This is a genomic window from Bradyrhizobium sp. HKCCYLS2038 (assembly GCF_051167655.1).
In the GTDB taxonomy this organism is placed as follows: domain Bacteria; phylum Pseudomonadota; class Alphaproteobacteria; order Rhizobiales; family Xanthobacteraceae; genus Bradyrhizobium.
Genome location: NZ_JBNPTM010000014.1, coordinates 1 through 56533 on the forward strand (window position 1 = coordinate 1; position 56533 = coordinate 56533).

53 protein-coding genes and 1 riboswitch are annotated in these 56533 nt (G+C 65.3%); of the genes, 23 read left to right on the forward strand and 30 right to left on the reverse strand.

The annotated features are described in order from the left end of the window. A partial coding sequence (locus tag ACQR1I_RS34180) for a hypothetical protein (protein WP_434870822.1) occupies positions 1-190 on the forward strand: 190 nt, incomplete at its 5' end. Positions 191-750: 560 nt separating this feature from the next. Further along, positions 751-2817, forward strand: a complete 2067-nt coding sequence (locus ACQR1I_RS34185; protein ID WP_434870821.1) for a M23 family metallopeptidase — start codon at positions 751-753, stop codon at positions 2815-2817. Positions 2818-2930: 113 nt separating this feature from the next. Here ACQR1I_RS34185 and clpB read toward each other — a convergent pair whose 3' ends face one another. Next, positions 2931-5570, reverse strand: a complete 2640-nt coding sequence (clpB, locus tag ACQR1I_RS34190) for an ATP-dependent chaperone ClpB (protein ID WP_434870820.1) — start codon at positions 5568-5570, stop codon at positions 2931-2933. A gap of 183 nt (positions 5571-5753) precedes the next feature. On the opposite strand from clpB, the gene ACQR1I_RS34195 reads away from it, so the two are divergent. Next, positions 5754-6581 carry an MOSC domain-containing protein gene (locus ACQR1I_RS34195; protein WP_434870830.1) on the forward strand — a complete coding sequence of 276 codons (828 nt, stop codon included), beginning with the start codon at positions 5754-5756 and terminating at the stop codon, positions 6579-6581. 229 nt (positions 6582-6810) lie between these two features. Here ACQR1I_RS34195 and ACQR1I_RS34200 read toward each other — a convergent pair whose 3' ends face one another. Then, the gene (locus ACQR1I_RS34200) at positions 6811-7467 is read right to left on the reverse strand and encodes a TIGR02594 family protein (RefSeq protein ID WP_434870819.1); all 657 of its coding nucleotides are present in this window, start codon (positions 7465-7467) and stop codon (positions 6811-6813) included. A 255-nt stretch (positions 7468-7722) separates the two neighbouring features. Between ACQR1I_RS34200 and ACQR1I_RS34205 the strand changes: the two genes are divergently transcribed. From ACQR1I_RS34205 to ACQR1I_RS34215, 3 genes are all read left to right on the forward strand, one after another. Further along, positions 7723-8586, forward strand: a complete 864-nt coding sequence (locus ACQR1I_RS34205) for an alpha/beta fold hydrolase (RefSeq protein WP_434870818.1) — start codon at positions 7723-7725, stop codon at positions 8584-8586. Between the two features lie 93 nt (positions 8587-8679). After that, positions 8680-9768, forward strand: coding sequence for a serine hydrolase domain-containing protein (locus tag ACQR1I_RS34210; protein WP_434870817.1), 1089 nt, complete (start codon positions 8680-8682; stop codon positions 9766-9768). Between the two features lie 58 nt (positions 9769-9826). Then, positions 9827-10177: a DUF805 domain-containing protein gene (locus ACQR1I_RS34215; protein WP_434870816.1), complete on the forward strand. Its 351-nt coding sequence runs from the start codon at positions 9827-9829 to the stop codon at positions 10175-10177. 64 nt (positions 10178-10241) lie between these two features. Here ACQR1I_RS34215 and ACQR1I_RS34220 read toward each other — a convergent pair whose 3' ends face one another. Then, positions 10242-11147, reverse strand: a complete 906-nt coding sequence (locus ACQR1I_RS34220; RefSeq protein WP_434870815.1) for a LysR family transcriptional regulator — start codon at positions 11145-11147, stop codon at positions 10242-10244. 130 nt (positions 11148-11277) lie between these two features. Here ACQR1I_RS34220 and ACQR1I_RS34225 point away from each other — a divergent pair, with 130 nt between their 5' ends. Then, positions 11278-12174 carry an alpha/beta fold hydrolase gene (locus tag ACQR1I_RS34225; protein ID WP_434870814.1) on the forward strand — a complete coding sequence of 299 codons (897 nt, stop codon included), beginning with the start codon at positions 11278-11280 and terminating at the stop codon, positions 12172-12174. A 165-nt stretch (positions 12175-12339) separates the two neighbouring features. Here ACQR1I_RS34225 and ACQR1I_RS34230 read toward each other — a convergent pair whose 3' ends face one another. After that, positions 12340-12939 (reverse strand): hypothetical protein, encoded by a 600-nt coding sequence (locus tag ACQR1I_RS34230; RefSeq protein WP_434870813.1) that lies wholly within the window; start codon positions 12937-12939, stop codon positions 12340-12342. Positions 12940-12941: 2 nt separating this feature from the next. Beyond that, positions 12942-13361 (reverse strand): secondary thiamine-phosphate synthase enzyme YjbQ, encoded by a 420-nt coding sequence (locus tag ACQR1I_RS34235; protein ID WP_434870812.1) that lies wholly within the window; start codon positions 13359-13361, stop codon positions 12942-12944. A gap of 407 nt (positions 13362-13768) precedes the next feature. Here ACQR1I_RS34235 and ACQR1I_RS34240 point away from each other — a divergent pair, with 407 nt between their 5' ends. The 4 genes from ACQR1I_RS34240 to ACQR1I_RS34255 all read left to right on the forward strand — a co-directional run bounded on the left by ACQR1I_RS34240 (position 13769) and on the right by ACQR1I_RS34255 (position 18195). Continuing rightward, the gene (locus ACQR1I_RS34240; protein WP_434870811.1) at positions 13769-14500 is read left to right on the forward strand and encodes an AfsR/SARP family transcriptional regulator; all 732 of its coding nucleotides are present in this window, start codon (positions 13769-13771) and stop codon (positions 14498-14500) included. A gap of 175 nt (positions 14501-14675) precedes the next feature. Next, a complete protein-coding gene (locus ACQR1I_RS34245; RefSeq protein WP_434870810.1) occupies positions 14676-15782 on the forward strand; it encodes a hypothetical protein in 1107 nt (368 codons plus the stop codon). Between the two features lie 112 nt (positions 15783-15894). Continuing rightward, positions 15895-16134, forward strand: coding sequence for a hypothetical protein (locus tag ACQR1I_RS34250; RefSeq protein ID WP_434870809.1), 240 nt, complete (start codon positions 15895-15897; stop codon positions 16132-16134). A gap of 45 nt (positions 16135-16179) precedes the next feature. After that, positions 16180-18195: a S8 family serine peptidase gene (locus ACQR1I_RS34255; RefSeq protein WP_434870808.1), complete on the forward strand. Its 2016-nt coding sequence runs from the start codon at positions 16180-16182 to the stop codon at positions 18193-18195. Positions 18196-19228: 1033 nt separating this feature from the next. On the opposite strand, the gene metW is transcribed toward ACQR1I_RS34255, so the two are convergent. Then, positions 19229-19891, reverse strand: coding sequence for a methionine biosynthesis protein MetW (gene metW, locus ACQR1I_RS34260; RefSeq protein WP_434870807.1), 663 nt, complete (start codon positions 19889-19891; stop codon positions 19229-19231). Positions 19892-19894: 3 nt separating this feature from the next. After that, entirely contained in the window at positions 19895-21109 is a 1215-nt protein-coding gene (gene metX / locus ACQR1I_RS34265; RefSeq protein WP_434870806.1) for a homoserine O-acetyltransferase MetX, read from the reverse strand. A gap of 91 nt (positions 21110-21200) precedes the next feature. Continuing rightward, a riboswitch (SAM riboswitch) is annotated at positions 21201-21280 on the reverse strand. A 195-nt stretch (positions 21281-21475) separates the two neighbouring features. Here metX and ACQR1I_RS34270 point away from each other — a divergent pair. From ACQR1I_RS34270 to ACQR1I_RS34280, 3 genes are read left to right on the forward strand one after another with little or no spacing between them, the layout of a single operon-like run. Continuing rightward, the gene (locus ACQR1I_RS34270) at positions 21476-22309 is read left to right on the forward strand and encodes a chorismate mutase (protein WP_434870805.1); all 834 of its coding nucleotides are present in this window, start codon (positions 21476-21478) and stop codon (positions 22307-22309) included. 37 nt (positions 22310-22346) lie between these two features. Next, positions 22347-23444 carry a histidinol-phosphate transaminase gene (gene hisC, locus ACQR1I_RS34275; RefSeq protein ID WP_434870804.1) on the forward strand — a complete coding sequence of 366 codons (1098 nt, stop codon included), beginning with the start codon at positions 22347-22349 and terminating at the stop codon, positions 23442-23444. Beyond that, the gene (locus tag ACQR1I_RS34280) at positions 23441-24376 is read left to right on the forward strand and encodes a prephenate/arogenate dehydrogenase family protein (protein WP_434870803.1); all 936 of its coding nucleotides are present in this window, start codon (positions 23441-23443) and stop codon (positions 24374-24376) included. Before hisC ends, ACQR1I_RS34280 begins: the two co-directional genes overlap by 4 nt. A 2-nt stretch (positions 24377-24378) precedes the next feature. Here the strand turns inward: ACQR1I_RS34280 and ACQR1I_RS34285 are convergent, their stop codons facing one another. Beyond that, positions 24379-25563 (reverse strand): DUF2125 domain-containing protein, encoded by a 1185-nt coding sequence (locus ACQR1I_RS34285; RefSeq protein ID WP_434870802.1) that lies wholly within the window; start codon positions 25561-25563, stop codon positions 24379-24381. Between the two features lie 99 nt (positions 25564-25662). On the opposite strand from ACQR1I_RS34285, the gene ACQR1I_RS34290 reads away from it, so the two are divergent. Next, on the forward strand, positions 25663-26250 hold the full coding sequence (locus ACQR1I_RS34290) for a gamma-glutamylcyclotransferase (RefSeq protein WP_434870801.1): 588 nt from the start codon (positions 25663-25665) through the stop codon (positions 26248-26250). Positions 26251-26254: 4 nt separating this feature from the next. Here ACQR1I_RS34290 and ACQR1I_RS34295 read toward each other — a convergent pair whose 3' ends face one another. The 4 genes from ACQR1I_RS34295 to ftsE all read right to left on the reverse strand — a co-directional run bounded on the left by ACQR1I_RS34295 (position 26255) and on the right by ftsE (position 29625). Further along, on the reverse strand, positions 26255-27022 hold the full coding sequence (locus tag ACQR1I_RS34295; RefSeq protein ID WP_434870800.1) for a lysophospholipid acyltransferase family protein: 768 nt from the start codon (positions 27020-27022) through the stop codon (positions 26255-26257). Between the two features lie 12 nt (positions 27023-27034). Beyond that, on the reverse strand, positions 27035-27700 hold the full coding sequence (locus ACQR1I_RS34300) for a YdcF family protein (protein WP_434870829.1): 666 nt from the start codon (positions 27698-27700) through the stop codon (positions 27035-27037). 304 nt (positions 27701-28004) lie between these two features. Continuing rightward, complete coding sequence (locus tag ACQR1I_RS34305; protein WP_434870799.1) at positions 28005-28973, reverse strand: cell division protein FtsX; 969 nt, start codon at positions 28971-28973, stop codon at positions 28005-28007. Then, positions 28966-29625, reverse strand: coding sequence for a cell division ATP-binding protein FtsE (gene ftsE / locus ACQR1I_RS34310; protein WP_434870798.1), 660 nt, complete (start codon positions 29623-29625; stop codon positions 28966-28968). Before ftsE ends, ACQR1I_RS34305 begins: the two co-directional genes overlap by 8 nt. A 214-nt stretch (positions 29626-29839) precedes the next feature. On the opposite strand from ftsE, the gene ACQR1I_RS34315 reads away from it, so the two are divergent. Together ACQR1I_RS34315 and ACQR1I_RS34320 are read left to right on the forward strand one after the other, a co-directional pair. After that, entirely contained in the window at positions 29840-30694 is an 855-nt protein-coding gene (locus tag ACQR1I_RS34315) for an MJ0042-type zinc finger domain-containing protein (RefSeq protein WP_434870797.1), read from the forward strand. 54 nt (positions 30695-30748) lie between these two features. Beyond that, entirely contained in the window at positions 30749-31129 is a 381-nt protein-coding gene (locus ACQR1I_RS34320; protein ID WP_434870796.1) for a response regulator, read from the forward strand. Between the two features lie 36 nt (positions 31130-31165). On the opposite strand, the gene ACQR1I_RS34325 is transcribed toward ACQR1I_RS34320, so the two are convergent. From ACQR1I_RS34325 to ACQR1I_RS34355, 7 genes are all read right to left on the reverse strand, one after another. Further along, a complete protein-coding gene (locus ACQR1I_RS34325; protein WP_434870795.1) occupies positions 31166-32335 on the reverse strand; it encodes a mandelate racemase/muconate lactonizing enzyme family protein in 1170 nt (389 codons plus the stop codon). 35 nt (positions 32336-32370) lie between these two features. Beyond that, positions 32371-33075, reverse strand: a complete 705-nt coding sequence (locus tag ACQR1I_RS34330; protein ID WP_434870794.1) for an SDR family NAD(P)-dependent oxidoreductase — start codon at positions 33073-33075, stop codon at positions 32371-32373. Then, positions 33072-34142, reverse strand: coding sequence for an ABC transporter substrate-binding protein (locus tag ACQR1I_RS34335; RefSeq protein ID WP_434870793.1), 1071 nt, complete (start codon positions 34140-34142; stop codon positions 33072-33074). Before ACQR1I_RS34335 ends, ACQR1I_RS34330 begins: the two co-directional genes overlap by 4 nt. A 21-nt stretch (positions 34143-34163) precedes the next feature. Further along, positions 34164-35003, reverse strand: coding sequence for an ABC transporter permease (locus ACQR1I_RS34340; RefSeq protein ID WP_434870792.1), 840 nt, complete (start codon positions 35001-35003; stop codon positions 34164-34166). Continuing rightward, positions 34996-35823: an ABC transporter ATP-binding protein gene (locus ACQR1I_RS34345; RefSeq protein ID WP_434870791.1), complete on the reverse strand. Its 828-nt coding sequence runs from the start codon at positions 35821-35823 to the stop codon at positions 34996-34998. Before ACQR1I_RS34345 ends, ACQR1I_RS34340 begins: the two co-directional genes overlap by 8 nt. Positions 35824-35895: 72 nt before the next feature. Beyond that, the gene (locus ACQR1I_RS34350; RefSeq protein WP_434870790.1) at positions 35896-36840 is read right to left on the reverse strand and encodes a dihydrodipicolinate synthase family protein; all 945 of its coding nucleotides are present in this window, start codon (positions 36838-36840) and stop codon (positions 35896-35898) included. Positions 36841-36865: 25 nt separating this feature from the next. Continuing rightward, complete coding sequence (locus ACQR1I_RS34355) at positions 36866-37726, reverse strand: IclR family transcriptional regulator (RefSeq protein ID WP_434870789.1); 861 nt, start codon at positions 37724-37726, stop codon at positions 36866-36868. Positions 37727-37938: 212 nt separating this feature from the next. On the opposite strand from ACQR1I_RS34355, the gene greA reads away from it, so the two are divergent. Both greA and ACQR1I_RS34365 read left to right on the forward strand, forming a co-directional pair. Continuing rightward, positions 37939-38421 (forward strand): transcription elongation factor GreA, encoded by a 483-nt coding sequence (gene greA / locus ACQR1I_RS34360; RefSeq protein ID WP_434870788.1) that lies wholly within the window; start codon positions 37939-37941, stop codon positions 38419-38421. A 21-nt stretch (positions 38422-38442) separates the two neighbouring features. Then, positions 38443-38904 carry a metallophosphoesterase family protein gene (locus ACQR1I_RS34365; RefSeq protein WP_434870787.1) on the forward strand — a complete coding sequence of 154 codons (462 nt, stop codon included), beginning with the start codon at positions 38443-38445 and terminating at the stop codon, positions 38902-38904. Between the two features lie 55 nt (positions 38905-38959). Here the strand turns inward: ACQR1I_RS34365 and ACQR1I_RS34370 are convergent, their stop codons facing one another. Further along, on the reverse strand, positions 38960-41638 hold the full coding sequence (locus ACQR1I_RS34370) for a TIGR02302 family protein (RefSeq protein WP_434870786.1): 2679 nt from the start codon (positions 41636-41638) through the stop codon (positions 38960-38962). A 295-nt stretch (positions 41639-41933) separates the two neighbouring features. Here ACQR1I_RS34370 and ACQR1I_RS34375 point away from each other — a divergent pair, with 295 nt between their 5' ends. The 3 genes from ACQR1I_RS34375 to ACQR1I_RS34385 all read left to right on the forward strand — a co-directional run bounded on the left by ACQR1I_RS34375 (position 41934) and on the right by ACQR1I_RS34385 (position 46138). Next, positions 41934-42206 carry a hypothetical protein gene (locus tag ACQR1I_RS34375; RefSeq protein ID WP_434870785.1) on the forward strand — a complete coding sequence of 91 codons (273 nt, stop codon included), beginning with the start codon at positions 41934-41936 and terminating at the stop codon, positions 42204-42206. 892 nt (positions 42207-43098) lie between these two features. Next, complete coding sequence (locus tag ACQR1I_RS34380; protein WP_434870784.1) at positions 43099-43917, forward strand: Swt1 family HEPN domain-containing protein; 819 nt, start codon at positions 43099-43101, stop codon at positions 43915-43917. Beyond that, positions 43910-46138: a hypothetical protein gene (locus ACQR1I_RS34385; RefSeq protein WP_434870783.1), complete on the forward strand. Its 2229-nt coding sequence runs from the start codon at positions 43910-43912 to the stop codon at positions 46136-46138. Before ACQR1I_RS34380 ends, ACQR1I_RS34385 begins: the two co-directional genes overlap by 8 nt. A gap of 82 nt (positions 46139-46220) precedes the next feature. Here ACQR1I_RS34385 and ACQR1I_RS34390 read toward each other — a convergent pair whose 3' ends face one another. The 7 genes from ACQR1I_RS34390 to argH all read right to left on the reverse strand — a co-directional run bounded on the left by ACQR1I_RS34390 (position 46221) and on the right by argH (position 51979). Further along, a complete protein-coding gene (locus ACQR1I_RS34390; RefSeq protein ID WP_434870782.1) occupies positions 46221-46508 on the reverse strand; it encodes a hypothetical protein in 288 nt (95 codons plus the stop codon). Between the two features lie 151 nt (positions 46509-46659). Further along, a complete protein-coding gene (gene argC / locus ACQR1I_RS34395; RefSeq protein ID WP_434870781.1) occupies positions 46660-47634 on the reverse strand; it encodes an N-acetyl-gamma-glutamyl-phosphate reductase in 975 nt (324 codons plus the stop codon). A 134-nt stretch (positions 47635-47768) separates the two neighbouring features. Further along, complete coding sequence (locus ACQR1I_RS34400) at positions 47769-48092, reverse strand: addiction module antidote protein (protein WP_434870780.1); 324 nt, start codon at positions 48090-48092, stop codon at positions 47769-47771. Positions 48093-48094: 2 nt separating this feature from the next. Then, complete coding sequence (locus tag ACQR1I_RS34405) at positions 48095-48391, reverse strand: type II toxin-antitoxin system RelE/ParE family toxin (protein ID WP_434870779.1); 297 nt, start codon at positions 48389-48391, stop codon at positions 48095-48097. A gap of 234 nt (positions 48392-48625) precedes the next feature. After that, positions 48626-49891: a diaminopimelate decarboxylase gene (lysA, locus tag ACQR1I_RS34410; RefSeq protein WP_434870778.1), complete on the reverse strand. Its 1266-nt coding sequence runs from the start codon at positions 49889-49891 to the stop codon at positions 48626-48628. A gap of 306 nt (positions 49892-50197) precedes the next feature. Further along, positions 50198-50476 (reverse strand): LPS translocon maturation chaperone LptM, encoded by a 279-nt coding sequence (gene lptM, locus ACQR1I_RS34415; RefSeq protein ID WP_434870777.1) that lies wholly within the window; start codon positions 50474-50476, stop codon positions 50198-50200. 111 nt (positions 50477-50587) lie between these two features. Beyond that, entirely contained in the window at positions 50588-51979 is a 1392-nt protein-coding gene (gene argH, locus ACQR1I_RS34420) for an argininosuccinate lyase (protein ID WP_434870776.1), read from the reverse strand. Positions 51980-52078: 99 nt separating this feature from the next. Between argH and tlpA the strand changes: the two genes are divergently transcribed. After that, the gene (gene tlpA / locus ACQR1I_RS34425) at positions 52079-52768 is read left to right on the forward strand and encodes a thiol:disulfide interchange protein TlpA (protein ID WP_434870775.1); all 690 of its coding nucleotides are present in this window, start codon (positions 52079-52081) and stop codon (positions 52766-52768) included. Positions 52769-52781: 13 nt separating this feature from the next. On the opposite strand, the gene ACQR1I_RS34430 is transcribed toward tlpA, so the two are convergent. From ACQR1I_RS34430 to ACQR1I_RS34440, 3 genes are all read right to left on the reverse strand, one after another. Further along, positions 52782-55070, reverse strand: coding sequence for an ATP-binding protein (locus ACQR1I_RS34430; protein ID WP_434870774.1), 2289 nt, complete (start codon positions 55068-55070; stop codon positions 52782-52784). Between the two features lie 246 nt (positions 55071-55316). After that, positions 55317-55514 (reverse strand): putative motility protein, encoded by a 198-nt coding sequence (locus ACQR1I_RS34435; RefSeq protein ID WP_434870773.1) that lies wholly within the window; start codon positions 55512-55514, stop codon positions 55317-55319. 80 nt (positions 55515-55594) lie between these two features. Next, positions 55595-56473, reverse strand: a complete 879-nt coding sequence (locus ACQR1I_RS34440; protein ID WP_434870772.1) for a 3-hydroxybutyryl-CoA dehydrogenase — start codon at positions 56471-56473, stop codon at positions 55595-55597. Between the last annotated feature and the right edge of the window lie 60 nt (positions 56474-56533).

Consider the following 56533-nt stretch of genomic DNA (forward strand, 5'->3'; position numbering starts at 1 on the left):
TCCCGCGCTTCACAGCGCAAAGACCATGGTGTTACCTTTGAAACATTGTCCGCCGAAGTCTTCTCGTCCGATCCCAGAACCAAAAGCCGAAGCCCTCAATCCCGAGACCCGCAAGGACTCCGCCGTCCACGTTTCTCTTTCTTCATCTTCACTTGTCAAACAGCCCGGGACCGCAGCCCCACCCTCTTGAAGAGGTATCGCTCGACCTGCTTCGACGGCAATGAGCAACCGGGTTCTACCGGTTGTGCATCACTCAACGAAAGTGAGGAGCAATATTGGCGCGAATGCTCGCCTCGGTGTGTCCCGAAGCGGCGCCGCGCTCAGTGATCGGGTGTATAGGGGGGTCCGATCGGGGTGTCAACGACCAATTTCATGAAATCGTCGCATCGTGCGAATTTTTTCGGGGAGCGGCAGGAAGCCCGATTTGTTGCGGACATCGTGCCCCACTTGGGCCACAATCCTGCGACGATTTGTTAAGCATCGACATGGGTTGATTTGGGTCCAGCGGGGACACCATCGATTCAAGGATGATCCAGATCAAGGAAATGGCGAGCCCTTCGCCTGACTCAGACGACCGAGACGACATCGAGAGATCCTGAAGAACAATAGCGGTTCGAAAGCGTCAGGCCCCTGGCCCAGATGCCTCGAACCGTCAGAAGCGCGCCATCATTCCGAGCCGTTTATCGAAGACGGTACGCCAAACGGCAGCTGAGTGATCTCGGTGCTGACTTTGAACTTGGGGGACGAAGGTTGAACCATCGGACGTCACGCGGGGGGATTGGACGCGAGGTCGGCATGATCGATCTCGGTCATGAGCCGCCGCTATCCGTCGATGGCTCCGAGGCCGCGGTGATCGACCGCCGTCGCGTCTCCGTACAATGGTTCTCGGGTACAATTCTGACCGGTCTGTGCGGCGCAGCCCTCATCGGCGGCGCCGTTTTTGCGTCGCTGGACGGCGAGTTGACGTTCGCGCGCATGCCGGAACGCATGGAAAGCGCGCTGCGCGGCGCGTTCGGCGCCAACGACCGCGTCGCGACCTTGCGCAAGAGTGATCGCCTGCCGCCGCCGAGCGAGGCGGCCGCCGCCCGCAACGTTGTGCGGATCTCGACGGTGACCCGCGCCGGCTCGCGCGAGCTGATCCGAGTCCGCCCCTATGTGCGGATCTCCGGCAATCTGTCGATGACCACCAGCGATCTCTCGGCCAAGATCCCGCCGTTCAATGCGCAGCGGCTGCTGAGCGATACCGAAAACGACAAGGCGGGTTCGAGCGAGGATCCGAACAACAATCCGGAGGCGGTCGAGCCCGACGCCGAGGTGTCGTTCGTGACCAAGGATCTCGCGACCGTGCTGCCCAAAGCCAAGATCGCGGCCTCCGTGGCGCTGGACGAGATCGTGATGCGGGTCCGCGATGCGGCCAACTGGCGCGGCAACAATGGCGGCGTCCGCTACGCCTCGCTGGCCAACGCCGCAGCCGATGCAACCGCCATCGGCGTCCAAAGCGGCGATCTCAAGCTGTCTTACGCCAATGACGGCAGCGCGCCCGATCCTTACGCCGGTTTCGAGACCCGCGTGGTGCCGGAGAACGTGACCCTGCTGCCCAAGACCAAGGACCAGATCACCGGCGGCAATCCGCTGGGCGAACGCGTCCACCTGGTCAAGAAGGGCGACACGGTCGCCTCGATCCTGCGCGACCAGGGCGCGACGCCCGACGAGGCCAAGGCGATCGCGGCCCAGCTCGGCGCCCGCGGCCGCGACGGCGGCCTCAAGGAAGGCGAGAAGCTGCGCATCCTGATGGCGCCGTCGGGCCCCGCTCCCGGCGCCCGGCTGCAGCCGTTCCGCGTCATCGTCGCCAACGAAACCATGATCGAGGCCGTGGCCGCGCTGTCGGACCTCGGCAAATACGTCGCCGTCGACGCGCAGAGCATGAATACGGTCACCGAGACCGCCGACAACACCAATGACGACGAAGAGGATGACGGCACCGGCGTCCGCCTCTACCAGAGCATCTACGAGACGGCGATGCGCAACAAGGTGCCGACGCCGGTCATCGAGGACATGATCCGGATCTACTCCTACGACGTCGATTTCCAGCGCAAGGTGCAGCCGGGCGACTCGTTCGACGTGTTCTATGCCGGCGACGACGACGACAAGCCGGGCAACAACGACAAAACCGAGGTGCTGTATGCCTCGCTGACGGTCGGCGGCGAGACCAAGAAATACTACCGGTTCCAGACCCCCGACGACAGCGTCGTCGACTACTATGATGAGACCGGCAAGAGCGCGAAGAAGTTCCTGGTCCGCAAGCCCGTCAACAACGCGATCATGCGGTCCGGATTCGGCGGCCGCCGCCATCCGATCCTCGGCTATGTGAAGATGCACACCGGCGTCGACTGGGCGACGGCGTACGGCACCCCGATCTTCTCCGCCGGCAATGGCGTGCTGGAGAAGGTCGGCACCGAAGGCGGCTACGGCAAGTACATCCGCATCAAGCACAACAACGGCTATGAGACCGCCTACGGCCACATGTCGGCGTTCGTGAAGGGCATGGAGCCCGGCAAGCGGGTGCGCCAGGGCCAGGTCATCGGCTTCGTCGGCTCGACCGGCCAGTCGACCGGCCCGCACGTCCACTACGAAATCCTGGTCAACGGCCGCTTCGTCGACCCGCTGCGCGTCAAGCTGCCGCGCGGCCGTTCACTCGAAGGCCAGATCATGGCCGGCTTCGAGAAGGAGCGCGACCGCGTCGACCAGATGATGACCGGCCGCGGCAACGGCGCCTCGCGCATGTCGGACGCCGGCCCGATCCAAGTGAGCCGGTAGGCCTCGGTCGTAAACTATCGCAAGCCTTGTAAAGCAAACGACCCGCGCTGAGCGATCAGCGCGGGTCGTTCTTGTTCAAACCCGGCAGTAGCCGTCGGTCAGTTCAGCTTGGATCAGTTCAGCTTGCGCTTCGGGATCGGCGCCTCGAACGTCGCGATCTCCGCGGTGCGATGCGCCTTGCCGTTGAAGGTCAGCACGTTGCCCTCCGAGGAAATCGCGACCTTGTCGCCATCCTTGACGTCGCCGGCCAGGATCATCTCGGCGAGCGGATCCTGCACGCTGCGCTGGATCACCCGCTTCAGCGGGCGTGCGCCGTAGGCCGGATCCCAGCCCTTGGCAGCGAGCCAGTCGCGCGCGTGGTCGTCGAGCGACAGCGTGATCTTGCGCTCCTCCACGAGCTTCTGCAGCCGCGAGAACTGGATCTCGACGATCCGGCCCATCTCACTCTTCTGCAGGCGATGGAACAGGATGATCTCGTCGACGCGGTTGAGGAACTCGGGCCGGAAATGCCCGCGCACCGTGCCCATCACCAGCTCGCGCACCTCCGACGTATCCTCGCCCTCCGGCTGGTTGACCAGGAACTCGGAGCCGAGATTCGAGGTCATGATGATCAGCGTGTTGCGGAAGTCGACGGTGCGGCCCTGGCCATCGGTCAGGCGGCCGTCGTCGAGCACCTGCAGGAGCACGTTGAAGACATCCGGATGCGCCTTCTCGATCTCGTCGAACAGCACGACCTGATACGGACGGCGACGCACGGCTTCCGTCAGCGCCCCGCCCTCGTCATAACCGACATAGCCGGGAGGCGCGCCGATCAGCCGCGACACCGAATGCTTCTCCATGTACTCGGACATGTCGAGCCGGACCATCGCGGTCTCGTCGTTGAACAGATATTCGGCGAGCGCCTTGGTCAGCTCGGTCTTGCCGACGCCGGTCGGACCTAAGAACATGAACGAGCCCATCGGCCGGTTCGGATCCTGCAGGCCGGCGCGCGAGCGCCGCACGGCGGTGGCGACCGCGTGCACGGCCTCGAACTGGCCGACGACGCGCTTGCCGAGGCTCTCCTCCATCCGCAGCAGCTTGTCCTTCTCGCCCTCGAGCATCTTGTCGACCGGCACGCCGGTCCAGCGCGAGACCACCTGCGCGATGTGGTTGGCGGTGACCGCCTCCTCCATCATCTCGCCGGCATTCTCCTTCGCCTCGATGTCGGCCAGCCGCTTCTCAAGCTCAGGGATGCGGCCATAGGCCAGCTCGCCCGCCTTCTGATACTCGCCGCGGCGCTGCGCGTTGGCGAGCTCGATGCGCAAGCCATCCAGCTCGCTCTTGAGCTTCTGCGCGTTCGACAGCTTGTCCTTCTCGGCACTCCATTTCGAGGTCAGCACCGCCGACTTCTCCTCGAGGTCGGCGAGCTCCTTCTCCAGCGCCTGCAGCCGGGTCTTGGAGCCGAGATCGCTCTCCTTCTTCAAGGCCTCCTGCTCAATCTTGAGCCGAATGATCTCGCGATCGAGCGAGTCCAGCTCCTCGGGCTTCGAGTCGACCTGCATCTTCAGCCGCGCCGCCGCCTCGTCCATCAAATCGATGGCCTTGTCGGGCAGGAAGCGGTCGGTGATGTAGCGGTTCGACAGCGTGGCGGAGGCCACCAGCGCGGAATCGGTGATGCGAACGCCGTGATGCTGCTCGTATTTGTCCTTCAATCCGCGCAGGATCGAGATGGTGTCCTCGACCGTGGGCTCGGTGACGTAGACCGGCTGGAAACGACGAGCCAGCGCCGCGTCCTTCTCGACGTGCTTCTGGTACTCGTCGAGCGTGGTCGCGCCGATGCAGTGCAGCTCGCCGCGCGCGAGCGCGGGCTTCAGCAGGTTCGACGCATCCATCGCGCCGTCGGCCTTGCCGGCGCCGATCAGGGTGTGCATCTCGTCGATGAACAGCACGAAGGTGCCTTCGGCTGATGTGACCTCCTGCAGCACGGCCTTCAGCCGCTCCTCGAACTCGCCGCGATATTTGGCGCCGGCGATCAGCGCGCCCAGATCGAGCGACAGCAGCTTCTTATCCTTGAGGCTCTCCGGCACGTCGCCATTGACGATGCGCAACGCGAGGCCCTCGACGATCGCGGTCTTGCCGACGCCGGGCTCGCCGATCAGCACGGGATTGTTCTTGGTGCGCCGTGACAGCACTTGAATGGTGCGGCGGATCTCCTCGTCGCGGCCGATCACCGGATCGAGCTTGCCGTCGCGCGCCGCCTGGGTCAGATCGCGGGCATATTTCTTCAGCGCATCATAGGCGTTCTCGGCGGTCGCCGAGTCGGCCGTGCGCCCCTTGCGCAAGCTCTCGATCGCCGCGTTGAGATTCTGCGCGGTGACACCGCCCTTGGCGAGCAGGCCGCCGGTCTCGCTGTTCTTGTCGAGCGTCAGCCCGAGCAGCAGCCGCTCGACCGTGACGAAACTGTCGCCGGCCTTCTCGGCCGCCTTCTCCGCCGCGTCGAAGGCGCGTGCCAGTTCGGACGACAGATAGACCTGCCCGGCGCCGCTGCCCGACACTTTCGGCAGCTTGCCGAGCGCATCCTCGGTGGCCTTCAGGATCGCGCGCGAATTGCCGCCGGCGCGGTCGATCAGACCACCCGCGAGGCCTTCGCTATCGTCGAGCAGGACTTTCAGGAGATGCAGCGGCGAGAACTGCTGGTGGCCGTCGCGCACCGCCAATGACTGCGCCGATTGAATGAAGCCCCGCGCGCGCTCGGTATATTTGTCGATATTCATGATGGTTCCCTCAGCCTGCTGTGACGCCCCGAAGGCACGATTCCAGCATCTTCATTGGGTTTCGGTCTGCGCACGTTGAGGTTGGTCAACGCCGCAATGATCCACGTCGCCGGCTTGCGCCCGGCTTGAGAGGAAATGTGGGAAGGCTGCCTCAAAACGGAAGAGGCGGTTTCACAAATTCGTGTGCCCTGGCCGCCCCGGCGGGAATCTCCTATGACCCCCGCCATGAGCCCACCCCCTCCCGCGCGCATCGCCGGCCTGTACCGCTATCCGGTCAAGGGCCTTACCCCGGAACCACTGCAGACGGCCCCGTTGCGGGTCGGAGAAACGCTGCCGGCCGACCGCCGCTACGCGCTCGAAAACGGCCCCACCGGGTTCGATCCAGCAGCGCCGGTCTGGAAGCCGAAGACGGCGTATCTGATGCTGATGCGCAACGAGCGCCTCGCCGGCTTCAAGTGCCGTTTCGACGACGCCAGCAATGTCCTCACCGTCCGCCGCGGCGATGAAATCGTCGCGCACGGCGATCTCGAAAGCGCCGACGGCCGCGCCGCGATCGAGACGTTCTTCGCCAGGGAGTTCACTGAGGAGCTGCGCGGCCCGCCGAAGCTGCTGTCGGGCGGCGGCTACAGCTTCACGGATCTGGCACGCAAGGTGGTGTCGATCATCAACCTCGCCTCGCTCGCCGAGATCGAGACCCTGGTCGGCGCTCCCGTGCATCCGCTGCGCTTCCGCGCCAACGTCTACGTCACCGGCTGGCCGGCCTGGCACGAGACGACGCTGCTCGGCGAAACCTTAACGATCGGATCAGCGCGGGTGAAGATCGTCAAGACCACCACCCGCTGCGCCGCCGTCAACGTCGACCCCGACACCGCGGCGCGCGACCTCGACATCCCGCCCGCACTGCTGAACCACCGCGGCAACACCGAATGCGGCATCTACGCCGAGGTGATCGCGGCCGGCGACATTGCCATCGGCGACGAACTCGCCTTGGAGCAGCCGCGACTGGTGTGAGTCACCGTCTCTCCTCGTCATTGCGAGGAGCCGAAGGCGACGACGCAATCCAGAGTCGAATGCTCGGCCCTGGATTGCTTCGCTGCGCTCGCAATGACGGCGTTGTTAGAGCCAGTCTCTCACCACGATGACGGTGCGCTCCCTCGCCCCGTTCTTACGGGGAGAGGGTCGGGGTGAGGGGCAGCCGCACGGGCGGTGCGGCTGATCTACGTACGGCCGAGTCTACTGATCAGTTCGGCATGACGTAGGCATACACCCGGCCGCGCGACACCGCGGATTCGCGGACGCGGTTGCCGTTGTTGCCGGAGATGACGATCGGGTTGCCCTGGGCGTCGACGCCCGAGACCACGCCGACGTGGCCACCGCCGCGGCGGCTCATGACGGCGATGGCGCCGACCTGCGGGCCGGAGACGCGCTGGCCGTAGCTCGCGAACGAGCGCGCCATGTCCGAGCCGGTGCCGCGATGACCGGTGCGCTCGAGCACCATGTTCATGAAGCGCGCGCACCACAGGCTGCGCCGCCCGGTCGGATTGCCGCCGCCGATGTAGCTGCGCGCCGCGGCCACGACGTTGCTGCCGCCGCCGAAGCCGCCCGACGACGCCATGCCCTCGGACGCCGTCCCCGGCATCATGAGGCTGGCCTGCGCGTCGGCGACGCCCGTGACCTGCATCCGCGCCACGCCGCGCTCCCAGCGCGACATCCGGGCGACGGACCGGCGGTGGTGATGATATCTTGCGTAGTGATGGCCGCCGTGGCTGCGGTGGGCATGATGCCCGGAGCCGTGATGCGGACGGGCCGAAGCCGGTGTTGCGGTGGCGGCAAGCACTGCCGAGCACATGGTGAGCGCAACGATGTGAAGCGACCGGCGAAGGGTAGACACAACCATACTCAATCCTTCTGTTACTTCCCCCAGTACCTGACTTGGCACCCCCTGGTCCTCAGCGCGGCCCCTCTGCAAGCCGCCAGCAGGGTCCGTAAAAAGTCGCGGTGTGACCAAACCATGACCATCGATGGCGAAAAGGCGGCGACGAGAGGGTAATTCCGGGCTTATTCTGCAGCGAAAGCAAAGCGGCCGCTCGCTGCATTGTCGCGCCTCACGCGACGAGCGAAGATGCTGCACGCGACACGGGAGGAGCTGACGATGCCCCACGCAACGGCGAAAGACGGCGTTCGCCTCTATTTCGAAGAGGCCGGCGCCGGCACGCCGCTCCTCTTCCTGCACGAGTTCGCAGCCGACCACACCAATTGGGAGCCGCAGCTGCGCTACTTTTCGCGCCGCCACCGCTGCATCGCCTACTCCGCGCGTGGCTACACGCCCTCGGACGTGCCGGCCTCGCCCGACGCCTACAGCTACGTGCATTTCTACGCCGACGCGCTGGCCTTGCTCGACCATCTCGGCATCGACAGCGCGCATTTCGTCGGCCTGTCGATGGGCTCCTACTCGTCGCTGCAGGTGGCCCTGAACGCGCCGGAGCGCATCCGCTCGATGGTACTGGCGGGGGTCGGCTCCGGCTCCAGCCTGGAGCATCTCGACGCGTTCCGCGCCCAGTGCCGGGCGACCGCCGAGCAGTTCGAGACGCTGGGATCGGCCGAGACCGCCAAGGTCACCCGCGAGGCTCCCAGCCGCATCCCCTTCCTGGTCAAGGACCCGCGCGGCCATGCCGACTTCTACGCCGCCCTCGCCCGCCACGACGCCAAGGGCTCCGCCAACACCATGCGCGGATTCCAGGGCGGACGGCCGTCGATCTACACCATGGCCGACGCCATCCGCCGCGTCACGACGCCCGCTATGATCGTCTGCGGCGACGAGGACGACGCCTGCATCGAGCCGAGCCTGTTCCTGAAGCGGCAGCTGCCGGCGTCAGGCCTGACGTTCTTCCCGAAGTCGGGGCATGTGCTGAATTTGGAAGAGCCGGCGCTGTTCAATGAATCGGTCGAGCGCTTCATCGCGCTGGTCGAGGCCGGACGATGGGGACCGCGCGACCCGAGGTCGATCACCGCATAGTTGCGCGGCCGATGCTTTCCACCTGTGCTCGACAGGCCGGAGGTCGCACTCTATGGTCGGGCATCCGGATACCAGCTCACGCGGAGAAACGGCATGATCACGCGCGCGGTCCTCGTCGCGGTCGCAGCGATGGCGATCTGCACCAGCTTCGCCCGCGGCGACGATGCTGCCTTCCCCTGTGACGCTCCGCCTGGCCTGCAGGACGGCTGGACCGTCACGACACCCGAGACGCAGGGCCTGACCCCGGCCATGCTGTGCGCGATGGGCGACGGCGTCGCCGCCGGCCAACTCTCCGAGGTCGACTCCATTGTCGTGGTTCGGCACGGCGCCCTGGTCTACGAGCGCTACTTCAATCGCCAGCACGCAATCAGCTACGATGCGGCGACCCGCCACGTCGGCAACTCCATGACCAAGAGCGTCGTCTCGCTACTGCTCGGAATCGCTGTCGACCGCGGCCTGATCGGCGATCTCGACGCGCCGGCCTTGTCGTTCTTCCCGGAATTCGCCGAACTGCGCACGCCGGAGAAGGAACGGATCACGCTTCGTCACCTCCTGACGATGACAGCCGGCCTGAACGCGTCGGTCTCAGCGCCGATGTTGAGCCGGGACCGCGATCCCGACCGGCACGCGTTCGAGCAGGCCCTTGCCCGCGAGCCGGGCGCGGCCTTCGAGTACAGCAATCTGGACAGCGAAATCATCGGCGCGATTCTGGAGAAGGTGACGGGCAAGCCACTCGACATGTTTGCGATGGACGAGTTGTTCCGTCCGCTCGGCATCACCGACGTCGACTGGTTCCGCCGGCTCGGCAATCAGCGGCCGATGTCGAGCAACGGCCTGAGCCTGCGTCCGCGCGACTGGGCGAAGATCGGCCAGCTCGTGCTGAACCGCGGCGCCTGGAACGGCAAGCAGCTGGTGTCGGCATCGTGGATCGCGCAATCCACCAGCCCACAGGTCAGCGCACCAAAGTCGTTCGCGTACGGCTTCCAGTGGTGGCTGGGTCATTCGGCGGTCGGCGATCACAACGTCGCCTGGGCCGCCGCGCTGGGGTTCAACGCCCAGAAGCTGATCGTCATTCCCGAGTACGATGCCGTCGTCGTCTTCCACGCTGCGCGTGAATCGGTCCAGATGGTCGTGCCGGAGATCGAGCTGTTGAACCGGTACATCCTGCCCGCGATGCGGTGAGCGAGCCGCCGGAAGCGCTCGCTTGGGCTACGCTCCTCTCTGAAGCCGGTCGATCAACATGCCATTGCTGCTTTTCCTGTTTTCGTTCGATGGCCGGATTGGCCGGTCCGCATTCTGGCTCGGCCTGATCCTGCCACTCACGCTAGCGTTCCTCGGAATAGTCGTTGCCGTGCCGCCGCTTGCATTCAACAATGCCGTACTCGGCCTCTTCCTGCTGACGCTGTGGCCAACCCTGGCGATCGGTGCGAAGCGTTGCCACGACCGCGGTCGCTCGGGTTGGTATCAACTGGTCGGCCTGGTACCGTTCGTGGGACCGATCCTGCTACTGATCGAGTTCGGATTCCTCCGCGGAACCGACGGGCCGAACCGATTTGTCGCTGCGCGCGGCGTGTCCAGCGGGCTATCGTGACTCGCCGCGCGCCGAAGGGCTCCCGATATCCATGACGATCTCTCCTGCCTCGCCTTGACGAGCCTCAAATCGCCGCCTCCACCAATCGCTGCCGCAGCAGCGGCACGGCGAAGTCGACGAAGGCGCGCAGCTTCAGCGGCAGCCGGTTCTGTCCGTCATAGACGAGGTGGACGGGGCGCGGCGCGGGCTCGAACGCTTCGAGCACGATCTCGAGTCGGCCGCTGCGGACATGATCGACGACTTGGTAGGACAGCGCCCGCACGAGCCCCGCGCCCGACAGGCCCGCGTCGATCGCCGCATCGATCGTGTTGACGCCGAGCCGCGCGCGGAAGCCGGCGGAGATCTCGGCGCCGTCGACATCGAGCGGCCAGGCGCCGGCCACCGACACGCTCTGAAAGGAGATCACGCTGTGCTGCGCCAGGTCGTCCGGCCGCGCCGGGCGGCCATTGGCGGCGAGATAGGCGGGGCTGGCGCAGATCACGTGACGAACGCTGCCGAGGCGGGTCGCGATGAGATTCGAGTCCGGCAACTGCCCGATGCGCAGGGCGACGTCGACCTGGTCGTCGAGGAAGTGCGCGACACGGTCGGTCATCACGAGATCCACCGCGACGTCCGGATAGGCGGCGAGGAAGCGCGTCACCACCGCCAGCGCATGCATCCGGCCGAACATGATCGGCGCCGTCACCACCAGGTCGCCCTTGGGCTCGGAATATTCGCCGGCCGCGGCGCGCTCGGCCTCGGCGACCTGCTCCAGGATCGCGCGGGCCGCCGCGACATAGGAGCGCCCTGCCGGCGTCAGCTCCAGCCCCTTGGCCGAGCGGATCAACAGCGCCGCCTTCAGGTGCGCTTCGAGCTCGGCCACCTTGCGGCTGACGGTCGCAAGCGGCAGTCCGAGCGTCCGGCTGGCCTTCGACAGGCTGCCGGCGTCCGCAGCAGCCAGCAGCACCGCCATGGCTTCCAGGCGATCCATGGAATCCTTCCATATTCTGAGAGGCTTCTTCTCAAATCTAGCGGCTCCCGCTCGATTGTGGAAGGCATAGAACCAGGGGCAACGGCGACAAGCAATCGTTGCCGGCCATCCGAGACCAGGAGCCTTGCCCATGACCACGCAGACGACCACCCAGACCCGCCACCGCACCGCGACCGTCAACGGCCGACAAGTCTTCTACCGTGAGGCCGGCGATCCCGCCGCGCCGACCATCCTGCTGCTGCACGGCCTGCCGACCAGCAGCCAGATGTTTCGCGACCTGATCCCGGCGCTCGCCGATCGCTTTCACCTCGTCGCCCCCGACTACATCGGCTTCGGCCATTCCGACGCGCCTGATCGCCGCGCGTTCAGCTACACGTTCGACAATCTCGCCGCCCATGTCGAAGGGCTCGTCGACGTACTCGGCTTGACCTCCTACATCCTCTACCTGCAGGACTATGGCGGCCCGGTCGGCTTCCGCCTGTTCACGCGACGGCCCGAGCGCGTGAAGGGCTTCATCCTGCAGAACACCAACGCCTACATGGAAGGTGTCGGCGAGGCGCCGAAGAAGGTGCTGCTGCCGCTGTGGGAGAAGCGCACGGCGGAGACGGAGGCGCCGGCGCGCGAACTGCTCAGTCTCGAAGGGACAAAATTCCAGTGGCTGGTCGGCGCCAAGGATCCCGAGGCCGTCAATCCCGACAACTGGGTGCTCGATCAGGCCCTGCTCGACCGTCCGGGCACGCAGGACTATCAGCTCGACCTGCTGGAGAACTACAAGACCAACGTCGCGCTCTATCCGCAATGGCAGGCCGCGTTCCGCGCGCATAGCCCGAAGACACTGATCGTCTGGGGCCAGCACGACCCGTTCTTCATCCCGCCCGGCGCCCGCGCCTATCTCAACGACCTCTCCGACGTGAAGCTGGTCTGGCTCGACGCGGGGCACTTCGTGCTCGACGAGAACACGCCGAAGGTTGCCGCGGAGATCAAGGCGGTGTTTGCCAGCGACGTACGTCCATCATCGTCGACTTGAAGTAGCGGCGTGAAGCGGCGGCGTGAGCACGCTTGCGCGGCAGCGAGTTGGTCGCGTGCGATGCGCGCGCCATCCGCGTCGTCATTGCGAGCGCGGGCGATCCGTACGCCGAAGCGCCAGGAACGACACCGATCAGGCGCCGTTCGGAGAAACGGTCCATGGGTGTCATCGCGCTCGCCAGGGCGCGGCGGCGTGGACCGCGTGGTCCAGGCCGGCCGGCCTTGCCCCCGCGGCATCGATGCCGTCGAGCAGAAAGCGTTTCTCATCCCGTGCCAGCCAGCGGCAACTGGAGACGAGCGCCGCACCGAACAGCACGAGCATGGTCGGAAATGCCACGCCGACCATACTGCTCAAGGCGGCGCTCAATCCTGCGGAACGGGCTAGAATCAACGAGTGGACAAATATGAAGCCGATGACAAGCAGCAGCGGGGAGAACCAGACGATCGTGAATGCAATCGCCAGGGGGTGCATCGAGAAGCTGCACCGTACCAACGTCCCATCTGCTTGCGGGATCAACTCCGCGGAAAGAGACGTCTGGAACGAGTTGCGATACCTGATCCTCTTACGCGCCCTGACGTGGTTTCCGCGAATTCGTCCGACGATGGGCCGCGTTCCGAACATCGCTCCGAACATGCCATGGTCCATGGCAACAGCAAGCCGCGCGCTCAATTCGTCGATCGGGCAAGGCAACAACAATTCCACGGTGTCCTTCCCATAGATGCGGCGGATCGTCGACCTCGGCCAGCCGAGCAGAAATCTGTACATCCCTACTCCCCGATGATCTTGATCAGTGCCCGCTTGCGCCGGCCGCCGTCGAACTCGCCGTAGAAGATCTGCTCCCAGGGGCCGAAATCGAGCTTGCCTTGCGTGATCGCGACCACGACCTCGCGGCCCATGACCTGGCGCTTCATGTGGGCATCGGCATTGTCCTCGCCGGTGCGGTTGTGGCGATAGGACGACACCGGCTCGTGCGGTGCTAGCTTCTCGAGCCACTGCTCGTAGTCGTGGTGCAGCCCGCTCTCGTCGTCATTGATGAACACTGAGGCGGTGATGTGCATGGCGTTGACCAGCACCAGCCCCTCGCGCACGCCGCTCTCCTTCAGCGCCGCCTCGACGTCGCCGGTAATGTTGATGAAAGCGCGCCGTCCCGGTGTCTGGAACCAGAGTTCCTTGCGGAAGGATTTCATCGCGATCGATCCCTGTCAGTTGGAGCCGTAGTTGGAGCCGTAGTTGGAGCCATGGCCATACGGCCCTTCATCACCGATGCCGGCACGACAAAGTGTGGGCTATCTCACATTTGGCGCGGCGATCGTAAGGCTATCTCTAAGCAGGATACTACGACGTGCACACTGCAAGCGCAGGCGGCACAACCACCTGTCGCGTTGCAATCAAAATTGAACCGATCGTGATGCGGCAAGACTTAACTGCATTGCCGATCTCATTGCGACGTTGACGACGATAGCGGCGGCTTGCCGTTTGGCGACCACGATGCGGACCCGATCGGTCCGCAGCCGCCCATACTCTTCGCGCGGGGAACGCGACCTCCACGGGCTGGCGCCTATCGCTGCGTGTCACCATTCAAGGGAGAGAGACAATGAGTTTGCTGCGTATCAATCTCTTTGGCGGTCTTGAAATCAGGCAGATCTCCGGCGAGGAGGTCGCGATGCCGAGCCGGAAGGCTGCGACGCTGCTGGGCTATCTCGCCCTCATCTCTCCTCAGGCCATTTCACGCGGCAAGCTCGCAGCGCTGCTGTGGGAAGGACGCTTCGGCGACACCGCGCGCGCCAACCTGCGTCAGGCGCTGCTGACACTGCGGCGGGTGCTGCCGCAATGCGCCGCGGTGTTGTCGGCGGAACGCGACGACATTCGCATTCCACAAGGCGTCGTCACCACCGATGTGCAGCAGTTCGAGCAGTTGCTGCAGTCGGGCGATCTGGAGGCCATGGCGCGGGCCGCCGCGCTGTTCCGCGGCGAGCTGCTGGACGGCATCGGCTCGACTTCATGCGCCCTCGAAGCCTGGCTGTCGGCAGAACGCCAGCGACTGCGGGTGCAGGCGACGCGGGCCATCGCCCGCCTGCTGGACGTCGGCAGCCGCGAGCATGTCGAGATCGCCACGATGTTCTCGCTGCGCGTCCTGGCCGCCGATCCGCTGCAGGAGGACGTGCATCGCACCTTGATGCGTTGCTACGCGCAGCAGGGCCGCCGTGCCGATGCGCTGCGTCAGTATGACTTTTGCTGCAACATCCTGCGCAAGCAGGTCGGAGCGGCGCCCGAGAGCGAAACCGAAACACTGCAGCGTGAAATCAGGCGCATGCTTCGCGTGTGACAACTTGCCTCGCCTCCTGATTGATTTTGACGGCACATTCACGCCCCGCTTGACACCTGCATCACGCCTCGACGCGCAACCTCGGCCTCGATCGACGTCGCGCAACATTTGCTCCTGATGAGAAATGAGCGCGTCGCTCGGCATCAGACAACAAGCGAGGAGACACACTATGGGCATGCAGCAGACGAACGAGGATTTCGGCCAACTGAATCCCGAAGGCATCTTCGGCGCCGTTCTCGGACGGATCGCGGGACAACTGATCGGAAAGGTGATCGGCGGCAAGACCGGCGGAGATGTCGGCCGCACCATCGGCGGCTTCGCCGGCAGCTTCGCGCCCCTCTCGGCCGTCCCCGGCGCGGAGCAGCCGTCGGAGATGGAGTTGCAGGGCTTCTGGAGCGTGCTGAAGAAGATCGGACAGGGCGTGCAGACCGGCCTCAACGTCGGCCACAACCTCGGCATCTTCAGCGCCGATCCGCAGGTCGCCGCTGCCGCGCCGCCGACCGACATGGAGCTGCAGAGCTTCTGGAGCGTGCTCAAGAAGATCGGCCAGGGCGTGCAGACCGGCGTCAACATCGGCCACAACCTCGGCATCTTCAGCGCCGGCCCACAAGCTCCCGCCGCACCGCCGACCGACATGGAACTGCAGAGCTTCTGGAGCGTGCTGAAGAAGATCGGTCAGGGCGTCCAGACCGGCCTCAACGTCGGCCACAATCTCGGCATTTTCAGCGCTGGCCCGCAGGCCGCTCCGACCACGCAGCCGACCGACATGGAGCTGCAGAGCTTCTGGAGCGTGCTCAAGAAGATCGGCCAGGGCGTCCAGACCGGCCTCGATGTCGGCCACAACCTCGGCATCTTCAGCGCCGGCCCGCAGGCCGCTCCGACCACGCAGCCGACCGACATGGAGCTGCAGAGCTTCTGGAGCGTGCTCAAGAAGATCGCCCAGGGTGCGCAGACCGGCCTCGATGTCGGGCACAAGCTCGGCGTCTTCAGCGCCGACCCGCAGCCCGCCGCCGCGGCACAGCCGACCGACATGGAGCTGCAGAGCTTCTGGAGCGTGCTCAAGAAGATCGGCCAGGGCGTGCAGACCGGCCTCGACGTCGGCCACAACCTCGGCATCTTCAGCGCCGGTCCGCAGGCCGCTCCGACCACGCAGCCGACCGATATGGAGCTGCAGAGCTTCTGGAACGTGCTGCGGAAGATCAGCCAGGGCGGCTATGGCGCCCCGAACTTCGGACCCGCGCCCGGCGCTTTCAGCAACGGCCAGGCCGGCACGATGCACTAGGACGGCTGACCTGACGCAACAGCCCGCGACGTCAGCGTCGCGGGCGGAGAGTCGAAGCGGTGGGCGCACGTAACGTCCGCCCACCGCCGATCTTTGATGGAGGGAACAACGCATGGCCGAACCTGACGCACCGGAAGAATTCATCGTGCAAGGCGAGCCGGTCCAATCCGGCCAGCTTGCCGATCACCTGAGCCGCGCGCCCGGCGTGAAGGACGTGAAGCGTGTCGGGCAGGTCGCGCCCGACGTCGTCATCCTCTCCATGACCAAGACCCAGGCCGATCAACTCCGATCGACTTTCCGCAGCATCGTGGTGGAGCCGAACGCTTCGCTGAAACCCTTCGGCGCCGGTTGATCCAGCTGCGCGCGCGAGACGAGATGAGGATGAAGGAGCCCGCAAATGGCTGCACGAAACAAACCTGAGCATTCTGATCAGAAGAACACGGCCGGCAACGGCGCCGGAGCCCAGTCCGCAACGGACGAGCAGCCGGCCACCGAAGCAGCCGCCACGCCGCAAGCTGCGACATCGGCGGCAGCAACTCCGCCCGCCGCAGCACAAGGCGCGGGCCGCAGCAACAGCGCCAACGCAGCGCCGGTAGCAGATCAGCCCGCCGCAACGCTGTCGCAGCGGCGGGCGCAGTACATCCTCGCCCCGCGCCAGCAGATGGGGCTGGGAACGTTCAGCGCCGACTTCATCGTGCAGCAGCTGACCGCCAGTCCCGACATCGATGTGGTCAAGACCATCCAGCCGCCGCGGCTGCTCGACTTCCAGAGCGCCGATCCGGGACAGGCGCCGCTCGGTCCGATGGTGCTCGCCCGCATGGCGCCCGACAAGGCCGAACTGCTGAAGAGCCAGGCCGGCGCGCGGCTCGCTGTGGAGCGCGACCTGCCGCTCAGCTACATGCTCGATCCGAGCGTGCCGCAGTTGCCGGCGCCGCATCAATTGCCCAATCCCGGCGTTCTCGTTCCGCTGGCCGACGGCTTCGCGACGACGATCGAAGTGATCGGCGAGAGCGGCCCGTTGCCCGAGACGGAAGTCTACGTATTCGGCAGCGTATGGCCGGTGCAGGGCGTCACCGACGGCAGCGGCCGGGTCACGCTCAGGATCCAGGGCGAAACGCCCGACACGATCCGCGCGATTCTCATCAAGCCCCGTGTCGACTACTGGACGTTCTGGCTCGATCGTCCGCAACTGGTCCCGGACAGCGTCAACCGCATCGCCGCGAAGCCGCTGGGCGCCACCATCCAGGGTTTTCCGGGCCAGCAATTGCTGGGCTGGGGCCAGCGTGCGATGGGCCTCGACCGCCTGCCGCCCGCCTACAACGGTGCCGGCATCAAGATCGCGATCATCGACTCCGGCACGGCGCCGACGCATCGCAATCTGCACAATGTCGCGATCGGCAAGAGCATGGTTGGCGATCCCGCCGCCTGGTCCGTCGACACCATCGGGCACGGCTCGCATTGCGCCGGCATCATCGCAGGTGGTCCGGTCGGCAGCGGCGGCGGCATTCGCGGCTTCGCTCCCGCGGCCGAAATCCACGTCTGCCGGATCTTCCCGGGCGGCCGGTTCAGCGATCTCGTCTCGGCGCTCGACTACTGCATGGAGCATGACATCGACGTCGCCAACATGAGCCTGGGCGGTGGCGACCCGTCGCAGATCATCGAGGACCGGATCCTGCGCGCCAAGCAGCGCGGCATGGCCTGCATCGTCGCCGCCGGCAACTCCTCGGGACCCGTGCAGTTTCCCGGCTCGACGCCGCATTGCCTGTCGGTCGCCGCGATGGGCAAATGGGGCGAATTCCCCGACGACAGCTTCCACGCGCAGCAGGCTTTGGACGGCTTCCGCAGCAGCGACGGCTATTTCCCGGCGAAGTTCTCCTGCTTCGGCCCGGAGATCGATGTCTGCGCGCCGGGCGTCGGCATCGTGTCCTCGCTGCCGGCCGACGGCTTCGGCGCCTGGGACGGCACCTCGATGGCGACACCGCACGTCACCGGCCTCGCAGCTCTGGTGCTGGCGCATCATCCCGACTTCAAGGGTCCGTTCGCAGCTCGCGACGCGAACCGTGTCGAGCGGCTGTTCAAGATCCTGAAGGAGACATCGACCCCGCTGCAGTTCGGCGACCCGAACCGTTCGGGCGCCGGACTGCCGAACGCGATGCGCGCACTCGGGCTGGAGAGCAGCGTGGCGGCGGCGCCCGCGGCCGATCCGTCGCTCGACGTTCTGCGTCGTCTGTTGGGACTGACGCGCGGCGAGACGCCAACGCTCGCGCCGCAGGCTCCCAATGGCAAGCTGAACGGTGCGAGTCCGGTGGCGAGGGGACCCGCAACCACGGCGGCCGAGCGGTCCAGCGCGCCCGTCGGAGACCCGAGCCCGGCGCAGATCCGCGACATGATGCACAAGGTCGGATTGCTCTAACTCTCGTGATAATGCGTCACGGGCCGTAGCCTCCCCAACTTGCACGACGGACAGTTTGCGCAGCTCATGCGCAAATGCCCGTCGTGTGATTTTGTCGTGCGTTCGGCATGTGCAAGGCGCGAGGGACTCAATCCACCGACCAATGCGCGACATCATAGGCACGCGGATGTCGGAGCGCTTGCGCGGAGGCAAATGACGCTGCAACGCGCGGCGCGAATGAAAAATGAATCTGCACGACAGGCTATCAGCGCATGCGCGCCATGCGCCAGCTGCCCGTCGTATTGGTTTGTCGCAAGGTTGGCCCTTGCACCATCGGGCAAATCAGGCGCAGATTTCCGCCCGTCCCGCCTCACAGCAAGAGGGGCGTATCGCGGTCGTCACGAACGCTGAGGTGGGATGCGGTGGGCGTGTCGGATTGCGCGTGAGTCATCTCGCGCGGACGAACAATTCCGGCACGCACGGTCAAGTCGCGCGGTCCTGACATCCCGACGCTGATGTCAACTCACGGCGAAGCTTTCGCTTCTCGTGGGGATGGTGGCCAGAAAGCCCGGCGCACCAGGGAGAACGCGAAGCAGCCGTACAACCATCGCGCAGGGAAGGCCGGGTGTTCCGGCTCGTACCTGTGGTTCCTGCCGCCTGCATTTTTTCTGCAGGCGGGCCATGGGTGCGGCCAGCATCCGGCCTTCCCTGCGCCTCTGCGTTATCAGGAGGCGGTGAACGACGTATAGCCCGGGCGCGGATGCGCCGCGGGGATGTACCGTGACGTCGTTAGTTGTTTGAGATGCACAGTGGGACAGATCGTGCAGCAGGCGGCGCTGACTTCAGCGGTCATGAGTTGGCTTGACGCCACCACACTCTCGCTGTCGTCCCGGCGAACGCCGGGATCCATACCGCGGAATCTCTCGATAAAGCACAACTGCCAGTCATCGTCCCAGCAGGGCCGGTGGCTATGGGTCCCGGCTCAAGGCCGGGACGACAGCGGAGGATGACGTGCGCGCACCGGACTTCGCACCACCGGCCAGCCGAGGAGCCCCTACCGCCTCTCCGCCCGGCTCAGCAGGAACACGCCCTGCTCGCCGAACATGTTCCAGAACCACCAGGGCATCGCCACGCGCAGCGGGCGGCCGTAACTATCAAGCGCCACCGCTCGCTCCATCTTGACGCCGATCTCGTCGCAGAGCTGCACGAAATCCTTGATGGTGCAGAAATGAATGTTGGGCGTGTCGTACCAGGTGAAGGGCAGGTTGTCAGTGCGCGGCATGTGGCCGCCGACCAGGAGCTGCAGGCGCAGCCGCCAGAAGCCGAAATTCGGGAAGGTGACGATGGCGCGGCGGCCGATGCGCAGCAGATTTTCCAGCACGTCCTTCGGCCGGCGCGTCGCCTGCAAGGTCTGCGACAGGATCACGTAGTCGAAGGCGTCGTCGGGATAGTCGACGAGATCGGTGTCGGCGTCACCCTGCACCACCGCGAGGCCCTTGGCGACGCAATGGTTGACGCCCTCGCGCGACAGCTCGATGCCGCGACCGTCGATGCCGCGGCTCTCCAGCAGCTGCAACAGATCACCATCTCCGCAGCCGATGTCGAGCACCTTGGAGCCGCGCTCGACCATGCCGGCGACCAGCAGATGATCCGGCCGATACGCCAGCACCTCGCCGCCGGAGAAACCGTTCAGCGGCAGCACACCCTGCAGGCTCATGCCTCAGCTCCCCTTGGCGGCGTTGAGGCCGCGCGCCTTGCCGGCGGAATCGAGAAAGGCGCTGGCGATCTCGAAGAACTCGGGCACGTCGAGCAGGAACGCGTCGTGCCCCCGGTCGGTTTCGATCTCCGCGAACGACACCCGCGCGCTGGAGGCGTTGAGCGCATGCACCAGCGCGCGCGATTCCGAGGTCGGAAACAGCCAGTCGCTGGTGAACGACACCACGCAGAAGCGGGTCTTGATGCCACGGAACGCTGCGGACAGCGTGCCGTCATGGTCGCCCGCGATATCGAAATAGTCCATCGCGCGGGTCAGATAGAGATAGGCATTGGCGTCGAAGCGCTCGACGAAGGACGAGCCCTGGTAGCGCAGATAGCTCTCGACCTGGAAATCGGCGTCGAACGAGAATGTCGGCAGCTCACGGTCCTGCATGCGGCGGCCAAACTTGCGATGCAGCGCGGCGTCGGACAGATAAGTGATATGCGCGGCCATCCGCGCCACAGCGAGGCCGCGATGCGGGTGCGTGCCCTTGTCGGCGTAGCGGCCATGGTCCCATTCGGGATCGGCCATGACAGCCTGGCGGCCGAGCTCGTGGAAGGCAATGTTCTGGGCCGAGTGCCGCGTCGCGCAGGCGATCGCCAGATTGGCGAACACGCGCTGCGGATACGCCACCGTCCATTGCAGCGCCTGCATGCCGCCCATCGAGCCGCCGACCACCGCGAACAAGGTGCCGATGCCGAGATGATCGATCAGCATCGCCTGGGCGCGCACCATGTCGGGGATGGTGATGATCGGGAAATCAAGACCCCAGACCTTGCCGGTGGCAGGGTTCAGCGACGCCGGACCGGTCGAGCCCATGCAGCCGCCGATCACGTTGGAGCAGATGATGAAGTAGCGCGCCGGATCGAGCGGCCGTCCCGGGCCGACCAGCGTCTCCCACCAGCCGGGCTTGCCGGTGACCGGATGGCGGTTGGCGACGTGCTGGTCGCCGGTCAGCGCGTGGCAGATCAGGACGGCGTTGGACTTGTCGGCGTTGAGCTCGCCATAGGTCTGGTAGGCGATCTGGAACGGCGTGAGGTCGACGCCGCAATCGAGCTTGAGCGGCTTGTCGGCACCGAACTGCGCGACCAGCGAGCTCGGATGGTCGACCTCGTGCGAGCGCTCCTCGGGCGCGACCGTGCGCAGCGCGGATGTGGATTTCGGCGTCAGGCCTGTCATGTCTCTCACCGCGGCCATTCGGCCAGGGCTCCCGAACCACGTGACATATCAGGCCATGAAAAACCCGGCCTGAACTGGGGTTCGGCCGGGATCGATAACGTCCCCGGCCTGTTTAGCGAGTTTTTTAACGTGGCTGCAAGCCGGCCGGCTCAAATGACCACGGAACGAGCAGAAACTAGTCCCGCGGGCGCTCGTCGTCAAGGCAAGCTGGGGTTGACCGATCCGGCACCCCACGGCTGCAGGTCAGCCAAGCCTAGGCAGCACAAGGTAAACTTGCTGTTGCGCAGGTCCCCTTCATCGGAGAGAACGGCATTCGTTCCAGTCGGCTGCGCGTTTCCCCGCGGCCCGCGAAGAGTGACCACGCCCATGTCGAACCTGCCGCCCGCCCCGCCCTCGCTCGCCGACCTGCGCAAGGAGATCGACGCGATCGACGAGCAGGTCCATCACCTCCTGATGAACCGGGCCGACATCATCGACCGGCTGATCAAGGTCAAGAAGACCCAGGAGGTCGGCTCGGCGTTCCGCCCGGCGCGCGAGGCCGACATGATGCGGCGCCTGGTGCAGCGCCATCGCGGCATCCTGCCGCTCGACACCGTCGAAGGCATCTGGCGCGTGATCGTCTCGACCTTCACCTATGTGCAGGCGCCGTTCTCGGTGCATGCCGATGTGTCGGTCGGCGAGTCCGCAATGCGCGACTCCGCCCGGTTCCATTTCGGATTTCTCGTGCCCTATGTCGCGCATTTCAGCGCCCAGGCGGCGGTGGAAGCGACGGCGCATTCGAAGGGCGATCTCGCGCTGGTGTCCGCGACCTCGGGACACACACCGTGGTGGATCACGCTCGAGCCCGCAGGCGCACCAAAGATCATCGCGCGGATGCCGTTCATCGAGCGCGCCGATCACCCGGCAGCGCTGCCGGTCTTTGCCGTGTCGCGCGTGGCCGACGACGCGCTGGTGCTGGAGGTCGAGACCTGGAGCATCCGCGTCTCCGGCTGGAATGCGCAGGTGTCGCGGGCGCTGTCACCGCTCGCCGATGTCGTCGCGGTGCCCGATACCGCCTTCGACGGCGCGGCCCTGCTGGTGTCGATCGAAGCGCCGTCGAACATCGACAGCATCAAGGCGGCCCTGATCGCCGCGGGTGCCTCGGTGCGCTCGACGGCCCTCGTCGGCGGGCATGCGAAACGCTATACGGTTCCCGCCTGAGACGCTCCGCGCCAGTGATCATCTTCCGGAGTTCATGATGTCCCGCCCCGTGCCGAACGCCGGCATATCAGACATTGCGCCGTATGCACCGGGCAAGAGCCCGACGCCCGAGCCGGGCCGCAAGGTTTTCAAGCTGTCGGCCAATGAGACGCCGTTCGGCCCGTCGCCCAAAGCGATCGAGGCGTTCAAGAGCGCGGCCGGACATCTGGAGGATTATCCCGAGGGCACCTCGCGGGTGCTGCGCGAAGCGATCGGCCGAACCTATGGCCTCGATCCCGCGCGCATCGTTTGCGGCGCCGGCTCCGACGAGATCCTCAACCTGCTGGCGCATGCGTATCTCGGCCCGGGCGACGAGGCGATCTCGACCGCGCATGGCTTCCTGGTCTACCCGATCGCGACCATGGGCTGCGGCGCCAGGAACGTCGTTGCTGCCGAGACGGAGTATCGCACCGACGTCGATGCCATCCTCACTGCGGTGACGCCGCGCACCAAGCTGGTTTGGCTCGCCAACCCGAACAATCCGACCGGGACCTACATCCCGTTCGACGAGGTCAAGCGGCTGCGCGCCGGCCTGCCCGCGCATGTTCTGCTGGTGCTCGACGCCGCCTATGCGGACTACGTCTCGCGCAACGACTACGAGTTCGGCATCGAACTGGTCGCGACTACCGAGAACACCGTCGTCACGCATACCTTCTCCAAGATCCACGGCCTCGCCGCGCTGCGCGTCGGCTGGATGTTCGGCCCGGCCCACATCGTCGATGCCCTCAACCGCATTCGCGGGCCGTTCAACGTCTCGACGCCGGCGATGCTGGCTGCGGTCGCCGCGATCGAGGACACGGCGCATCAGCAGATGTCGAAGGCGCATACCGAGACGTGGCGCAACTGGCTGACCGAAGAGATCGGCAGGCTCGGGCTGAAGGTGACGCCGAGCGTGACCAATTTCATCCTGATCCATTTCCCGACCTCGGCAGGCCGGACGGCCGTCGACGCCGACGCGTTCCTGACGCGGCGCGGCCTCGTGCTGCGCGCGCTCGCCAACTACAAGCTGCCGAATGCCTTGCGCATGACGATCGGCACCGAAGAAGCCAATCGCCTGGTCGTCGAGGCGCTACGTGAATTCATGGGGCCGAAGTGACCGTTCCAGGAAAATTCGAACGCATCGCGCTGATCGGCTTCGGCCTGATCGGCGGCTCGATCGCCCGCGCGGCGCGGCTGCAGGGCGTGGCCGGCGAGATCGTCACGTCGGCGCGTTCGGAGAAGACGCGCGCGCGCGTCGCCGAGCTCGGCATCGTCGATCAGGTCGTCGCGACCAACGCTGAAGCCGTCAAGGATGCCGATCTCGTCATCCTCTGCATCCCCGTCGGCGCCTGCGGCCCGGTCGCAGCCGAGATCGCACCGCATCTGAAGCCTGGCGCGATCGTCTCCGACGTCGGTTCGGTGAAGGGCGCGATCGTCCGCGACATGGCCCCGCACCTTCCAGCCAACATTCACTTCGTGCCGGCGCACCCGGTCGCGGGCACCGAGAACTCGGGTCCGGACTCCGGCTTTGCCGAGCTGTTCATCAACCGCTGGTGCATCCTGACGCCGCCGGAGGGCGTCGATGCCGATGCGATCGAGAAGCTGCGCGCGTTCTGGGCGGCGCTCGGCGCCAAGGTCGAGATCATGACGCCGGATCATCACGACCGCGTGCTCGCGATCACCAGCCACCTGCCGCATTTGATCGCCTACACGATCGTCGGCACCGCCGACGAGCTGGCGCAGGTCACCGAATCCGAAGTGATCAAGTTCTCCGCCGGCGGCTTCCGCGATTTCACCCGTATCGCAGCGTCAGACCCAACGATGTGGCGCGACATCTTCCTGAGCAACAGGGATGCGGTGCTCGACATGCTCGGGACCTTCACCGAGGACCTCTCGAAGCTGACGCGGGCGATCAGGCGGGGCGACGGCGAGGCGCTGTTCGATCACTTCACCCGCACGCGGGCGATCCGCCGCGGTATCGTCGACATCGGCCAGGATTCGGCAGCGCCCGATTTCGGCCGACCGCTGCCGCAGATAAAGAAGCCCTGAGGTCAGAACAGCGGAGGGACGCGGGCGACCTTGAACGGACCGAGCACGACGGCACCATCGGAGAAGCGCAGCGGGAAGGTCCGCGCCTTGCGTCCTTCCAGCGTCGTTTCCTTGCCGAGCGCGTTGATGCCGATCGCGACGCCGACATTGGCGTTCTGCTTGACGACCTTGCCGAGGCCGGGAATGGCGCGGTCGAGCGCGCCGAGCAGATTGTTGACGTCCTGCGACTTCACGCCCGGGGCCACGCGATCGAGCGTCCCCTGCGGCACGCCGTTCTCGAGCATCTTGTCGAGGCCGAGCGCCGGAATGACCTTTTCGATTCCGGCCACCGTCATCTGCACCTCGCCCTCGATGCCGCCATTGGCCGTCAGGCTGAGCGTGCCGGCGGCGAGCGCCAGCAACTCACCTTGCTGGATGCGCGCCTGGACGATTTCGACATGACCGCCCGCCGCCTGAATCTCGCGAAAGCGCTCCGGCCAGGGTTTGGGACGGAAGTCCTTCAGCCCGGTGACCCGGGCCTGGATATCGGTATTGAACGGCTCGGCGAGCAGCGGATGACTGCCCTGGATGCTGCCGCCGTCGATCTGCAGCGACGTCTCCAACAGCGGATGGTCCGACGCCGAGCCCTCGGCAATACGTCCGTGCAATTCGGCGTGATCGGCACGCGCAGTCGGCACGGGAGCGCCGCCGTCGATGCGGTCGATGGTCGGCTGCTCGAACACGAGGTCCGCGCGCTGCGGCGGCCCGGGCAGACCGCGCACGCTCGCCTGTCCGACGCGCCAGTTGGCCGTGAAGGCGGCGGGGCTACGTCCATCGGCGATCGTCGCCGGCCCCTTGAATTCGGCGATGATCCGCTTCGGATCCCACACCTGCGCGACGACCAGGATCTCGTCGAGCTTGGCATTCATGAGCGGCGTGCCCGCGGCCTGCGAGAACAGCGCCACGGTCGGATCGGCGCAGCGTACCTCGAGCCGGAATGGGAAACCGCCGACCGAGCGCTGGGCGCAATCATAGACACGGCCGGACTTCGCCTCGCGGGCGCGCCAAGCATCCGCCTGGACATCCACCTGCGAAGCGGCAAAGAACCAGAAGCCGCTCCACGCGACCGCCGCGATCAGCAGCAGGACTGGAGCGATCAACAGCCCTACGAGGGAGCTCCTGCGGGGCGCTTGCGGCGAACGAGACATGCAGGACACCCTTTGGGCAGCAAATTTGGCGATTCCGCGATCACGGATTGTGTATGTAAGTTACGATTTCGCGATCGCCACCCTTAGGCTTCCTCTCCGATGTCCGCAATGACCCTCTCTGAACGCGAGCTTCCGCACGGCGACCTCTGGGTGTTCGGCTACGGCTCGCTGATGTGGCGCCCCGGTTTCGACTTTCTCGAGCAGGTGCCGGCGCGACTGATCGGCGAGCACCGCGCGCTGCGTGTGTATTCCTTCGTCCACCGCGGCACGCCGGAGAAGCCGGGCCTCGTGCTCGGCCTCGATCGTGGTGGCGCGTGCCGCGGGATCGCGTTCCGGGTGGCCGAAGACAAGCGCGATGCGACCATCGCATACTTGCGCGCGCGCGAGCAGGTGACCTCGGTGTATCGCGAGGTGCGCCGCTCGGTCTGGCTGGAAAACGACGCGCGCGAGCGGGTCAGCGCGCTGGTCTACGTCGTCGACCGCGGGCACGTCCAATATGCCGGGCGGCTCTCGCTGCAGGAGCAGTTGCGCCACGTGCGCCAGGGTCACGGTCAATCCGGCGCCAACCGCGACTACGTGATCTCGACCGTCAAGGCGATCGAGGCGCAGGGTTTTCGCGACGCGCAGCTGCATCGGCTGGCGACGATGCTGCACGATGACGGTCACGCGCCGCATCCGCCAACGTGACTGTTCAACCCTCGGCCGTCGCCGGTCGACGATTGAACAGCTTCGCCTGCTCGGCCTGCCCTGCCGACACGAGGCGATTGGTCGCATCCTCGATCGTGCGCTCGATCCGCGTCATGAATTCGGCGCGGGGCAGCCCGGGCGGCAGCGGATCGAGAAACTCGACGACGAGCGTGCCGGGATAGCGAAGAAAGGTTCGCCGCGGCCAGAACAACCCCGAATTCAGCGCCACCGGCAGGCACGGCACGCCGCAATCGGCATAGATCAGGCCGACACCGCCCTTGTAGTCCGGCGGCGCGCCCGGAGCGCGGCGCGTTCCTTCCGGGAAGATCACGAACTGCCGGCCGTGCTTCACCTCTTCCGCAGCCCGCTGCATCACCTGCTTCAGCGCACGCGCGCCGGAGCTGCGATCGATCGCGACCATGTTCGCCTTGACCAGATACTGTCCGAACAGCGGCAGCCGCAGCAGTTCGCGCTTGAGCACGAAGAACGGCTGGTCGAAGAAGTGCAGCAGCGAGATCGTCTCCCACATCGACTGGTGCTTGGCCGCCACGATCAGCGGCCCCTTGGGGATCTTCTCGGCGCCGCGATACTCGACCCGGATGTTGCAGACCAGGCGCATCAGCACGATGTTGCTCTGCGCCCACCAGTTCGCGACGCGCAGCACCGCCTTGCGCGGCATGAACAAGGTCGGCAGCGCGACCAGCGCCCAGAACACGAAGTTCGGATAGAACAGGATGTTGAACAGCAGCGAGCGCAGGAAGATCGAGACCATCAGGAACCCAGTTCAATTGGCTTGCGCCGTCGCCGGACGGCGCGACACCGAGCCAGTCGGCGGCTCGGCCTCGGGCACGAGGTCGAGGCCGAGATCGGCAAGCCGCAGCCGCGCCTCGGCAGCGACATATTTGGCATATTCGGACAGCAGAAGCCGCAGCGTCGGGCCGCTGGTCCACCACGGCTCGTCACGCCATTTTTCGCCGACGACGGCGTAGGGGATGAGATCCATGCTCGGCATCGCGTGCGAGAGCTCCACGATGGCGCGAGGCATGTGATAGTTCGAAGTGACCACGATCAGCGACTTGAAGCCGCGCTCGGCGGCCCAGCGCCGCGCCTGCGCCGCGTTGCTGCGGGTGTTGATTGCCGAATAGTCCAGGTCGACGCAGCAGTTGATGAACGAGCGCGCCTCCGGCAGCGAGCGGGTGATGTCGTTGGCGTCGTTGGTCGGATGCACGCCGGAGATCAGCAGCCTCTGCCCATAGCCGCCGGCGAGCAGTTCAACGGCGTCGGACACCCGCGACGAGCCACCGGTCAAGACCACGATCCCGTCAGCCTTGCGCTCGGGCTTGATCTCGGCGCCGCGCAATTGCGACAGAAAGCCGACGAAGCCGACGGCCGCGACGAAGAAGCCGACCGCGAGCAGCGCCACGATGGCCGCGAGCGTTCGTCCCACCACAAGGATGAGCGGCAGCTTGCGCCTGCTATCGTCGATCTCCGGCCCCATGCAACGCCTGGCGATTCCTTGCCTGCCTGCGCGCGGCGCCTCGCCGTCGCGCGCTCCCGTCCTTCAAGTCCGGGAACGCTGGCGGGTTTCGCCGGCATCCCGATCACGATCGGTCGCCGCCGATCCTGGCGTGCGACCTCCATCGTGTTCGTGACCCAGCTCACCCTCGGCCTGCCTTGCCCCGACGCGGATGATTTTAGGCGCTTTTCGGGCCGAGTGGAATCGGCACTGTGGCGCCCGGGGACAGCGGCCTCCGTCAATCGATGCTCGCCAAGGTCGCAAACAGGGTGCGGCGGGCTGCCCAACCGGTCACGGCGGCGATCACGACCGCCTGTAGCGCGATCACGATATAGCCGAGCGGGCGCAGCGAGAACGTGCCCAGGAGGGCCGCGAACTGATCTCCCACCGGCGTACCGGAGAACCAGTTGGCGATCGACTCCGAGAAGCCGAAGCCGAGCATCGCTAGCCCGCCCCCGATCACGCCGCCTTCGAGCCCGAGCTGCAGGAAGTGCCGCAGGAAGTGATTGGCGATGTAGCGGTCGCCGGCGCCGACGAAATGCAGCACTTCGACGATGGGCCGGTTGGACGCCATGGCACCGCGCGTCGCGAACGAGACCGAGATGATGGTGGCCACGATCACCAGCACGAGAATGCCGAAACCGGCGAACAGGGTCGCGCCGGTCATCGAGCGCATGCGCTCGATCCAAGCGCGGTGGTCGTCGACGCTGGCGGTCGGCGCTACCTGCGTCACGCGATTGCGCAGCGCGTTCAGATCAAGGCTGGTGCCGGGCTGCACGCGCGCGATGATGACGCGCGGCACCGGCAGCTCATCGAAGGACAGGCCGCTGCCAAGCCACGGCTCCAGCAGCTTGCTCGACTCGTCCTTGGTGAAGGGCCGCACCTCGACGAACCCGGACTGCGCCCGCATCGCCTCCGTCACGAGGGCAACGTCGCGCTCGAGATCGCGTCCGGTCTTGGGCCGAACCTGCACCGTGATTTCGCTGGCCACCTCCGACTGCCACTCGGCCGCGGATTCGCTGACCAGCAGCACGCCACCGGTCGTAATGGAGGCCAGGAAGGTCATGATCGCCACCACCGCGACCAGCGCGCGGCCGGCGATCGACGCTCGCGGCACGATCGGTGACACGATGCGGGCCTGCGCCGGCAGTTGCGGGCGGTCATCGCCCAGATCGACCAAAAGGCCGCGCTCGTCCACGCTACTCATAGATGTGCAGCCGTCCCTGATGCAGCACCAGCCGGCGGGCCTCGTATTGGTCCATCAGCGTGATGTCATGGGTTGCGATGATCACCGCCGTACCGGAGCGATTGAGCTCGATGAAAAGGCGCAACAGGCGGCGGCCCAGCGTCGGATCGACGTTACCAGTCGGCTCGTCGGCCAGCAGCAGTTGCGGCCGCGAGATGACGGCGCGCGCAATCGCCGCGCGCTGCTTCTCGCCGCCCGACAGGATCGGCGGCAGCGCGTCCATGCGGTCGCCCAGGCCGACCCATTTCAGAAGGTCGATCACCTCCTTGCGATAGCTCGACTCGTCGCGTCCCATAACGCGGAACGGCAACGCCACGTTTTCATAGGTGGTCATGTGGTCGAGCAAACGGAAGTCCTGCAGCACGATGCCGATCCGCTTGCGCAAATCTGCGATCTCGTCCTTGCTGAGCAGCGAAATGTCGTAGCCGAACAGATTGACCAGGCCGCGGGTCGGGCGCAGCGACAGGAACAACAGTTTCAGCAACGAGGTCTTGCCGGCGCCCGAAGGGCCGGTGAGAAACTGGAAGGAATGCGCCGGAATCTGGAACGTGAGGTCGCGGAGGATCTCCGGCCCCAGTCCATAGCGCAACCCGACATTTTCGAACCGAACCAAAGCCTCAGCTCCGTTCGACAGCGTGCGTGCGCAATCCGCACGCGACAAGCCCGATGGTACGATAGCCCCATTGAGCGCTCGTTATGGTTTCCGGTTCGTTAATGGTTGCCATGTACCAATGGCATGATTGAGTTCTGACGGTCGTCCACATGGCGGTGCTTGTAGCACGAACTGTCGGAAACAAAGCGGCAATGGCCGTCGGAGATCAGGCGCGATGTTCATCGTTTGCCCCCATTGTGCGACATCCTATGCGATTGACCTGGCAACCCTGGGCATGGCGGGCCGCAGCGTGCGCTGTTCCCGTTGCAAGGAGGTCTGGCTGGCGCGTCCGGAGGATGCGGTCGAGGCGCCGGCGCCCGTCCCCGCCATGGCCGAAGCCGCCGGCGCGCCGGCGCCGCGGGACGCCGCCGACGAATGGGAGGCGCTGGCCCGCGAGGAGCCGGACGAGCAGCCGCCGGAGGTGGAAAGCCCGTCCATCGCCTCCGGGTGGCCCGAAGATGCGGTCGCCGAGGAGCCGGGCGATGCCGCTCCCGACGCCGAGCAGCCGGCCCAAGGCAGGTTGGCGCGCCTCGCCGGCCTCAGCCGGCTCATCAAGCGACCGGCTCTGCCGGACTTCCCGGGCAAGAAGGTGTTCAACCTGCCGGCGCTGACCGTTGCAATGGCCGCACTCACCATCGCGCTGGGGGTCTGGCGGGCCGACGTGGTCAGGCTCATGCCGCAGACCGCGTCGTTCTACAAGATGGTCGGGCTCGAGGTGAATCTGCGCGGCGTGGCGTTCAAGGACGTGAAGGTGGCGACCGAGACGGTCGACGGCAAGCCGGTGCTGGTGATCGAAGGCACGATCGTGAGCACCACGAAGAAGGCGGTCGACCTGCCCCGGTTGCGCTTCAGCGTCCGCGACGCGCAGGGGACCGAGATCTACGCCTGGAACACGCTGCTCGAGCAGACCGCGCTGAAGCCTGGCGAGCGAACAACGTTCAAGTCCCGCCTCGCCTCGCCCCCTCCCGAAGGGCGCAATATCGATATACGATTCTTCAACCGGCGCGATCTCGCCGCCGGCAGTGCCTGATGGTTCCGGTCTCGTGGGTCTCCCGCGGGGCCCACGACACGGAGACGAAACGACATGTCGCGCGTGCTGATCGCCGACGACGAAGATTCGATGCGGACGCTGGTCGCGCGCGCCATCGCGATGGACGGGCACGAGACGGTGACCGCACAGGACGGCGCCGAGGCGCTCGACATCCTCACCCGCGAGAACGGCGCCTTCGACCTGTTGCTGACCGACATCCAGATGCCGATCATGGACGGCATCGCGCTGGCGCTGTCCGCTGCGCGCGATTTTCCCGACCTGGTCATCCTGTTGATGACGGGCTTCGCCCATCAGCGCGAACGGGCGTCGAACCTGAATGCGATCGCGCATGACGTGATCACCAAGCCATTCTCGGTCGCCGACATCCGCACTGCCGTGGCCGACGCGCTGGCCTCGAAGGCGGCCAAGACGTAGGACGTACACCAAGGCATCGCCTGCGAGGTAGCCGACTCACGTGCTGAGCGCGCGCATCTCCGCGTACAGATCCGACTTGCCTTCGAAGCCGATGCCGGGGAGATCGGGCATGGTGATGTGGCCGTCGATCACTTTCACCCCGTCGGGGAAGCCGCCATAGGGCTGGAACAGGTCCGGATAGCTCTCATTGCCGCCGAGGCCGAGGCCCGCGGCGATGTTGAGCGACATCTGGTGGCCGCCATGCGGGATACAGCGCGACGGCGACCAGCCGTAGGTCTTGAGGACGTCGAGCGTGCGCAGATATTCGCACAGGCCGTAGGACAGCGCGCAGTCGAACTGCAGCCAGTCGCGATCGGGGCGCATGCCGCCATAGCGGATCAGGTTGCGGGCATCCTGGTGGCTGAACAGGTTCTCGCCGGTCGCCATCGGGCCGGGGTAGAAGTCAGCAAGCGTCGCCTGCAGGTGATAGTCGAGCGGATCGCCAGCCTCCTCGTACCAGAACAGCGGATAGTCGCGCAGCATCTTGGCGTAGGCGATCGCGGTCTCCAGGTCGAAGCGGCCATTGGCATCGACGGCGAGCTGGTTGTTCGGGCCGATCTCCGCGAGCACCGACTCGATGCGCTGGCGGTCCTCTTCGATCGGCGCGCCGCCGATCTTCATCTTGACGACGTTGTAGCCGCGCTCGAGATAGCCGCGCATCTCGCGACGTAGCGCCGACAGATCCTTGCCCGGATAGTAGTAGCCGCCGGCGGCGTAGACGAAGACGCGCGGATCGGCCTTGCGGTTGTGGCGCTCGGCCAGCAGGCGGAACAGCGGCTTGCCGGCGATCTTCGCCACCACATCCCAGATCGCCATGTCCAAGGTGCCGACCGCGACCGAGCGCTCGCCATGACCGCCCGGCTTCTCGTTGATCATCATCGCCGCCCACGCCTTGTCGGGGTCGATGTTCTCCTTGGTCGCATCGAGCAGCGACGCCGGATCGACCTCCAGCAGGCGTGCGCGAAACCGCTCGCGGATCAGGCCGCCCTGGCCGTAGCGGCCGTTGGAGTTGAAGCCGTAGCCGACCACGGGGCGGCCATTGCGCTCGACATTGGTGATGACCGCGACCAGGCTCGACGTCATCTTGGTGAAGTCGATATAGGCGTTGCGGATCGGCGATGAGATCGGCTTCGTCACCTCGCGGACGTCGACGATACGGACGGTCATTTGGTCTTCTCCTGGTCGTGGTCGCAGGCGCAGCGCTACAGCGAGGCGCCTGCGCAGATGGTGATGGTCTGTCCGGTGATGGCGGCCGCCTCGGGCGACAGCAGGAAGGCGGTGAGCGCGGCAACCTCCGCCGGATCGACGAAGCGGCCCATCGGCGGCAGCACCGGCGCGGTGCCAGCCCGGTTGGGATCATGCAGGAACGGCGTATCGGTGGCAGCCGGCGCAATGACGTTGACGGTGATCTGGCGCGGCGCCAGCTCGATCGCCCAGGAGCGCGCAAGGCCGGTCAGCGCCGCCTTGGTCGCGGCATATTGGCTGCGGCCCGCCGCGCCATTGGCGGTGCGGCTGCCGATCAGCACGATGCGGCCGCCCTCGCCCATGTGAGGAGCAAACGCGTTGGCCAGCGTCTCCGCTGCGCCGACATGGACGCGCCACATGCCCTCGCCGTTGTCAGGTTCGAGCTCGCCGAGACGGCCGACGCGCATGTAGCCGGCGGCGTGGACCAGCGCACTGACCGCACCGATCTCGGCCAGGCGCGCCGAGAGCGCGCCTGGCTCGGCGAGATCGGCCTGCAGGCCCTTGAAGTCCGGATGCGTCAGGGCCGGCGGCGCGCGATCGATCCCGGTCACGCGCCAGCCACCGCCGAGCAGACGCTCGCCGATGGCGCGGCCGATGCCGGAGCTGGCTCCGGTCACCACGGCATGACGCGGACCAGAACGGCTGTCGTGATCCACCGTCATCCCTTGTACGCAGCCGCCTCGGCCTTGATCTTCGCCTGGTCGAAATCGTTGATCTTGTCGATCAGCGCGTTGGTGTAGAGCGCATTGTAGTCCTTGATGTCGAGCCCGTTCATCGCCGCCTCAGTGCGGAACTCCTGCTCGTTGATGGCGCCCATTTTCGCGTTCGCATAGGGCGGCGCGTAAAGCTTGATGCGCCGGCCGATCGATTGCAGCACCGCCTTGACGGCCTCGTCCTCGCTGGCGCCGCGCGGCGCCGTTTCGGGATACATCTTGAGAAACGCCTTTGCGCCCGCAGTCGGGTTGGCGAGCAGGAACTGCGAGGCCTTGCTGACCGAACGGCCGAAGCCGACGAGAAGATCCTTGTCCTTCTCGAAGGTCTCGGGCATGGCCATCAGGAACTGGCCGCCGACCATCGGAATCGTGGCCGGGCGCGGCAGCAGCGTGATCTCGATGCCGGCGGCCTCGATCTGGCCGAACCCCGTATCGTAGTAGGCCAGGGCATCGATCACGCCGCGCTGCAGAGCCACGCCGGCGGGCGTGCCGTTGCCGACCGCGACCCAGCTCACATCCTTCTCCGGATCGAAGCCGAGCGCCTTCAGTACGTTCTTGGTCACCGGAAATTCAGTGGCGCCGAAATCCGAGACGCCGATCTTCTTGCCTTTCAGATCGGTGTAGCCCTTGAGCGCCGACCCCGGTGGCACGGCGATGTCCCACTTGTAGGGGTAGGTGTACTGATAGAACAGCTTCGCGCCGCTCCATTCGTTCTTGGCGAGCAGCGGCAGCGCGGTCGACGGCACGCCGATGCCGATCGTCACGGAGCCGCGATCCGTCGCCACCTGGACATTGGCATTGGTGCCGAGCGCCTGCACATCGAGCGAGAAGCCCTCCTGCGCATTGTAGCCGAGCGCCTCGCCGATCACGCAATTGATGACGCTGGCGTTGAGCGCCTTCAGACCGACGCCGAACCGGACCTTGCGCGCGTCGGCCGCCATCAGGCCCTTCGGCGCACCGCTCATCAGCAGCGCCGCACCGGCGCTGCTCTTCAGGAATGACCTGCGCGAAACCATTCTACCTTCCTCCCTGTTTTCCTATTTCTTGCGATTGGCGCCCCAGTGCACGACCTTCGCCTCGCACCAGCGCACGATGCCGTGCAGCACGATCCCGAGCACACCGAGGATGACCAGCGCCGCGAACACGCCGGCGACGTCCGACACCGCCTGCGCCTGGGTGATCACGACACCCATGCCGCGCTGCGCGCCGAGGAATTCGGCCACGATTGCGCCGAGCAGCGCGTACACCACCGCCATGTCGAGGCCGGCGAAGATGAAGGGTGCGGCGTTGGGCAGCTTGACGATGCGATAGGTCTCGAGACGCGACGCCGACAGCGAGCGCATCAGGTCGATGCGCTCCGGCTCAACGGCGCGCAGGCCCGTGAAGCTGTTGATCAGCACCGGGAAGAACGACAGCAGCGCCGAGATCGCGATCTTCGAGCCGTCGCCGAAACCGAACCAAATCACGATCAGCGGCGCGATCGCCACTTTTGGAAGACTCTGCAGCGCAAACGCGTAGGGCATCACCAGGCGTTCGATCGCTTCGACCTCGGCCATCAGCGAGCCGATGACGAGGCCGAGCCCGACGCCGATGGCGCAGCCGGCGGCAGCGTTGCTGAGCGTGCTCCACAGCGGCAGGTAGTAGCCGAGCGGACTGGCGGGGCTGACGGCGAGCCCCGACCACAGCGCGCGAACGACCGCTTCGGGCTTCGGCAAGATGTAGGACGGAATGTTCAGCAGGTTGACCGCGGCGATCCAGCTCAGGATCAGCACGGCAAGACCGATCCACGCAATCGGAGATCCCAGGCCGAGACGGCGGCGCGGCTTCTTCGTCGTGTGAGACATGGCAGGCGCGGCAACGTTGGCAAGATCAGTCATGGCCGTGCTCCTGCGCATTCAGCAGCCCGCGGACTTCCCTCGCGAGCCGCGCGTAGTCGGGGTGCAGCACGATGTCGTCGAACGTCCGCGGCCGCGGAATCGGGACGTGCAGATCCGCGAGGATGCGGCCGGGACGCGCCGACATCACGATAACGCGGTCGGCGAGGAAGATGGCTTCGGAGATGGAGTGCGTGATCAGCAGGATGGTCTTGCGGTTCTCCTGCCAGATCCGCTGCAGTTCGAGGTTCAGCCGCTCGCGGGTCAGCGCGTCGAGCGCGCCGAACGGTTCGTCCATCAGCAGGATCTCGGGATCGCGCACCAGCGCGCGGCAGATGCCGGCGCGCTGCTGCATGCCGCCGGACAGCTCGTAAGGGTATTTGTCGCCGAAATCGCCGAGGCCGGTGACGGCGAGCAGGCGTTCGATGCGATCGCCGGCGGGCGCATGCTTGCCGCCGACGCGCAGGGGCAGCCCGACATTGTCGCGCACCGTCATCCACGGCAACAGGTTGGCAGCCTGGAACACCACGCCGACCTTGCGCGAGGGTCCCGCCACCATCTCGCCGTCGAGCAGCAGCCGGCCTTCGCTGTAGCCATCGAGTCCGGCGAGGAGGCGCAGCAACGTGCTCTTGCCGCAGCCGGAGGGACCGACGACACAGACGAACTCACCCGGCCTGATGTCGAGCGAGATCCGGCTCAGCGCATGCACCGCCGCGCCCGAAGCCGACACATAGGTCTTGGAGACCTGGTCGATCGCGATCAGCGCATCGCCGGGCGCGGCAGACGCGCGCTCGGGCGCATTGTCGACATCCACCATCAGCATGAGCGTCCACCCGGATTATTGTTCGTTGGCCTGGAAACGGCGGCCGGAGCCGGCCGCCGCTTTGTCGCAAGCTCAGGCCGCAGCCTTCACCGTCAGTCCAGCCGCGGCGACGGCAGCCCGGATCGCAGCCATCTCCTCGGCGCTCGGCGCATGCGTCGGCGGGCGCACGGTGGCGTCCCGGATGACGCCGGCGACCTGCATGGCCGCCTTCATGCGGCCGTGCGCCTCGCCGGTCGGCTCACCTGCGCCATACACCGCGTCCTTGAGTGGATCGATCATCGACTGCAGCTTCATTGCGAGCTTGAGGTCGCCGGCGGTAACCGCGGCGAACAGGTCGTAAATCAGGTCCGGGATGACAGAGGCGAAACCGACCAGGGCGCCGTCGACGCCCTGCACCATCGACGCCAGCAGATATTCGTCGTGACAGGTCAGCAGCGCCTTCTGCGGCGCCGCCGCACGGATCGCCTTGATGTCGCGGGCGTACTTGTTCATCTCGCGGGTGCCGATCTTGAACGCCTGGACGTGGTCGAGGCGGGCGAGCTCGGCAAGCAGCTCGGAGGAGAACGAGGCGCGGGTCCAGGCGGGATAGACGTGCACGATCAGCGGCAGCTTCGTCGCCTCGCCGATCGCATTGAAGTAGTCGAGGCAGTGCTCGCGCTTGAAGCCGAAGCGCAGCCAGTGATGCGGCGGCATGACATCGAGCGCGGTGGCGCCCGCTTCCTTGGCCATCAGCGCATGCTCGATGCCGTCCTTGATGCCTTCGCAGACGACGGAGGAGATGGTCGGGCAGATGCCGGTGAGCGCCTTGGCGACGATGCGGGTGACCTCGGCGCGCTCCTTCGCGGTGAGGCTGAACACCTCGCCGGTGTGGCCGTTCGTCATGATGCCGACGATGCCGCGGCGCTTGCCGAGCCAGGCCGCGTAGCGCGACAGCTCGGCTTCGTCGATCGAATGATCGGCATTGAAGGGGACGGCGATCGCCGGGATGATCCCCTTGAAGTTGGTCATGACGCTCATGTCGGTCTCCTGGTGAGTGCAGATGTCATCGGTGCGAAACCGTGGCGGTGGCGCCGCCCATGGCCTCGAGCGCGCGCGACAGCTGGGCCGCGGCGCGGAGCAGCGGCGCAACGCCCATGCGTTCGAACGTCTCGGCTGAGGTGCGCATGGTCGGCGCGGCGACGCTGATCGCAGCCAGCGGCACACCGTCGCGATCGACGACGGGCGCGGCCAGCACGCACAGCCCGGGTGCATTCTCCTGATTGGACAGCGCGTAGCCGGCAGCCTTCACCTCGCGCAGGCGCTGCAGCAGCGCGTCGAGATCGGTGATCGTGGTCTCCGTGCGCTTGATGCGCGGCTGCGCTTCCAGCACCTCGATCTGTGTCTCCACAGGCAGCAGCGAGAGCAGCGCCTGGCCGACGGCGGTGGAATAGACCGGCGCGCGGCTGCCGATGCGGACGTCGACGCCGAGGCGGACAAGGCCGGCCTGGATGCGCTCGACATAGACGATGTCGCTGCCCTCGAGCACTGCGAGCGAGGCCGCCTCGTTCATCTCGCCGACGAGACTGCGCAGGATCGGCCGGGCCTGGTCGCGCAGCTCCGAGCGCGCGATCGCGTTGAAGCCGAGGTCGAGGCATTTCAGCGTCAGGCGAAAGCGTCTGCTATCGCCAACCTTCTCGACGTAGCCGAGCATCAGCAGCGTGTTGAGCAGCCGGAACGTGGTGCCCTTGTCGAGCGCAGCGCGGCGCGCGACGTCGGCGAGGACCAGTTCGGGCTGTTCGCTGGTGAAGGCGTTCAGCACCTGAAAGCCCTTGGCCAGCGACTGCACGACGCTTTTGGCGGCCTTGTTGTCCTCGTCCACGGGAGGCTCCGACGTTTCCTGCTCACCCGGCTTGACGTCGGGCATCTTCTGTTGCTATAGTTCGGATTGCGAACGATAGTTCGTATATTAATGCGCGTACCGCCCTTGCTGTCAAGGGAAACGGTAAACCGCGCGCGCCCACCGCGTGGGGGCGGAGGGGAAGCTTGCCGGGCGGGCGGCTTGAAATTCGCCGGTCCGACATGATGTGTCTGCTATGGGCCGCGATGTTTGCGGCCCTTCGCAGGAGTCGTGCCTCAGTGAGCGTCGCATTCACCAAGGAAGAGAGCGCCGAGACGGCGGCGGAGACGATGTTGCCGGACCGGCCGGTGTCGCCGCATCCGAATCTCGTCACCGAAGCCGGCTTCAAGGCGATCGAGCAGCAGCTGCAGCAGGCGCAGGCGGCGTATGAGGCGGCGCAGGCGATCGAGGACGTCAACGAGCGACGGCGCGAATCCGCGCTGCCGTTGCGCGATGCACGATACTTCGCGGCGAGGCTGCGCACCGCGCAGGTGATGCCGGCGCCGGCCACGGCTGACGCGATCGCGTTCGGCAGCACGGTGACGTTCCGGCGCGGCGACGGCCGCGTGCAGACCTATCGGATCGTCGGCGAGGACGAGGCCGATCCGAAGCAAGGCATGATCTCCTACGTCTCGCCGGTGGCGCGGCTGCTGATGGGCAAGGCGGTCGGCGACGTCGTCGTGGCGCAGGGCCAGGAAATCGAGATCCTCGACATCGCCTGACGCGCCAACCCCGGACGCACCATGAGGATCGGCATCATCTCCGACACGCACGGCCTGCTGCGCCCCGAGGCGGAACAGCGGCTCGCCGGCGTCGATGCCATCCTCCACGCCGGCGACATCGGCGGCGCCGAGATCATCGCGCGGCTGGCGCGGATCGCGCCCGTCACCGCGATCCGCGGCAACATCGACACTGCGGACTGGGCGCAGGCCTATCCGGAGACGCACACAGTGCGACTGGGCGGCCGCACGTTCTTCCTCGTCCACGACGTTCACGATCTCAGCATCGATCCGGCCAGCGCCGGCATCGATGTCGTGATCTCCGGGCACTCGCATCGCGCGCGGGTCGAGACCATCGGCCGCGTGCTCTATCTCAATCCCGGCAGCGCCGGCCCGCGGCGCTTCAAGCTGCCGATCACGCTTGCGACGCTGGACCTCACCGCCGGCCCGCTCGCGCCCGAGATCCACGATCTCGCAGCCGGTTGAAAGATCAGCGCGGCTTGGCTGACGATAACCGTCAGCCGCGCCGCGCGAGACCATCTCAATAATCCTTCAGGAGCCGCTCGATGTAGTCGAGCTCGACCTGCGGCCGCGACTGGTCGCCCAGGCGGCGGCGCAGCTCTTCGAGGATGCGGCGGACGCGCTGGACGTCGATCTCGCCGGGAATTTTCTGCGAGAAATCGTCGATGTCGCGCGGGTTCGGCATCGGACGCCCCAGCGGATCGGTCGGGCTGTTGGCCTGCCGTCCCCTTCCCTCGCGCGGACCCTGGCCCGGCTGGTCGCCATCGCCCTGCTGCATGGCATCCGCAAGGCTCTGCGCGCCCTTGCGCAACGCGTCGAGCGCCTTGCCCTGTGACTCCACGGCGCCATCGGCGTTGTTGTCGCCGAGCTGGCTGCCGGCATCGCCCATCGCGCCGTCGGCCTCGTCGAGACCGTCGCCCGCATCGCCCTGGTCGCCGTCATCGCCCGGCTCGCCTTGTTGTCCGGGCTGCCCCTTCTGGCCTTTTTGACCCTTTTCGCCCTTCTGTCCCTTTTCGCCCTTCTGGCCCATGCCGCGCTTGGCGAGCTGGTCCTGCAGCTGCTTGAGCCGGTCGCGCAGCGCCTGCTGGTCCTGCTGCAGGTCGCCCATGCTCTGGTCCTGGTCGCCCTGCTGACCCTGCTGCTGCTTGTTGCGGTTGCGGCGCGAATCCTGGCCCTGCTTGAAGGTCTTGTCGCGGAGCTGCTGCTGCTTGCGGATCATGTCGCCGAGCTCGTTGAGCGCCTGCTCCATGTCGTTGTCGCCGCCCTGGTTGGGCTGCGCCATCTGCAGATTCTCCAGCATCTGCTGCAACTGCTCGAGCAGCTCGCGGGCGCCCTCCTTGTCGCCCTGGCGCGACAGCCGCTCCATGCGGTCGATCATGTTCTGCAGGTCCTGCTGGCGCAGGATCTTGGTGTTCTGGTCGAGCGGCCGCTGCGCCATCTGCGGATTGTTGCGCAGCTGCTCGGCGAGCTGGCGCATGTAGTTGTCCATCGCCTTGCGCAGGTCCTCGGCGAGCTTCTTGATCTCCTCGTCGCTGGCGCCGCGCTCCAGCGCCTGCTTCAGCGCGTCCTGCGCCGCGCGCAGCGCCTTGTCGACGTCGGAGATGTTGCCGTCCTCGATCGTCACCGCGAGCGCCCACAGGCTCGCCACCACCTCGCGCAGCGCATCATCGGTGCGGGCCGCCTCGAGCTGGCGCGTCACCGCATGCAGACCGAGATACTGGCCGGGCTCCGGCGTAAACAGTTCTGGCGCGATCGCCAGCGCGTCGAGCGCGGTGAACACGTCGCCGTTGCGGTTGGCATCGAGCGCCAGGATGCGCCGCTGCTCGATCAGCGCCCGCGCCAAAGGCTTGGTGAACAGCCGCTCCGGCAGCCTGGTGTCGAACGGCTCGCTCTTGCCCTCGTTGCCGGCCTCGTCCTTGGCGGTCAGCGTGAGCGTGACGTCGGCGCCGGCGTAAGGATCTTCGCTGAGATCCTTGACAGTCTGGCCGACGCCGTTGCGGGTGCGCGCATTCGGCAGCACCAGCGCAAACTCCGGCGGCTGGAACAGCGGCCGCGCCGCCGGCGCATCCGCAGGCTTCGTGTCAGCCGGCTTGTTGTCGCCACCCTTGTTGCCATCGGCGACCTTGGTGTCGGCGGCGCGCGCGACGACCTGGGCGCGGGCTTCGGTGACGCCGTAATCGTCCTCGAGCTTGTAGGACAGCTTGAGCGAGCCGCGCGCCTGGCGCTCCGGGTCCTTGGCCATGCTGATGACCGGCGGCTTGTCCGGCGTCGCCGCAAACACCCATTGCGGCTGGCCGGAGGGCGCGCGCACATGCGCGGTGCCATCGGCCTTGATGATGAAATGCTTCTCGGTGGTGCCCTTCGGCGCAGCCTCGCCGGTCGCGGCCTCGCCGGGCGCAGCCTCCGCGACGCCGCCTGACGTGACCACGTCGAGCGTGCCGCCGCTGGAGCGCACGATCAGGGTGGAGCCGGCCGGCACCACGATCGCGCCGCTCGAAGGCACCGCGCCTTCCTTGTTGGCGGCCGACAGGATGATCGGCGGCTTCGCGGTGTAGAGCGGCGGCTTGATCCAGGCATCGACACGGATCGTGACCGGCGTCAGCACGCCGTTCCAGTCGAACGCCGAGGCGACGCGCATCGCGCGCTCCTCGCCGGCGGCAAAATACGTCGCGACCATGAGCACGATGACCAGCGCGCGCACCGCCCAGGGATCGTGCAGCGACAGCCGCGGCCGCGGCGTGCCGGCGCGGATGCGCTTGACCGAGGCCAGCGTGCGCTCGCGCTGCGCCTGCCACAGCGCCCGCGCGATCGGGTCCTGCGTGGAGAGCGTGTCGGTCAGCGCGGTGGCGGGACGATGCGCGATGCCCGAGCCGCGATCGAGCCGCGCCAGCCCTTCGTCGCGCGTCGGCCAGCGGTAGCGCAGCATCGGCACGGCAGCGCCGGCCAGCATGGCAAGAAAAAGGACGACGCCGGCCGCGCGCGCCGGGAACGGCAGGCCGAGCCACAGGCCGGCCCATGAGGCGATCAGAAACAGTCCGACGACCGTGAGCAGCCGTGCCAGATGCGGCCAGCCGCGCTCCCAGGCAATGGCATACCGAGCCCGCTTCAGCGCCTGCTGCAGCTTCAGCCGCGCAAGGCGATCATTGGAATCGGGGGTGCTGCTTGCCGGCCCAGCCGGCTCGGGGGTCACGCCGCTCAACAATCTCTCCAGGTTGCCCGGATGTTCACCCTAGCACAAAGGCAGCCGTGAGGCACCCGTTCCGCGGGGGCTTTCCCTGCAACGACGGCGGTTGACACGAGAGTGTGACCGGCCGGGTTCCCGAAAATTCACGGGAGCCAGCCTTTGGGCCACTCGTCCAGGCCGCGGATCGCGGCTACGCTGGCCGGATGAGTGGTCCGTCACCTCGCCTGCTTGCATCCGCGCCTCCTCCGAGCGCCACTGACTCGGGCTGCGAAGAGCTGACCGCGAACGCCCCCTCGCAAACGGAGCAGGCATGAACATCCTCTTCGTCGCCGTCGGGGTGCCCTGCTTTGTGGGAGCCATCATCGCGGTGGGTGTCGCAGTCTACTCGTTCGTCGTCATGCTGAGAAACGAGCGGCCGGGCAACAGCCTCTGGCTCACGTCGCTGCTGGGCCCCCTCATTCTCTTCATTCCCGGCCTCTGGACAGCGGATGGCAACAGGGCTCGCATGCGCGTCATCTACAGCTCGCTCGTGTTCGGCGTGTGCTTCCTGATTACGTTCTTGCTGGGAGTCGGACCAAAGTAGCACTTCGCAGACCCCGATCTCCGTCATTGCAAGCCGCATTGTTCTCGCGACGCATTCCGCGCCCGAGCGATGCCCAACATCTCACCCTCTTCAAACAGAGGGCGCAGGGAAGGCCAGGTGCCGGCTGGCACCTGCGGTCCGCGTGCAACAGAAAGCACGCGGCAGAACCACAGGCTCAGCCGAGATCACCCGGCCTTCCCTGCGCGATGGTGTTACGACTTATACGCGATCTTCCCGGGGAACGGCTGTCTTGCCCCCGTCGCCGGCGATTCGTCACCGCCAACTTGGCATCAGCACCGCGATGCCAGAACCACGCGATTTCATCGTCGCACCGGGATCGTTCGTCCGCGCGAGCAAGCCCACGCTGCGTCCCAATGCGCCCACCGCATCCCGCACCCGACGTCCGTGACGACCGCGAAGCGCCCCCTCAGCGGGACGGGATGCGGGGAATAGAGCATGATTTCGGATAAAGCGCAAGTCAAATGTAACATCCGGTCTGGCGCAGCGCCGCGATTCCCCAAATCGGCGTGATCTGGGTTGCAAGCAATCCGCAACTCTGAGAATCACGCAGGACAAAAGTTGACAGGGCGGCCGCACTCCACCCGGTACCGAACCAGCCGCGTTTCATCCCTCGTCAGCCCAACCACGCAGGCGCAACATTGCGACAGACTGCAGCGCATGACGAAGTTCGCGAGAGCGGTATTCGAGTTTCCTTAGCCAGCTTCATGCACCGCATTCGATCTATTTAGTGCACAGCGGCCATCGCAATTCCGTGAAGTTCTGTCGGCGTGGAGCGCCAGCGGCGTTGCAATCTTCCATCCACCCCAATACAATCATGAGATGAACTTTCGCGAGCTACTATCAATCCAAATGAATCAATAGACGGCAGTGCATGCTTGAAAGCGGCTTTGAACAACAGCGCGATCTAAATGCTAAAGCATTTGAGCTGCTATACGAGATTGAGGTCATTTTAAGAGAGCTATGCGCCAAGAAACTAGAAGATTCTCACGGAAGACATTGGGCCAAGCGAGGGCTACCACCCGATATTCTTCCAAAAATAAAGAGCGCGATCACGTACGAACAAAAGACAAGATGGCATCGAGCAACTTTACACCATCCCCTTTACTACATCGATTTTCCAGACCTAAAGAAGATAGTTATCGGAGGAAATTGGAATCCTATTTTCTCGGAAATCTTTTCAAGCCGCTCTGGAACAGAAGCCGCGCTTTCGGATCTTGAACTCCTTAGAAATCAGGTCGCACACAATCGGTTCGTGAGCGCGGTAGATATGAATATCTTGAGGGGGATTCACTCCAAACTTTTGCAGAGCATTTCTCCAAACGATCTGAACGCCGCACGGAATGCCGCGAACAAACGCGTTCCGATCCTCGCTCTTTTGGACGAACTCCGCCGTAAAATCATTGGAAGCGTCCACGCAATGAAAGGCGCGCTCGCGTTACCCGGTGAAGAAGCACCCGACTCCGCCTTGCTCGACGAGTGGTGGTTCGATTCCACCTATCTTGATCACGACATCGGGCCGCTGAAGGAATTCACGTCGCTTTGTACGGACTACTCGATGATTCCCAAAGGGCTCGGCCAAGCGATGTACCGACGGATGTGGGTTTCCGAGCACAAAGCAGCCGAAATTGGCGACAGAGCGTGCACTATCATGTTCTCGATTCAAGAGAAGGCGGCGCAGATCTATGAATAACATTCGAGAACTCGCAAATCCCTACGATTTTGGAAACCCAGTTGGCGACGACCGCTCCTTCTTTGGACGAACAATAGAGATCGCCGATACCATTTACTACCTCAATCAGGCGCAGCTTACTCGGAAGCCAATACACCTTGCCTTTATTGGCGCGCGTGCGTCTGGAAAAACGAGCTTCCTTAATATTGCAGAACTAGAGGCAAAACGCAGGGGGTTCTGCACTGTCCGTATAAATCTTAACGAAGGCGACGTCGAAACCGACTTCAATTTTTTTCGAAAGCTATTCCACTCCATCCTCATGGCAAGTTTTTTCTCCGGCGCATTTGGCGGAAAAGGGAGCTCAGCCTACTTTAGCTACCTTGATTTAGTAGCGACGAACAACATTAACGACACAGAACAACTTCCCTTGATATTTGCATATCAACTTGCCCGCGCAGCCCAAGCAAACAAGAATTCCTTTCACATATCTGACGACATATTGTCGGAGGATCTAAAATCCATAGCAGCCGAGCTAAGACGCCCGATCATAGTTCTATTTGATGAATGTAATGTCTTACGGGCGAACCGCATAATATTGGAGAAGTTACGAAATATATTCATGAACATGACTGATTACATGCTCGTATTTGCAGCTACGAACGATTTTTTTCCGGTCATGGATGAAGTGTTTTCACCAATAATGAGGCAGTTCAAAAAAATAGAAATAGGCCCCTTCAAGACCTACACTGACGTTCGAGACTGCGTAATGACACCATTACGAAACGGCGGAATGTCGACATCTGATGCAAAACGACTCGTTCCAAGAATGTTCCTGGACGACGTCGACACCTTGTCAGGCAGGAGACCCTACGAAATTCAACTGATCTGCCACACGATGTTCAAGCGCTGTCAAGAAGGAAATTCCAAGCGATTTAGTCTTGACTTAGTTACGCTTCAATCGATCCAAAATGAGTTAGCGTCTGGTCAAAATATCGATCAGCGACCAATCATTAGCGCCGCAAGAAAATTACACCGAAAGACTCTAAGGGCACTAGCTCTCGTCGCCTCAACATCAATACACTTGTCTATTAGTGATTGGTGGCGCATCGAGTTCAGCTTTCATTCAGAGACCAGATGGACAGAGCAAACATTTCGGGATGCTATAGCAGAGCTGATTTTGGCCGGATTGATACAAGAGCGAGAGGGAAGCATTTACTTCGCTGGAGATGATCTCGATCGTATTTACATCAAGTACTTTGCGAGACAGAAAAGCGTTTCGCTAATTGGCCTAGAGATCCCCTTTGGGGTATATGTTATGAACGAACTAACAGCTATGTTTTCAACATATGAAGCCATGAAACCGATAGGAGCAGCATCGACAGCCGACAAAGTTGACGACGTTTTCGTTCTAACCCAAATATTGAGAGAAGAAGACACGGCACCGCACACGCTCGCCGCTTTGACAGCGTCGCCATGGGTTGAGGACCTGCTATCGAAGTTTTTACTGAGAGAGCCGGGCGAGGAAGTAATTCTATATGAGTTTTTCATTGCGTTCGGCTCATCACCGGTACAAGCTTGGTTCTTCTTGAACGAACCGGAGCAGACTGCTCAGTCGAAAAAATTGAATAATACTCTGAAGGAATTCGAGAAGCGCGCTGCGCAAGTCGGCTTCGAGGCCAAATCGCGATCGTGGCGAATAAAAGTGCCCAACAGGCAAACGTTAGTTAAAAGAATAGTAGCGCTAAACAATGAACAGCTCGCAACACGACTGAGCAGAAGACTCATGGCCAGGATGGCCCACGAGTACGTGGAAGAGCGAAACTCTTTGTTAGCGATGGAACTTGTTGATATGGCGTTCTTGATATCTCCTTCCCGCGAAACTCCTGAGGCGAACAATGTAGGATATTTGTATATGGCTTCCGGAAATTTTGAGGAGGCCAAGAAGTGGTTCGAAGCGGGCGTTCAGTACCAAGTTGAAGAAGACGAAGTCCAATTGCTGAACTACAATTTAGGCGTCCTCAGCGCCCTAATGGGCGATCTGACGGCGGCCAATATCTTCCTTTTGAAGGCTAAGCGATTTGGACGGAAATCACCTCCCGCTTGCGCTTTTCGGCTTTCTGTGAAGAGCGGAAAACTAGAGTACGAGGAGCTCTTCGAACCACCGTCGTTAGATATCTTGATAGACGAAGCAACCAAGACAATCAGTCAGGTGAGCCGTGATCCGGGCGAGGTTAAGCACTAACGGATATTACGACAGCGCACTAAACTCCTGAAGTTGGCTTCGACTTTCTTTTGAGCGCACCAGTCGCGGCAAGTCCCCGCCTTCAAAGCGCCACCCATTTCGACCGGGTTGCATCGAGGACCGGCCTCATCACCTCATCGACCTCCGCCGCCGACGAATGTGCCTCCGGGAAGATTGCCAGCGCGCCGACTTGGCTGGCTTCGCGCAGCGACAGGAAGAAGGCCGCCCGCATATACACAATCGCCAGCAGACGGAAGTCGGTGTCGAGGAGGCCCAGGTGGCGACCGATCATCGACACGAGCTGTGATGCGGTCGCGCCGGCTTCGGCTGCCTTGCGCAGCTCTCGCACCAGGGCATCGTCGAGGTCCATTCTGCTTTTCCCCGTGTCGACGTGGATGGCCGGGACGAGCCCGGCCATGACGATGCGGAAACAGACGACTACATACTTGGAGGGTTACGGACGATAGCGCTCTGTCTTGCAACCACAGTGCCGCGCATCCATCGCGATAAGCGCCCCGACATCACGGCCACACCGGCGCCCCGTCCAGCCCCGCCGTCTCCGGCAGGCCGCAGATCAGGTTCGCGTTCTGCACCGCCTGCCCGGCGGCGCCCTTGCCGAGGTTGTCGACGACGCCGAGCGCGATCACCAGGTTGCGCTCGGGGTCGGCGGCGTAGCTGACGAAGGCGAGGTTGGAGCCGGTGGCCCATTTGGTCTGCGGCGGCTGGTCGGTGACGCGGACGAAGGCGCTGTTAGCGTAGAAGCGGCGGGCGGCGTCGAGGCACTGCGCCGACGTGGCGCGGCCGCGGGCGTAGATGGTGGCGAGGATGCCGCGGGTCATCGGCACCAGATGCGGCGTGAACACGAGGCCAGCGGCGCTGCCGCCGCTGATGCGCGCGATGGTGCTGATGATCTCGGGCATGTGGACGTGCTTGAGGAGGCCGTAGGGGATCAGGTTCTCGTTGGTCTCGGCGTAGCCGAACTTGGCTTCGCCGCTGCGGCCGGCGCCGGAGATGCCGGTCTTGGCGTCGATCACGATGTTGTCGGGCGCGATTAGGCCGTTGGCCAGCAGCGGCGCCAGCGCGGTCAGCGCTGCCGCGGGAAAGCAGCCGGGATTGGCGATGCGGCTTTGGCGCGCGATCTCGTCCGGCCAGACGTCGGCGAGGCCATAGGTCCAGCCGTCGGCGTAGCGGTGGTCACCGCCGATGTCGACGATCTTCACCCCGCGGGCGACGCGCGCCAGCGCCTCCGCCGAGGCGCCGGTCGGGAGCGAAGCGAACAGCACGTCGAGCTTCGGCAGCCGCGCCGGGTCCCATTTCTCGATCACGAGATCGGCGAGCTTGCCCGGCACGCCGGGAAAGCGCTCGACCAGCCGGCTGCCGGCGCTGCCCTCGCCCGCGGCGTAGGCCAGCTCGAACTCCGGATGGCCAGCGATCAGGCGCATCGCCTCGCCGCCGCCAAAACCGCTGATCCCGACGATGCCGACGCGAATGGTCATGGGTGGGGGTCCTCGTGCTGGAGTAACGACGCCGAATTGCGACGACGCTGTACAATGTGCAGATGGGCTTGCCTATGGCCAACGTCCCGCGCCCAGTGGCGGGAGGCGGGGCGTCGCGCCGCAGTCCATCATGATCACCGCAATGCCGCGGCCTTCGCGCTCGGCTTGGCACGGGCCGGCGCGGCCGTGAGCCGAATTCCCATCGCGGCGATGATGCGCAGAACAGTCGCAAATTCAGGGTTGCCGTTCTCGCCGAGCGTCTTGTAGAGCCCTTCCCTGGTGACGCCGGCCGCCTTGGCAACCTTGCTCATGCCCTGCGCCCGCGCGACGAGGTTGAGCGCGTCGCGGACCTCGGCGGGATCGCCATCGGCGAGCACGATGTTGAGATACTCCGCGCGGGCGGCCGGTGTGCGAAGGTGCTCAGCGGCGTCGAACTTCTTCAGCTTGCTGACCTTCATCCTCAGTCCTCCAATGTCGCCGCGATGTCCTGTGCCTTGCGGATGTCCTTGTCCTGGGTCCGCTTGTCGCCGCCGCAAAGCAGGATGACAATCGTCTTGCCGCGCCGCGTGAAGTAGATCCGGTAGCCCGGGCCGTAGTCGATGCGAAGCTCGCTGACCTGACCACCGACCGACTTGGCATCGCCGAAGTTTCCGGCTGCAACCCGGCTGATCCGCCGCACGATCTGCAAACGCGCTCGCTGATCGCTCAAGCCGGCCAGCCAATTCGTGAACCCGGGCGTTTCGCGAACGTCGAGCATGTGGCGGAATGTAATCTATGGATTACAGTCGTACAAGAGCGCGATGTGCGAGCCTAAACCGGGCAATCGGGCAGGAAAGCCTGCCAATGAGTTACTCCGTCATGCCCGGGTTTGTCCGGGCATCCACGTCTTGCCCAGGATGCCGAACGACGTGGATGGCCGGGACAAGCCCGGCCATGACGGCGTGGAAGCAGGCCGGCACAACATATGAGCCGCATGGGCGACAGCCCCTGCTCACAACCACGGCGCCGGTGTGTCCATCGCAATGAGTTGCTCGACCTCGATCCGCGGCCTAATCACGGCGGACTGGTTGCCCTTCACCAGCACTTCGGGCACCAAAGCTCGCGTGTTGTAGGTGCAGGCCTGCACGGCGCCGTAGGCGCCTGATGTCATGATGGCGAGGAGATCACCCGGCGAGGGTTCGGGCAGCGCGCGGTCGAGCGCGAGGTAGTCGCCGCTCTCGCAGACCGGGCCGACGACGTCGGCCACGAAGGCGGGCGCTGATGGCGCGGCCTGCTTGACGGGCAGGATGTCGTGATGCGCCTCGTACAGCGTCGGGCGGATCAGATCGTTCATCGCGGCGTCGATGATGACGAAGTTCTTGGCCTCGCCGTGCTTCACGTAGATCACCTTGGCGACCAGGATGCCGGCATTGCCGACGATCATGCGGCCGGGCTCGAACATCAGGGTGCAGCCGAGATTGTGGCTGACGCGCTTGACCATCGCAGCGTAGGCGGCGGGCTCCGGCGGCACCGCACCGTCGAGATGATAGGGGATGCCGAGGCCGCCGCCGAAATCGACATGGGAAATGTCGTGACCGTCGGCGCGCAGCGTCTGCACGAACTCGGTGAGGATGCGGAACGCAGTCTCCATCGGGCCGAGATCGGTGATCTGGCTGCCGATATGGACGTCGACGCCGGTGACCTTGATGCCCGGCATCTTCGCCGCGCGGGCGTAGACGCGGCGCGCGTGCTCCAAGGGAATGCCGAACTTGTTCTCCGACTTGCCGGTCGAGATCTTGGCGTGCGTGCCGGCATCGACGTCCGGATTGACGCGGATGGAGATGCGGGCGGTGTGGCCGGTCTCATTGGCGAGCCGCGCCAGCAGGTCGAGCTCGGGCTCGGATTCGATGTTGAGGCAGTGGATGTCGGCTGATAGCGCGGCGCGCAGCTCGGCCTCGGTCTTGCCGACGCCGGAGAACACGATCTTGCGCGCGGGGATGCCGGCCGAAAGCGCCCGCTTCAGCTCGCCGCCGGAGACCACGTCGGCGCCGGCGCCGCACTTCGCGAGCGTGCGCAGGACCGACTGGTTGGAATTGGCCTTCATCGCGTAGCAGATCAGCACGTCCTGACCGGCGAAGGCGTCGGCGAACACGCGGTAGTGCCGCTCGAGCGTGGCGGTGGAGTAGCAGTAGAACGGTGTGCCGACGGTGGCGGCGAGCTCGGCGAGATTGACGTCCTCGGCATGCAGAACGCCGTCGCGGTAGTCGAAATGGTTCATGGCTCAGGTCCGCACGGGGCTTGCGAGATGAGGGATTGTGGCGGCGAATTGCCGGGAAATGAGGGGGATTGTCAATTGAGGGCGGCGGGGCGGACCTGCAGGACAATGCGACCGCTGAGGGCGATCTGAGTGATGCCCTCGCCTGCCCCCGCATCGTCATGCCCGGGCTTGACCCGGGCATCCACGTCCACCGCGGATGCCGAACGACGTGGATGGCCGGGTCAAGCCCGGCCATGACGGGGGAGAGAGCCGGGCTAGATTCTTGGGCCGGTGCGGATGAGGTGACGTCGCCGAACGGCCGTCGCCCTATTTGCTGTCCAGCAGCGGGTCCAGGATGAAGGGCTTCTTCTGGCCGCGCGGGGCGGCGGGGGCGCCGTCGGTGCCGTAGCCGGAGTTGAAGACGCCGGGCTTGGCGGCGTTGTCCATCGTGGTGTCGGTCGGGGCGGCGGACATCTGCGGCGCCGGCGGGGAATTGGCCGGCAGCTCCAGCGGACCCTTGCGGCCGCAGGCGGCCAGCAGCAGGGCTGAGGCGCCCAAGACGATCAGGACCCGGACGGCGGACATCGGACGGCGGCTGCGATTCACGTGTGAGATCCCCATGCGGGCGGCACCATACAGAGATTGAGCCGGGCTGACGAGTGCGGGAGTGCCACGCCAGTCCGGTCAAATTTCGGCGGTCAAGTTCGGCCAGCAGCCCTACTTTCGCTGCTTTTCCAGCCGCTTCAGCCAGGCCTTGGCCTGCGAGGCCACGTTCTTCGGCGCGGTGCCGCCGAAGCTGGTGCGGCTCTTGACCGAGGATTCGACCGAGAGCACGCCGAACACCTCGGCGGTGATCTTCGGCTCGACCTCCTGCATCGCCTTCAGCGGCAGCTCGTGCAGCGCCACGCCCTGCTTCGCGGCCTGCGCGACGATGCGCCCCGTGACGTGGTGGGCGTCGCGGAACGGCATTTTCAGCGTGCGGACCAGCCAGTCGGCGAGATCCGTGGCGGTGGCGTAGCCCTCGCCGGCGGCGGCCTTCATGCGCTCGGCATCCGGCACCAGGTCGAGCGCCATGCCGGTCATGGCGCGCACCGCGAGCGACAGCGCCGCGAACGCCTCCATCGCGCCCTGCTTATCCTCCTGCATGTCCTTCTGATAGGCGAGCGGCAGGCCCTTCATGACGATCAGGAGCCCGTTGAGCGCGCCGATGACGCGGCCGGTCTTGGCGCGGACGAGCTCGGCGGCATCCGGATTGCGCTTCTGCGGCATGATCGAGGAGCCGGTGGTGAACTTGTCCGACAGCTTGATCAGGCCGACCAGCGGCGAGGTCCAGATCACGATCTCCTCGGCGAAGCGCGACAGATGCACGGCGCAGATCGATGCGGCCGAGAGCGTCTCCAGCACGAAGTCGCGGTCGGAGACGGCGTCGAGCGAATTGGCCATCGGGCGCTCGAAGCCGAGCGCCTCGGCTGTCGCGTGGCGGTCGATCGGGAACGAGGTGCCGGCGAGCGCCGCGGCGCCGAGCGGGGATTCGTTGAGGCGCTTGCGGGCATCGGCAAAGCGGCCACGGTCGCGGCCGGCCATCTCGACATAGGCGAGCAGATGGTGGCCGAATGTGACGGGCTGCGCCGTCTGCAGATGGGTGAAGCCGGGCATCACGGTGCCGGCGAACTCCAGCGCGCGGGTCGCCAGCGCGTGCTGATAGGCGGCGAGCGCCGCATCGATGTCGTCGAGTTCGTCGCGCACGAACAGGCGGAAGTCGGTCGCGACCTGGTCGTTGCGCGAGCGCGCGGTGTGCAGGCGGCCGGCGGCGGGGCCGATGAGCTCGGAGAGCCTGCTCTCGACGTTCATATGGATGTCTTCGAGCGACCGCTTGAAGTCGAACGAACCCTTGGTGATCTCTAACAAAATCGTGTCTAGACCCTTGCCGATATTTTTCGCATCACCGGACGTGATGATGCCCTGGGCGGCGAGCATGGCGGCGTGCGCCTTGGAAGCGGCGATATCCTGCGCGTAAAGGTGGCGATCGACGTCGATCGAGACGTTGATGTCCTCCATGATCTCGTCGGGACGCTCCGAGAACCGTCCGCCCCACATCGTGTTGCTCATGCCAAAACCGCTTCTTGAAACCTTGCTGATCGCCACCGGGTGGGACACACCGTCCGGTATCCCCGAATTCGCGCCTCTGATAGCCGCAACCGACCCGAGATGACAAACGATAACCCAGAGCCGTCCCCTGCCCGCCCCGCCTCCCGTGGTCGGACCCTGCTCGTCGCCGGCGCCGTGGCGGTCGTCGCCGTGGCCGGCGTCGCGGCGGCGTCGTTCGGCGGTCTGCTGAAGGGCAAGGCGGCCGGCGACCAGGCCTGCCAGGCGGCGGTCGCCACCGCCGCGCGGCTCGCGCCGCTGATCAAGGGCGAGGTGGCTGCGCTGACGGCGGCCACAACGCCGCTGCGGCTGCCGGACCTCGCCTTCGAGGACGCCGCGGGCAAGCCGGCCAAGCTGTCGGATTTCCGCGGCAAGACGGTACTTTTGAACCTCTGGGCGACGTGGTGCGTGCCCTGCCGCAAGGAGATGCCGGCGCTCGACGGCCTGCAGGGCAAGCTCGGCAGCGACGCCTTCCAGGTGGTCGCGGTCAACATCGACACCCGCGACCCGGAGAAGCCGAAGGCCTTCCTGAACGACGCCAAGCTGACCCGGCTGGCCTATTTCAGCGACGCCAAGGCCAAGGTGTTCCAGGACCTGAAGGCAGTCGGCCGCGCCTTGGGCATGCCGACCTCGGTGCTGGTCGACGGCAATGGCTGCGAGATCGCGACCATCGCGGGACCTGCCGAATGGGACAGCACTGACGCGGTCAAGCTGATCGAGGCGGCGACATCGAAGGCCGCCGCGGGGCTCTAGCGGCCGCGCAGGACTAAGCGGCCTCGTGGCGGCGGCGTTCGATCGCGCCCCAGCGGGCGAGCGTGGCCTCGAGCGCGGCCGGATCGATCGGCTTGGTCAGGAAATCATTCATGCCGGCGCCGATGCAGATCTCGCGCTGGCCGACCAGGGCGTTGGCCGTCAACGCGATGATCGGCACGTCACGCGCCGGGATGTCGAGATTGCGGATCGCTGTTGTCGCCGACATGCCGTCCATCTCCGGCATCTGCATGTCCATCAGCACGAGATCGTAGCGCTTGTCCTGCACCGCCGCGATCGCCTCCAGGCCGTTGCAGGCGACGTCGAACTGGCATCCGAGCCGCGCCAGCAGCTTGGTGATCAAGGTGCGGATGATCGGCGTGTCGTCCACCACTAGCACCGTCAGCCGATCGGGCCTTGCGGGGACCGCCGGCTGCTGCGGCGGCGACGCGACCTCCGGCCGTTGGCCGACGCCGCATTGCACGGTGAACCAGAACCGACTGCCGCGCCCCGGCTCGCTGTCGACCCCGATCTCACCGCCCATCGCGCGGCAGAGCTGCCGGCAGATCGCCAGCCCAAGCCCGGTGCCGCCGAATTTGCGCGATACCGAGGTGTCGGCCTGGGTGAACGGGTCGAACAGCATCGCCTGGATGTCGGCCGGAATGCCGACGCCGGTGTCGATCACCTCGATGCGAAGCTCGACGCGTTGGTCGGAGATGAGCCGATGCGACGCATCGACGCGAACGCCGCCCTGGTGGGTGAACTTGATCGCATTGCCGACGAGGTTGAACAGGACCTGGCCGATCCGGACCGGATCGCCGATCAGCCAGGCCGGAATGTCGCCGGCCTGCGAGATCTCGAGGGTCACGCCCTGGTCGCGCGCCTGCTGACCGAGCAGAGTGGTCACGCCCTTCAGCGTGTGGCCGAGGCTGAAGCCAATCGCCTCGGGCGTCAGACGCCCCGCCTCCAGCTTCGAGAAGTCGAGGATGTTGTTGACGACGGCGAGCAGGTTGCGACTCGATTCCCTGGCGATCTCGGCGAGACCGCGCTGCTCCTCGTCGAGACGGGTGCCGGCGAGCAGGTCGATCATGCCCATCATGCCGGCCATCGGCGTGCGGATCTCGTGGCTCATCATCGCAAGGAAGTCGGACTTGGCGCGGCTCGCCGCCTCGGCGGCCTCCTTGGCGGCCGCGAGCGCCTCGGTGGCGCGTACGCTCTCCGTGATATCCTCATAGGTCGTGACCCAGCCGCCATTGGGCATCGGTCGGAAGTTCAGCCTGATCGTCCGGCCATCAACCAGTTTGTCGACCCGGGTTTCCGGCGTCCTTGCCTGGTGAGCGGCTCGAAGCCCAGCCACATACTGTTCCGCCTGCTCGACGGCGGTCCCCGCCCTGGCACGCGCTGCGAGCAGCTGATCGACCGCCATTCCCGGATGGATCTGGTCGGGCGACAGTCGGAAGATCCTGAGATAGCTTTCGTTGAACAATTGCAGATGGCTATCGGGGCTGAACATGCAGAGGCCCTGATCCATGTTGTTCAGGGCCGCATCGAGCTGCATGTTGCGGACGCTCAACTGATGTCCGGAGCGGCGATCGAACATCGCGACGATCAGGCCACCGATCAGCAGCGTGGCAGCCACGGCCGACACAGACACGGCGAGGGTCACGGTCGACAGCATCGGGCCGGTTGGACTCGCATCCGGCCTCTGCAGCAGTTCAATCGCGCCCATGGCGACGAAATGATGCGAGGTGATCGCGAGCGTCAGCAGCCCAGCGGCGCCTGCGGATGACAGCAGGCTCTCGCTGCGCGTCGCGACGAGCAGCGACAATGCGCCGAACACCATGCCGAGCAGCACGGACGCCGTCACAAGGTCCGGCATCCAGACGATCACGGCGGGGATTCGCAGCGAAGCCATGCCCATGTAGTGCATGACCGCTATTCCGAGACCGACCATCGCGCCTCCGATGGCGGCGCGCTGGCGATGACGGCCGAGAACGGCGGCCGCGAAGCCGGCGGTCGTCGTGACCGCGGCTGCGACCAGCGACATGACGGTCATCAGCAGATCGTAGCGGATCGGGAAACCCGGCGTGTAGGCGAGCATGGCGATGAAGTGCGTCGACCACACCCCGCCTCCTGTCACGATCCCGGCGATGGCAAGCCAGGTCCGCCGGGCGTCACCGTCCGTGACCCGCGCGCGCTGAAGCATGTTGACCGCGGCGAGACTCGTCAGCAGGCAAACGCAAGCGGCCAGCAGCACCAGCCACTTGTCGTGCTCCGTTTCGAGACAGCTCAATACCCGCAACATCCAAGAGCTCCGCGTGCGCGCGCAACGCTAGCGGGTGCGGGATTTCCCGAGCGTAAAGAACACACCCCGGAGTTCCGCGGAAGTCCGGTTTGTGTCTTCGATCATGACGCCCGATCTGGACAACGCCAGCCATCCATCTCTCAGCCGAGTGTCGAGAGGTATGATGAGCCCGTTTCGGCTTCCGGTGGTGTGACGGGAAGCGTCCGCCACTTGCGACCTGCCTAGTTGACTGATCGTCAGTCGCCCTCAGGCCGCGATGTTGAGATTGCCGCCGACGCCGGGGCCGACATTGGCGAGCGACAGCGTCTGCTGCGCGCCGCCGAGCAGCGTCAGGACCGCTTCCTTCTGCGCATCCAGGTTCTGCTTCATGACTGATGTGGCGACCTGCTGCTGTGTCGCGTTCGCCTGCTGCGCCAGGGCCGCAGCCACCAAGCTCATATCCATACGCATGTACCTCGCAAGGCGAACGTACCCGGGCAGCCTTAACGAAGCGTATCGATCGAGCGGATCAATGGGCGGTTGAACTACCGGGTCGGGACCGGCTTGGGCCCACGATAGTCGTAGAAGCCGCGCTGCGTCTTGCGGCCGAGCCAGCCGGCTTCGACATATTTGACCAGCAGCGGACACGGCCGGTACTTGGAATCGGCCAGTCCCTCGTGCAGCACCTGCATGATCGACAGGCAGGTATCGAGCCCGATGAAGTCGGCGAGCTCAAGCGGACCCATGGGGTGATGCGCGCCGAGCTTCATCGCCGCGTCGATCGCCTCGACGTTGCCGACGCCTTCGTACAGCGTGTAGATCGCCTCGTTGATCATCGGCAGCAGGATGCGGTTGACGATGAAGGCCGGGAAATCCTCGGACACCGCGACCAGCTTTCCGAGACGTCCGACGAATTCCTTGGCCGCCTCGAACGTGGTGTCGTCGGTGGCGATGCCGCGGATCAGCTCCACCAGCTCCATCAGCGGAACCGGGTTCATGAAGTGGATGCCGATGAACCGCTCGGGACGATCGGTGCTGGCGGCGAGCCGGGTGATCGAGATCGACGAGGTGTTGGAGGCGACGATCGCCTCCGGCTTCAGCACCGCGCAGAGATCGTGGAAGATCTTGCGCTTGATGTCCTCCTTCTCGATCGCGGTCTCGATGACGAGATCGCAATCGGCAAGGCCGTCGAGCGTTTCGCTGATCGAGATGCGGCCGAGCGCCTGGTTGCGTGCCTCCTCGGAGATCACCTTCTTGGCGACCTGACGGGTCAGGTTGCCATTGATGGTCGCCATGCCCGATTTCAACCGGTCGGAGGTGACGTCGTTGAGCACCACGTCGAGCCCGGCCAGCGCAGCGACATGCGCGATGCCGTTGCCCATCTGTCCCGCGCCGATCACACCGAGCTTGTTGATCTGAGCCATGTCGTCATCCACCGGAACGGCGCAACGTTTGCGCCCGTCCATGCCTTAACAGATGAAACA

Coding starts and splice junctions, on each gene's coding strand:
- clpB (WP_434870820.1), bottom strand. CDS start 5,570: ATGAATATCGACAAATATACCGAGCGCGCGCGGGGCTTCATTCAATCG.
- ACQR1I_RS34200 (WP_434870819.1), bottom strand. CDS start 7,467: ATGGTTGTGTCTACCCTTCGCCGGTCGCTTCACATCGTTGCGCTCACC.
- ACQR1I_RS34205 (WP_434870818.1), top strand. CDS start 7,723: ATGCCCCACGCAACGGCGAAAGACGGCGTTCGCCTCTATTTCGAAGAG.
- ACQR1I_RS34210 (WP_434870817.1), top strand. CDS start 8,680: ATGATCACGCGCGCGGTCCTCGTCGCGGTCGCAGCGATGGCGATCTGC.
- ACQR1I_RS34215 (WP_434870816.1), top strand. CDS start 9,827: ATGCCATTGCTGCTTTTCCTGTTTTCGTTCGATGGCCGGATTGGCCGG.
- ACQR1I_RS34220 (WP_434870815.1), bottom strand. CDS start 11,147: ATGGATCGCCTGGAAGCCATGGCGGTGCTGCTGGCTGCTGCGGACGCC.
- ACQR1I_RS34225 (WP_434870814.1), top strand. CDS start 11,278: ATGACCACGCAGACGACCACCCAGACCCGCCACCGCACCGCGACCGTC.
- ACQR1I_RS34230 (WP_434870813.1), bottom strand. CDS start 12,939: ATGTACAGATTTCTGCTCGGCTGGCCGAGGTCGACGATCCGCCGCATC.
- ACQR1I_RS34235 (WP_434870812.1), bottom strand. CDS start 13,361: ATGAAATCCTTCCGCAAGGAACTCTGGTTCCAGACACCGGGACGGCGC.
- ACQR1I_RS34240 (WP_434870811.1), top strand. CDS start 13,769: ATGAGTTTGCTGCGTATCAATCTCTTTGGCGGTCTTGAAATCAGGCAG.
- ACQR1I_RS34245 (WP_434870810.1), top strand. CDS start 14,676: ATGCAGCAGACGAACGAGGATTTCGGCCAACTGAATCCCGAAGGCATC.
- ACQR1I_RS34250 (WP_434870809.1), top strand. CDS start 15,895: ATGGCCGAACCTGACGCACCGGAAGAATTCATCGTGCAAGGCGAGCCG.
- ACQR1I_RS34255 (WP_434870808.1), top strand. CDS start 16,180: ATGGCTGCACGAAACAAACCTGAGCATTCTGATCAGAAGAACACGGCC.
- metW (WP_434870807.1), bottom strand. CDS start 19,891: ATGAGCCTGCAGGGTGTGCTGCCGCTGAACGGTTTCTCCGGCGGCGAG.
- metX (WP_434870806.1), bottom strand. CDS start 21,109: ATGACAGGCCTGACGCCGAAATCCACATCCGCGCTGCGCACGGTCGCG.
- ACQR1I_RS34270 (WP_434870805.1), top strand. CDS start 21,476: ATGTCGAACCTGCCGCCCGCCCCGCCCTCGCTCGCCGACCTGCGCAAG.
- hisC (WP_434870804.1), top strand. CDS start 22,347: ATGTCCCGCCCCGTGCCGAACGCCGGCATATCAGACATTGCGCCGTAT.
- ACQR1I_RS34285 (WP_434870802.1), bottom strand. CDS start 25,563: ATGTCTCGTTCGCCGCAAGCGCCCCGCAGGAGCTCCCTCGTAGGGCTG.
- ACQR1I_RS34290 (WP_434870801.1), top strand. CDS start 25,663: ATGTCCGCAATGACCCTCTCTGAACGCGAGCTTCCGCACGGCGACCTC.
- ACQR1I_RS34295 (WP_434870800.1), bottom strand. CDS start 27,022: ATGGTCTCGATCTTCCTGCGCTCGCTGCTGTTCAACATCCTGTTCTAT.
- ACQR1I_RS34305 (WP_434870799.1), bottom strand. CDS start 28,973: ATGAGTAGCGTGGACGAGCGCGGCCTTTTGGTCGATCTGGGCGATGAC.
- ACQR1I_RS34315 (WP_434870797.1), top strand. CDS start 29,840: ATGTTCATCGTTTGCCCCCATTGTGCGACATCCTATGCGATTGACCTG.
- ACQR1I_RS34320 (WP_434870796.1), top strand. CDS start 30,749: ATGTCGCGCGTGCTGATCGCCGACGACGAAGATTCGATGCGGACGCTG.
- ACQR1I_RS34325 (WP_434870795.1), bottom strand. CDS start 32,335: ATGACCGTCCGTATCGTCGACGTCCGCGAGGTGACGAAGCCGATCTCA.
- ACQR1I_RS34330 (WP_434870794.1), bottom strand. CDS start 33,075: ATGACGGTGGATCACGACAGCCGTTCTGGTCCGCGTCATGCCGTGGTG.
- ACQR1I_RS34335 (WP_434870793.1), bottom strand. CDS start 34,142: ATGGTTTCGCGCAGGTCATTCCTGAAGAGCAGCGCCGGTGCGGCGCTG.
- ACQR1I_RS34340 (WP_434870792.1), bottom strand. CDS start 35,003: ATGACTGATCTTGCCAACGTTGCCGCGCCTGCCATGTCTCACACGACG.
- ACQR1I_RS34345 (WP_434870791.1), bottom strand. CDS start 35,823: ATGCTGATGGTGGATGTCGACAATGCGCCCGAGCGCGCGTCTGCCGCG.
- ACQR1I_RS34350 (WP_434870790.1), bottom strand. CDS start 36,840: ATGAGCGTCATGACCAACTTCAAGGGGATCATCCCGGCGATCGCCGTC.
- ACQR1I_RS34355 (WP_434870789.1), bottom strand. CDS start 37,726: ATGCCCGACGTCAAGCCGGGTGAGCAGGAAACGTCGGAGCCTCCCGTG.
- ACQR1I_RS34365 (WP_434870787.1), top strand. CDS start 38,443: ATGAGGATCGGCATCATCTCCGACACGCACGGCCTGCTGCGCCCCGAG.
- ACQR1I_RS34375 (WP_434870785.1), top strand. CDS start 41,934: ATGAACATCCTCTTCGTCGCCGTCGGGGTGCCCTGCTTTGTGGGAGCC.
- ACQR1I_RS34380 (WP_434870784.1), top strand. CDS start 43,099: ATGCTTGAAAGCGGCTTTGAACAACAGCGCGATCTAAATGCTAAAGCA.
- ACQR1I_RS34385 (WP_434870783.1), top strand. CDS start 43,910: ATGAATAACATTCGAGAACTCGCAAATCCCTACGATTTTGGAAACCCA.
- ACQR1I_RS34390 (WP_434870782.1), bottom strand. CDS start 46,508: ATGGACCTCGACGATGCCCTGGTGCGAGAGCTGCGCAAGGCAGCCGAA.
- argC (WP_434870781.1), bottom strand. CDS start 47,634: ATGACCATTCGCGTCGGCATCGTCGGGATCAGCGGTTTTGGCGGCGGC.
- ACQR1I_RS34400 (WP_434870780.1), bottom strand. CDS start 48,092: ATGAAGGTCAGCAAGCTGAAGAAGTTCGACGCCGCTGAGCACCTTCGC.
- ACQR1I_RS34405 (WP_434870779.1), bottom strand. CDS start 48,391: ATGCTCGACGTTCGCGAAACGCCCGGGTTCACGAATTGGCTGGCCGGC.
- lysA (WP_434870778.1), bottom strand. CDS start 49,891: ATGAACCATTTCGACTACCGCGACGGCGTTCTGCATGCCGAGGACGTC.
- argH (WP_434870776.1), bottom strand. CDS start 51,979: ATGAGCAACACGATGTGGGGCGGACGGTTCTCGGAGCGTCCCGACGAG.
- tlpA (WP_434870775.1), top strand. CDS start 52,079: ATGACAAACGATAACCCAGAGCCGTCCCCTGCCCGCCCCGCCTCCCGT.
- ACQR1I_RS34430 (WP_434870774.1), bottom strand. CDS start 55,070: ATGTTGCGGGTATTGAGCTGTCTCGAAACGGAGCACGACAAGTGGCTG.
- ACQR1I_RS34435 (WP_434870773.1), bottom strand. CDS start 55,514: ATGGATATGAGCTTGGTGGCTGCGGCCCTGGCGCAGCAGGCGAACGCG.
- ACQR1I_RS34440 (WP_434870772.1), bottom strand. CDS start 56,473: ATGGCTCAGATCAACAAGCTCGGTGTGATCGGCGCGGGACAGATGGGC.